Here is a 57,671-nt window from a genome sequence, read left to right as displayed (position 1 = left end):
GAGATCACGTCGGTGCAGGTCCCCCTGGCCAACAACTGCAAGATCGCCAAACAGTAAGGATACGCCATGGCCAAGACCATCATACCCTTTGGTCCGCAGCATCCGGTGCTCCCCGAGCCCATCCACCTGACGCTGACCGTCGAGGACGAGATAGTGACCGAGGCCGTCCCGGCCCTGGGCTACGTGCACCGGGGCCTGGAGAAACTCACGGAAATCCGCGACTACCACCAGATGATCCAGGTGGTGGAGCGCGTCTGCGGCATCTGCTCCTGCATCCACGCCAAGTGCTTCTGCCAGGGCATCGAGGAGCTGATGAGCGTCGAAATCCCGCCCCGGGCCAAGTATCTGCGCGTGATCTGGGGCGAGTTGCACCGCATCCACAGCCACCTGTTGTGGCTGGGGCTGTTCGCCGACGGCTTCGGCTTCGAGAGCCTGTTCCAGCAGTTCTGGAAGATCCGCGAGCGCATCATGGACATCATGGAGGCCACGGCGGGCAACCGCGTGATCATCTCCGTGAACGTGGTGGGCGGCACCCGCTTCGACCTCTCCGCCGAGCAGTGCGCCTACATCCTGCGCGAGCTGGACGTGTTCGAGGCCGACCTCAAGGCCCTGGAGAAGACCATGCTCGAGGACTACACCGTCAAGAGCCGCACCGTGGGCAAGGGCATCCTGACCCGCGAGCAGGCCATCGAGCTGGGCGCTGCCGGGCCCACCCTGCGCGGTTCGGGCGTGGCCCAGGACATGCGCCAGCTGGGCTACGCCTGCTTCGACGAGCTGGACTTCGAGCCCGTGGTGGAGACCGGCTGCGACTCCTACGCCCGTTCCACCGTGCGCTTCCGCGAGACCCGCCAGAGCATCGACCTGGTGCGCCAGGCCATCTCCAAGCTGCCAGAGGGCGAGACCCGCGTGCCCGTCAAGGGCAACCCCGAGGGCGAGGTGGTCACGCGCGTGGAGCAGCCGCGCGGCGAGCTCATGTACTACATCAAGGCCAGCGGCAAGAAGTTCCTGGACCGGGTGCGCATCCGCACCCCCACATTCGCCAACATCCCGCCGCTGTTGGCCATGGTCGGCGGCATCGAGCTGGCGGACGTGCCCGTGGTGGTCCTGTCCATTGACCCGTGCATCTCCTGCACGGAACGCTAAGGGAGTCGCCATGCTGTACATGACACCGAACATCGTCAGGAACTTCCTGTCCGGCAAGGCCACCCGGGGCTATCCCTTCGAGGTGCGCGACCCCTTCCCGGGCTACCGGGGCGAGCTGGTCAACGATTCCGAGAAGTGCATCCTCTGCACCATGTGCTCCACGAAATGCCCCTCCCAGTGCATCACCGTGGACCGGGAGGCCCAGACCTGGACCTGCGATCCCTACGCGTGCATCTACTGCTCCGTGTGCGTGGACAACTGCCCGGTGCATAGCCTGTCCATGGTCAACGTGCACCGCAAGCCCGCCGCGGCCAAGTCCATGTACGAGGTCAAGGGCACCATCCGCAGGAAGGCCGCGCCCAAGGCCAAGGCCGAAGCGGAACCCGCCGCCGAGGCCGCCTCCGAGGCCGCCGCTGACGCCGCTGGCGCCGCTGACGCCGCTGGCGCTGCCGAAACCGCCGAGGCCAAGGCGCCCGCCAAGGCTGCGGAGAAGAAGGCCGCTCCCAAGAAGGCCGCGGCCAGGAAGCCGGCCAAAAAGGCCGCGCCCAAAAAGGACGGGGACTCCTAGCCCCTGTCCGCATTCCGCTTCCAAGGCCCCCCCGGTTTCGCCGGGGGGGCCTTTTCGTCTATGTTCCGCGAGTTCCGGCAGGGAGCGGAAAGGGCTCGCCCGGCAGGGGCCGGGGCGTATCCGCCATGAAAATGTAGAACCATTGTCACAGAATCATGCGGTCCCGGGGTCGGGGCTGGGATAGGGGGGAGGTTCACTACCCAGCCATGGAGCCTTGCATGACCTTACGCAGCAAACTGATCGGTTTTTGTCTTCTCCTGGGCCTCTTGCCCACCATCGCCGTGGGCGCGTTCAGCGTGCGCCTGGCCTCGGACGGCCTGTCCCGCGCGGCCCTGGACCAGTTGAGTTCCGTGCGCGACGCCAAGAACCACGAGCTCGAGACCCTCTTCGCCACCTGGGGCCGCGAGGCCGAGATATTCGGGCGGGTCAAGGAGATCTACAACGCCCTGGGCATGCTCAGGGACTACGCCTGGGGCGCGGCCAAGCCCGGCGAGCGCATGAACGTCGAGGGCAAGGAGTTCACGGACCTGCTGGACTACGTGGGCGGGCCCTTCAAGTCCTTTGCCGAGACTCTGGGCTTCGAGGACGCCTATCTCATGGGCGACGAGGGCCGGGTGTACTTTTCCCTGAAACGCGGCCCGGAACTGGGCGAGGACCTGAAAATGGGCGCGGCCCTCAAGGACTCCAACCTGGCCCGCGCCTGGGCCGGGGCCATGAAGGGGCAGACCGTGTTCGTGGACGTGGCGCCCTTCGCAGCCCTGGGCGGGCGCCCCGCGTTCTTCGTGGCCGTGCCCGTGCGCGACCACAACGGCGAGGTCCAGGGCGCGGCGGCCCTGCGCCTGCCCCTGGCCCGGGTCAACGCGCTCATGGCCGTGCACGGCGGCATGGGCGAGACGGGCGAAACCTATCTGGTGGGGCCCGACGGGCTGATGCGCTCGGATTCGCGCCTGGCCCCGGACGTCTTCGGCGTAGCCGCGTCCTTCGCCCATCCGGACAAGGGCCGCGTGGACACCGAAGCCGTGCGCCTGGCCCGCGAGGACACCCGGGACACGAGAACCATCACCGGGCCCCGGGGCCGCGAGGCGCTCTCGGCCTTCGCTCCGGTGGACGCCGGGGGCCTGCGCTGGACCCTGGTGGCCGAGATGGACGCGGCCGAGGCCTTCGCGCCCGTGCGCACCCTGCGGAGCGCGGCCCTGGCAGCGGGCGGGGCGGTGGTGGTCCTGGCCGTGGTGCTCATGTTCGTCTTCGTGCGCTACGAGATCGTGCGTCCCCTGGGCCGGGTGCAGCGCTTCCTGGAGGCCGTGGGCGGCGGGGACTTCACGGCGGAGTTGGCCGGGCCCTTCAAGGCCGAGATGCGGGCCCTGGCCGACGGGGTGCGCGCCATGTACGCCGAGACCAAGAAGAAGCTCGGCTTCGCCCAGGGCGTGCTGGACGGCATCACCCAGCCCTGCCTGGTGCTGCACCGTTCCGGGACCATCAATTTCGCCAACCGCGAGCTGCTGGAGCTCATGGGCAAGCCCGGGGAGCCCGGGGACTACTACGGCCAGACCCCGGGCGAGTTCTTCCACGGCGAGCCCGGGCGCGAGACCGTGTCCACCCGGGCCCTGGAGGAGCGCAGGCCCATGAGCCAGGAGGCCGCCCTGACCCGCGACACGGGCGAGGCCGTCACCGTGAGCATGGACGCCTCGCCGGTGTACGACCTGGACGGCAGGCTGCTGGGCGTGTTCAGCCTGTTCTTCGACCTCACGCGGATCCGCGTCCAGGAGCGGCGCATCAAGGAGCAGGCCGAGCGCATGGGCCGGGCCGCGGAGCAGGCCGGGGGCATTTCCGAGCAGGTCTCCTCGGCGGCCGTGGAGCTGCGGACCCAGGTGCGCCAGGCCACGGACGGGGCCCACGCCCAGAACGAGCGCACCATGACCACGGCCGCCAGCATGCAGCAGATGAGCGTGACCACCCTGGAGGTGGCGCGCAACGCATCCGACGCGGCCAAGAGCGCTTCCGAGGCCCGCAAGAAGGCCATGCAGGGGGACGAGGCCGTGCGCCAGGTGGTGGCGGCCATCCAGGGCGTGGAGCACAAGACGCGGGCCCTCAACGAGGACATGCAGCGCCTGGACGGCCAGGTGGAGCAGATCGGCACGGTGGTGGGCCTGATCTCGGACATCGCGGACCAGACCAACCTCCTGGCGCTCAACGCGGCCATCGAGGCCGCGCGCGCGGGCGACGCGGGGCGGGGCTTCGCCGTGGTGGCCGACGAGGTGCGCAAGCTGGCCGAGAAGACCATGGACGCCACCAGGCAGGTCACGGGCGTCATCGGCGGCATCCGCGAGGGCACGAACCAGTCCCGCCAAGCCGGGCTGGAGGCCTTCGACGCCGTGGGCCGCAGCACGTCCCTGGCCGAGGACTCGGGCCGCGTGCTCAGGGAGATCGTGGAGATCATCGACGGCACGGCCGCCCAGGTCCAGGCCATCGCCGCGGCCAGCGAGGAGCAGTCCGCCACCAGCGACGAGATCAGCCGGGCCGTGGAGGAGATCAGCCAGATCGCCCGCAGCACTCTGGAGGAGATGTCCCGTTCCTCCGAGGCCATCACCGGGCTGCAGAGCCAGGCTGCGAATCTGGACGGCCTGATCAGGGATATTTGCTAGCAAACTGTTGAAAAACGCACGATCGCTTCGTTGCTGCGGCAAAGGCAAAACCTCGCGTAGCGCAAGCGTTGATATACGCGAGGTTTTGCCTTTGCCTTGCGCCTCGCGCTCGCATATTTTTGAACAGTTTGCGGGCAAGTGTTTGAAGCATGTTTTTCATCGCCATTGCGGAGAGCGGCCGCATCCGCTTCCTCGGGTAGTGCCATCCCGCGCCTCGCCCCCGGGTTTCCTCCGGCCCGGGGGCTTTTGCGTGCCCGGCCTTGACGGGGGGCGGGCGGGGGATTAGTTGTTGAGAACGAATATCAACCGCATGCCGTTGGCGGCATGGGACAAGGAGAGACCATGAGCGAGGTTATGGATTGGGGCCTGGTGGGCGCCATCGTACTGGTGGCCGCGGTGTATGTGCTGCGGCGCTTCATGCGTTCCAAGGACTCGGGCTGTGGCTGCGGGTGCGGCGGGGATTGCGCCTCGGGCTGCGGCTCAGGGGTCCCCGGCCCCTCCTGCACCCGCGAGTTGAAGCCCATGGAGCCCGAAGACAAGTAACGCGCCCCGCCGCCGGGGCCGAAGGATACGCGTGCATTCATGAACGACAGCGAGGCCAAGGAATTACTCAGGGTCCAGGCCGGGGTGCGCGGCATGCACTGCGCGGCCTGCTCCAGCCGCATCGAGCGGGTGGTGGGGGCCATGGACGGGGTCGACAGCGTGGGCGTGAACCTGGCCTCCGAGACCATGGAGGTGGCCTTCGACCCCGAGGCCCAGAGCATGGGGGCCATCGCCGAGCGCATCAAGGGCCTGGGCTTCGAGGCCGTGCTGCCCGAGGCCCGGGGCCGTTTGGAGGCGGCCATCGGCGGCATGCACTGCGCGGCCTGCTCGGGCCGCGTGGAGCGCGTTGTCGGGGCCATGGACGGCGTGTCCGAGGCCGAGGTCAGCCTGGCCTCGGAGACCGGCTCCTTCGCCTTCGACCCGGCGATCGTGTCCGCCGCCGACATCCGTCGCGCCATCCGGGGCCTGGGCTTCACGGTCGCGGACGCGGGCGCTGAGGACCTCTTCGAGGAGCGCCAGCGCGAGGCCCGGGAAGAGTTGCGCGCCGCGCGCCTGCGCCTGATCCCGGCCTTCGCCTTCGCGCTGCCCCTGCTGGTCCTGTCCATGGGCCACATGGCCGGCCTGCCTCTGCCCGGGTTCCTGGACCCTGCCGTCAGCCCCCTGGGCTTCGCCCTGGCCCAGCTGGTCCTGGCCCTGCCCGTGGTCTGGTCGGGCAGGCAGTTCTACCTGCGCGGCCTGCCCAACCTCTGGCGGCGTTCCCCGGACATGGATTCCCTGGTGGCCGTGGGCACGGGCGCGGCCCTGGTCTACAGCCTCTGGAACACCGTGGAGATCGTCCTCGGGCATGAGCCCATGGCCCGGGCCATGGACCTCTATTACGAGGGCGCGGCCGTGCTCATCGCCATGATCTCCCTGGGCAAGTATTTCGAGGCCGCGTCCAAGCTCAAGACGTCGGACTCCATCCGCGCCCTCATGAGCCTGGCTCCGGACACTGCCCTGGCCGTGGACGAGGCGGGCAACCAGACCGAGGTGCCCCTGGACGAGGTGCGCGCGGGCGACCTGCTCCTGGTGCGCCCGGGCTCGCGCATCCCCGTGGACGGGGTGGTGGTCTCGGGCGCGGGCAGCGTGGACGAATCCATGCTCACGGGCGAGCCCCTGCCCGTGTCCAAGGCCGAAGGCGACCAGGTCACCGGCGGGACCATGAACACCACGGGTGCGTTGACCATCCGCGCGGAAAAGGTCGGCGCGGACACGGTGCTCTCGCGGATCATCGAGCTCGTGCGCCGGGCCCAGGGCTCCAAGGCCCCCATCGCGGCCCTGGCCGACCGCATCAGCTTCTATTTCGTGCCCACGGTCATGGCCATCGCCCTGGCCGCCGGCCTGGCCTGGTACGCGGGCGGGGCCGGCTTCCCCTTCGCCCTGCGCATCTTCGTGGCCGTCCTGGTCATCGCCTGCCCCTGCGCCATGGGCCTGGCCACGCCCACCTCCATCATGGTCGGGGCCGGGCGCGGCGCGCAACTGGGCGTGCTGTTCAAGGGCGGCGACGCCCTGCAGACCGGCGAGGCCGTGGACACGGTGGTCTTCGACAAGACCGGCACCCTGACCTTCGGCCGCCCGGAGCTGACCTCCGTGCACGTCGCCCCGGGCCAGGCCCTGGACCGGGGCGGAATCCTGGCTCTGGCCGCCGGGGCCGAGCGGTCCTCGGAGCATCCCCTGGCCTCGGCACTGGCGGCCGCCGCCGAGGCCGAGGGGCTCGCCGTGGCCTCCCCCACGGAATTCGAGGCCCTGGCCGGGCGCGGCGTGCGCGCCCGGGTGGACGGCCGCGCCGTGCTCATCGGCAACGAGCGCCTGATGCGTGAGGAGAACGTGGCGGGCATCGGGGAATCCGGCCTGCTGGAAACGGCGGGGCAATTGTCCGGGCAGGGCGAGACCGCCCTGTACCTGGCCCTGGACGGGACTCTGGCCGCCGTGCTCTCCGTGGCCGACGTGCTCCGGCCCGAGGCCGCCGATGTGGTGGCCCGGCTCAAGGCCGCGGGCAAGCGGGTGGTCATGCTCACGGGCGACGAGGAGGCCACGGCCCGCGCCGTGGCCGCGCGCGCGGGCATCGATGCCGTGACGGCCCGGGTGCTGCCCGAGGGCAAGGAGGCGGAGATCCGCGCCCTGCAGGACGGCGGCCGCCGCGTGGCCATGGTGGGCGACGGCATCAACGACGCCCCGGCCCTGGCCCGCGCGGACCTGGGCGTGGCCATGGGTTCGGGCATCGACGTGGCCGTGGAGTCCGGGGACGTGGTCCTGGTGCGCGGCGACCTCCATGCCGTGTCCACGGCTCTGGAACTGTCCCGGGCCGTGATGAAGAACATCCGCCAGAATCTGTTCTGGGCCTTCGCCTTCAACTCTCTGGGCATTCCCGTGGCCGCCGGGCTGTTGCACCTTTTCGGCGGACCGACCCTGAATCCCATGATCGCGGGCACGGCCATGGCCCTGTCCTCGGTGACCGTGGTCAGCAACGCCCTTCGGCTGCGCTTTTTTGTTCCCCGCTAGCGCAGGCGCGCGGTGAGCAGGTAGCCCAGGTCGTCGTCCAGCAGGACGTCCACCGTGAACCCTGCCTTCGCCAGCATGGCGCGCAGGGCCGGGGGCTCGGGCATGGTGTCGTGCTCCACGGCGCTGCCCGCCTTGCGGTGGTGGTCGTTGATGGTCGCCGAGTTGATGAAGTGGTGGATCACCAGCCCGCCTCCCGGGCGCAGGGCCTCGGCCATGCGCGCCAGGGCCGCGGGCTGGTCGTCGATGTGCGGGAAGACCTGATGGCAGAGGGCCAGGTCCATGCTGCCCGGGGCCAGGGGCAGCTCCTCCAGGGAGCCGAGGCGGGCCTCGGCGTTGGGCACGGCGGCCAGGCGCTGTTGCGCGGCGCGGACCATGCCCGGGCTGACGTCCAGGGCCAGCACCGAGCCCCCGGGACCCACCCGCCCGGCCACCAGGGCCGTGAGGCGGCCCGTGCCGCAGCCCGGTTCCAGCACGCTTTTCCCGTCCAGGGGGCTGATGTGGGCGAAGAGGCGTTCCAGCTTGGGGGCCTCGTCGGCCCCGTATTCGGCGGCGGACCAGCGGGCCCCGGCCTGGGCGTCGAAGAATGCGGCCTTGTCAGCGTACATGGGGGCCTCCGATGGTGTCCGGGGCGCGTTCCGCCGTTCCGGTGGAAAAGTTCAGGGACAGGCGCTGGCTGCGGGACAGCCCGCGCTTCTTGGGCGAGAGCAGGGTGCAGGCCACGAACAGCGCCGTGGACAGGACCACGATGACCGCGCCCGAGGGTACATCGAAGAGATACGAGGCCGCAAGCCCGCCCCAGCATGAGGCCACGCCGAACAGCGAGGCCAGGATGAAGATGTGTTTCAGCTTGTAGGAGAGCTGGTACGCGGCGGCCGCCGGGTTGACGATGAGGCTGTAGATGAGCAGCCCCCCGATGCTGCGCAGCGACGCCGTGACCGTGGCCCCGGTGGCGAAGAGCATGGCGTAGTAGACCGCCGTGGCCGGAATCCCGGCTGCCAGGGCCACGCCGCGGTGGCAGAGCACGGCCTGGATCTCTTTGAAGAACAGGGCCAGCCCGGCCAGCAGGGCCGCGCACACCGCGCCCATGACCCACAGGTCGCGCTCGGCCACGGTGAGGATGCTGCCCCAGAACAGGTTCAGGGCCTGGGACTTGGGCCCGGGCATCAGCCCGATGCACAAAAACGCCACCCCCAGCATGGCCGAGAACACGATGCCCACCACGGTCTCGGGCGCGAAGTCCGCGCGGTCCGAAAGCGGGCCGATGAGGGCTGCCACGCCCAGGCTGAAGACAAAGGCCGTGACCATCCCGTCCAGGCCCAGGAGCATGCCCGCCAGGGCCCCGGCGAAGGCCGCGTGGGCCATGCAGGTGCCGATGGCCGTGATGCGCATGGTCACCACCAGCACCCCGGTCACGGCGCAGGACACCCCGCCCAGGATTCCGGCCAGCAGGGCCTTTTGCATGAACGCGTAATGCAGAATGGACAGGTCCATGACGCTCCCTAATAGCAGATGTGCCGCCGTCCGTTCATTTCCGCCACGTGGATCCGCGTGCCGTAGAGCTCGCCCAGGCGCGCCTCGTCCACGGCCTCGTCCGCCGGGCCCTCCCAGGTCAGGAGGCCGTCCTTCATGAAGGCGATGCGGTTGCAGACGTCGGGCAGGGTGTTCAGGTCGTGGGTCACGATCATGCTGGTCAGCCCGAGGCTGACATGCAAGTCCTGCACCAGCCCCAGGATGCCGCGCTGGGCCTGCCAGTCCAGGGAGGCCGTGGGCTCGTCCAGGAGCAGGATGCGCGGGCCCTGGAGCAGGGCGCGGGCGATGGCCACGCGCTGCTGCTCCCCGCCCGAGAGGTGGCCCAGGGGCCGTTCGGCCAGGGGGGCCAGGCCCACCAGCTCCATGAGTTCCTTGGCCCGGCGTTTGTACCGGCCGGGGACGCGCCTGAGCAGGCCCACCACGCCGAAGCAGCCCGTGAGCACGGACTCGCGCACGGTGACGGGCAACAGCGGGTCGATGTCCTGGTGCTGGGCCACGTAGCCCACCTGCCTGCGGATATCCCGGGCGCTCGCCGCGTCCACGCGTCGTCCCAGCACGCTGACCTCGCCGCCCACCACGCGGCCCAGGCCGTTGACCACCGTGAGCATGGTGGTCTTGCCCGCGCCGTTGGGGCCGATGATGCCCAGGAAATCGCCCTGGCGCAGGGACAAATCCACCCCGCGCATGGCCACGTGGCGGCCGTAGGCCGCGCTGACCCCCTCGAAGCGCAGGATCTCGGGGGCCGCGTTCACGAGCCCTCCGGCGCGGCGAGGCAGCGGATGAGCCGTTCCACGTTGGCGCTAAAGGCCTTTTCCCAGGTGCCCGTGTCCCGGAACCCGTCCGGGAAGTTGGAGAGCGCCACGCGCCGCGCGCCCAGTTCCTCGGCGATGCCCCGGCCGCCGTCGCCGGTTTGCAGGTTGTCCACCACCAGCCCGGTCTTTCCGGCGCGTCCCGCGTCCACGACCTGGGCCATCTGCTCCGGGGTCATGTCCCCGGGGCGGGCGAAGGTCGCGGCCACGGGGAACCCGGCCCAGCGCACCTGTTCCACCAGCATGACGCAGCAGGTCACGGGCAGGTTGTTCGCCCCGGCGGCCTGGAGCCGCGCGTGGAGCTGCCGCGCCAGGTGCTCCAGGCGGTTCAGGCGGGCCCCGGCGGCCTGGTTTATGGACTCGCGCAGCTGGGGCGCGAGGTCGATGAGCATGGCGGCCAGGGCGCGCACGTAGCGGGCCTGGACCTCCGGGACCATGGCGTTGCCCGGCTCGGGCACCACCAGCACGCGCAGTTTCGGGCTGGCCGCGGCGTTGACCAGGGCGCGCATGTTCTCCAGGTCGCGCTGCCAGGGGTGCAGGACCAGGGCGTCGGCCTCGGCCAGACCGGCAAGGTCCGCCGGGCGCAGGTCGTAATGCCCGGGGCAGGCCCCGCCGGGAATGAGCGCCCGGACCTCGGCCTGGGGGCAGAGGTCCGTGAGGATATCCGAGATGATGGTGGTCCCGGCCACCAGATGCAGGGGCCGGGCCTGGGCCGTGGCCGCCAGCAGCAGGCAGCAGGCCAGGGCCAGGAGCAGTTTGCGGATCATGCGTCGCCTCCCAGGGGTTTGCGGGCCACGATGAGGATCGAATCCAGGCGGTCGCCCACCTTGCCCAGGCGTTGGGGCGCGAATTCGGGCACCCCGGCCGTGCGCAGGATTTCGTAGCGCCCGCTAAGGTAGTGCAGGACTTCCTCGTGGCTCATGTCGCCCTTGAAGCTGTAGATGTTGGGGCCCTTGGTCACGCCCGGGAACACGCTCATGGACCATTCCAGGTCCAGGAGCGGGGCCTTGGAGCGTTCCCCCCGGGCGTAGTAGGCGTGCTTGGTGATGAAGAACCCGCCCGGGGCCAGGGCGTCGTGGATTTTGTCCAGGAGCATGCGGGACTTGCCCCCGGGGTTGTAGGACAGCAGCACCGCGTCCCAGTCCTGGCCCAGGGGATCGCTGAACTGGTTGCCGCCCCGGAAGCGGACCCGCTCGCCGCCGGACAGGTCCGCGTAGGCGAGTACGGCCTCGGCCATGCCCGGCAGGTCGAAGACCGTGGCCGTCAGCTCCGGGAAGCGGTCGCACAGGCCCACGGAATACAGCCCGTGCCCGCCGCCCAGGTCCAGCAGGGTGCGCACGCCGTCGAAGCCCGGCACCGCCGCCAGGATGTCCGTGGTGCGCTGCATCTCCCCGGTGAGGGTCTCGCGGGCCAGGGCGTGGATGAAGTTCCCGGCGAAGGCGTTGTCTCCGCGAAGCTCCACGGGCCCGTCCCGGAGCACACGCCCCAGGCCGTCCCACGGCGCGAGCCCCTCCAGAACGCAGTCCACCACCGGGCCCTGGAACAGGGGCGAGGAACGGCGCAGGAAATCGTGCGCCTCGGGGGTATTCCGAAAGCCCTCGGCGGTTTTCGCAAGCAGGCCCATGGCCTCCAGCACGCGGCACAGGGCCAGGGTCACGCCCGGGTCCGTGCCCAGGCTCCCGGCCAGAACCTCGGAGTTCGTGGGCTCGTCCAGGGCCTCGAACAGCCCCGCGTCCAGGGCGGCGCGCAGGGCCTGGAGCTGCTTGTACCCATGCTCGGCCCCGTGGATCACGCGGTACAGGGACGACGGATCCCTGGGCTCGGGAATGGGCGTGGACGGCGTATCCATATGGCTTCTCCGTGTCGGGCGGCCGGGCGCGTCGCCGCGCCCGGCCTGTATTTCGTAGCCGTTTGGCGCAGGTCGTTCCAAAACAGTGAGATGCAAGGCGCAAGGAAAATTCAAGGCCGACGCGTACTCCCTGTACGCGAGGGTTTGAATTTTTCGCAGCAACGCAGCAGATTGCTGTTTTGGGGCGACCTGCCTAGAAGGTCAGTTTCATGCCGATCATGCCGTTGATGCCCGGCATGGGGTACTCGGGCTTGTATTCGTAGCTCTCGTCCGTGATGTTCTGCAGCGAGACGTAGAACTCGGCCTCGGTGTCCCAGGTCTCCAGGAGCACGGTCCAGCCGAGCCGGGCGTTGACCAGGAAGTGCTCTTCCACTTCTTCGGTGTTGGTGGCCCCGCTCTTGCGGGTCTGCTTCAGGGCGTACATGTCCGAGACGTATTCGCAGTCCATGGACAGTTCGAAATCCTTCAGAAACTGCCAGTTGAACCCGGCGCTCACCGTGGTCTCCGGGGCGTAGGGCATGTCCGCGGGGCGCGTGTTCTGGCGGGTCAGGCCGGCGAACAGGGCCAGGTCCGGTGTGGGCGTCACGTTCAGGGAGGCCTCGAAGCCCTCGATGCGGTATTCCTCGGTGTTGGTCCAGTTGGTGGGCGGGTAGGGCGGGGTGCTGAACACGTAGCGGTTCTCGCCGTCGTCGTTGAAGTAGCTGACCTCCAGCTTGACCAGTTCCTCGTAGGACAGGCTCACGCCCACCTCGCGGTGGTCCACCACCTCGGGTTCCAGGTCCTCCCAGGCGGCGGTGGGGAAGACCACGGCCACGTCATGGCCGGGGTAGGAGACGCCCCGGCTGGCGGAGGCGTGGACCTCCAGGGGCCCGTAGCCCGCCACCAGGCCGTAGTGCGGGGCCGTGCGGCTGTCGAAGTGGCTGTGCTCGTACAGGCGCGCGCCCACGGAGGGGATCAGGTGCCAGCCGTCCTCGTCGCCGAACAGATAGCTCACCGCGCCGTAGGGCATGGACAGGGAGAATCTGGGCACCTGCACCGAGTTCGTGGAGCCGTCGTCGTAGGAGTAGTGGATCTTGCCGTCCCACCACTGCTGGTCCAGGCCGCCGGTGACTTCCAGCCTGTCGGTGATCTCCACGCGTTCGCGCAGCTTCAGGCCCCAGAACCAGAAGTCGTTCAGGCATTCGTCGTCGTTGCCCGGCTGATCGTACCAGTAGCCCTCGCCGCCGCTGACGAAAAATTTGATCTCGCCGTCCGCCATGCCGAAGTCGTTGGCCAGGGTCAGGGTGGCCATGCGCAGGCGGGTCTTGTAGGTGCCGTCGCTCTCGGCGGAATCGTCGTCCGGGCCGGGGTCGTCGGCCGTGTTGTCCGTGCCCAGGGCGAACAGGCGCGCGTCCCAGTAGTCGTTCAACTCGTAGCCCAGGTTGGCGAACCCGCTGGCCTGGCGGCCGTCGGCATTGGTCCTGTGGCCCTGGGAATAGCGGAAGCCCTCGCCCAGGTAGTAGTCGAAGGCGTCCAGCATGCCCCCGTGCTCCAGGGACTGGCTCACCGTGGCGTAGCTGCCGCCCGCGATGTTGAAGATGGTGGTGGAGTCGTCGCCGCGCATGCGCTTGGGCGTGATGTTGATGGCCGAGAGGGCGTCGCCGAAGCGGTTGGGCTGGGGCCCCTTGATGACCTCGATGGACTCGGCCGGGTCCACGGGCAGCAGGTCGATGAGCGGATGGTTCCAGAGGCCCATGTAGACGGGCACGCCGTCGATGTAGGTCTTGATCTCCGCGCCCGGGCGGGAGGAGCCCATGCCGCGTATGAACACCGCGCCGCCTTCGCCGCCGCCGAAGGCTCCCACCTGGTTGTAACGGGTGATGGTCACGCCCGGGGTGCGCCGGAGCGCGGAGCTGATGTCCAGGGCTCCCAGGTCCTCGATCTGGTCCTGGCCCACCACGGTGGTGGTGGCCCCGTAGCGGTCCACCTTGTTGCCCTGGATGATGGGCGAGGCCACCACGTTGACCTCCTCCAACTGGACTTCTCCGGCGGCCGAAGCCGTGGAATCCTGGGCCCGGGCCGGGCCGTCCAAAACGAGCAGCGCAAGAATAGCAGCCAACAGCAAGCACCGACGCGTGTGCATCGCGACACCTCCCCTTGTACCTGTTTAGAATAGTAGGGAATAATTATTAATCTGATCGTATGCGGGTAACACTAAAAAATTATACTTGCAACAATCCAAGGCATGTAACATGTATTCATTATATGAACAGTGGAAAAAATAGAGATTGGTGCCCGCAGGGGCGGCCGGGGCGGCTTGCGGCCCGGGCGGTTCCGATTTTGGCGTCCCTGGCGTTGCACCTGGGCCTGGTGCTGGCCGCAGCCTTTGCCGGGAGCATGGGGGCCGCACCCGTGGAGCTCGTGGATCCGGTGGTCTACGAGGTGGCCCTGGTCACCGTGGCCGACGCCGGGGGCTCGGGCTGCGCCCAGGCCGACCCCGGGCCGGTCGGGCGCGTGGAGTCGCCTCTGCCCCGGCGCGTCCGGGAACCGTCCCCGCCCGCGAAGATCGAGCCGCCGCTGAAGCAGGCGCGCGCCTCCGCTCCCCAAAGCCCGCCCGTGGTCGTGAAGGAGGTGGCCGCGCGCGTCGCCGAGGCCCCGGCGCACGCTGTCCCGAAGGCCCCCGCCGTGGCCGCCGGGGACGGGGAGGGCCGCGAGGCCCATGCCTCGAGGCTCCTGGAGGCGTCCGTGGCGTCCGAGGGGTTGGCCGGGGAGGGGCATCCCCTGGGCCTGCCCAGGGGCCGGGGGGAAGGCCTCGGCCACGGCGCGCTGCCGGGCGTGGGCAAGGTGGACATCCTGCCCAGGATCGTGCGCAAGGTGGAGCCCCGCTATCCCGTGGGCGCGCGCAAGGGCGGCCTGGCGGGCAGCGTGCGTGTGCGCTTCGTGGTGGACGCGCGGGGCCATGTGTGCGACCCCGAGGTGCTGCGGGCCGATCCGCCCGGCGTGTTCGAGGAGAGCGCCCTGGACGCGGTGCGCAAATGGCGGTTCAAGCCCGCCAAAAAGGACGGGCGCGTCGTCTCCATCCGCGTGGTGCTGCCCATTCGCTTCAGCCTCAAGCCCTAGGGTCTGCGGTTTCTTGCCCGATCGTCCGCAAAAGCTGCTTGTTCGCCCCTGAGTCGGCGCTCCTCCCTTGACCACGGCCCGGGGCGGCCTTAGTTTTGGGGTTTCCATTTCCCGGAACCCCCGGAGCCCCGTCCATGACCTCGGAAGAAACATCACGCCCCTATCGAACCATCTGGCGCCTGGCCTGGCCGCAGGCGCTGATGATGTTCTTCCATTTCTGGATCGGCTTCGCGGACGTGTACGTGGCCGGGCTCATCAATCGCGAGGTCCAGGCCTCCCTGGGGCTGATCACCTCCTGCCTGTTCTTCCTGCTGATCATCGCCGTGTCCGTGGCCAACGGGTCCGTGGCCGCCATCAGCCAGTCCCTGGGCGCGGGCAAGGAGGCGCGGGCCAAGCGCTACGTGGGCCTCTGCCTGGAGCTGGCCCTGGGCGTGGGCTTGGTGTTCATGTTCCTGGGCGTGGGCGCCAAGGACCTGCTGCTGTTCCTGCTGCGCGTGCCCTCGGATATCCACTCCATCGCCTCGGATTTCCTGAGCATCTACGCCAAGCTCCTGCCGAGCTACTATATCCTGCTGATCACCAACGCCGTGTTCCGCGCCCGGCGCGAGGTCATGGTGCCCACCTACACCATGCTGCTCATCACCGTGGTCAACGTGGTGGCGGACTTCGGCCTGGGGCTGGGCATGTGGGGCATGCCCAACCTGGGCTACCACGGCCTGGCCTGGGCCACCTTCTGGTCCGTGACCGCAGGCGCGCTGCTTAACCTCGCCGTGCTGCATGGCAAGGGCATGCTCCGGCGCTCGTCCTTCCCGCCCCTGTGCTGGGTGCGCAAGGCCCTGCCCTACCTGCTGCGCGTGGCCTGGCCCTCGGGACTGATGCAGATCCTCTGGCAGACGGGCTATCTGGCGCTGTTCGCCATCACCGCCAGCCTGCCCCAGGACAACGTGGCCGCCCTGGCGGGCATGACCGCGGGCATCCGCGTGGAGTCGCTGCTGTTCCTGCCGGGCATGGCCTTCAACATGACGGCCTCGGTGCTGGTGGGCAATTACCTGGGGGCCGGGGACCCGGCCTCGGCCAAGCGCTTCGGCCTGCGGGTCTGGGGCGTGGGCGTGGTCTGCATGACCCTGCTCACGGTGGTGGTCTGGCAGTTCGTCACGCCCCTGGCGGCGTTCCTGTCCCCGGACGCGGGCGTGCGCGTGCAGATCGAGGGCTATCTGTTCTACAATCTTCTGGCCATCCCCTTCACCATGACCAGCATGACCCTGGGCGGCGCCCTCAACGGGGCCGGGGCCACGCTGTACAACAGCGCGGTGTTCGGGGGCACGGTCTGGGGCGTGCGCCTGCCCCTGGCCTGGCTCTTGGGCCACGTGGTCCTGGCCGCGTCCAGCGGCGTCTGGATGGCCATGCTCGTTTCCCAGATGGTGCAGGCCTCGTGCCTGTTCTGGGTCTATATGTACAAGGACTGGCCGCGTTTCGCCCTGGGGGCGAAGAAGCGGCCTCATGGAACCGTTCCCGCCACCGGCCTGGGCGCCGGGACGGGGTTGCGCAAGTGAGGTGTCGATGACCATTTGCCAGGGGCCGGAATTCAGCCCCGTGAGCCTGGACAGGCAGGAAGAATACCGCCGATGTTTCGCCCAATGCCCGCAAAAGGCGTCGGACTACAGCTTCATCAACATCTGGGGCTGGGCCGAGCATTACGGGCTGGAGTGGTATTTCGGCGAGTCCCACGTCTGGCTGCGCCAGACCAAGCCCGAGACCGTGTACTGGGCCCCGGTGGGCCCGTGGGACCGGATCGAGTGGAAGAACTGCACCACCATCCCCCAGTGCGGCCCCTTCACCCGGGTGCCCGAGGATCTGGCCCTGCGCTGGCAAGAGGCCTTCGGCGAGGGCGCGGAGCTGGTGGAGGCGCGCGGGCACTGGGACTACATCTATTCCGTGCCCGAACTGGCCGCCCTGCCGGGCAACCGCTTCCACAAGAAGAAGAACCTGCTCAACCAGTTCGTGAAGAAATACGACTACACCTACCACGCCATGACCCCGGACTGCGTGGAGGCGGCCCTGGACATGCAGGAGGAGTGGTTCGGCTGGCGCGACGAGGAGTCCCAGGCCACCCTGGCCGCCGAGAACACGGCCATCCACCGTGTGCTCCAGCATTGGGACCAGCTGGGCGGCGTGTTCGGCGGGGTCATCGAGGTGGAGGGCCACCAGGCGGCCTACACCGTGGCCGAGCGCCTGGCCGACGACACCCTGGTGGTGCATTTCGAAAAGGGCCACACCGGGTTCAAGGGCGTGTACCAGGCCATCAGCAAGCTGTTCCTGGAGAACGAGGCCGGCGACTACGCCCTGGTCAACCGCGAGCAAGACCTGGGCGACCCGGGCCTCAGGAAAGCCAAGGAATCCTACAACCCCGTGTCGTATCTCAAGAAGTTCGAGGTGCGCTTCAACAAGTAGCGCCCCCGTCTGGACATGAAAAGCCCCGGCCGCCTGCGCGGCCGGGGCTTTTTGCAATTATCGGACGTCCGGCCCGTCAGGAGTCCAGGGCGGCCATGAGCTTTTCCACGGGCCTGCGCTCGGGCACGGTCTCGCGCTCCATGCGGCCCTCGTTCCAGTCCTCGGACACGTACAGCCCGCAGAAGCAGGCCCCGAATTCCGCCACGTCGGCCTCGCGGTACACGCAGGGACAGACGATGTCCCGGTCCAGCTCGAATTTTCCGCTGGCCAGGCGGCAGGGGCAGGCCATGTGCCCGTAGCGCTCCTTGTTCACCAGGAGGCTCGCGAGGAGCGGCATGGTCATGCCTTCCAGGTCCTTGTTGAAATAATAGCCCTTGGGCTCCTGGATGGCGCGCAGGGCCTGGTAAAGCTGCTTGGCGTCCATGGCTTACCCCAGGTGCTTCTTGAGTTCCTCTTCCCTGTGTCCCACGATGACGCAGTTCTCGTCGATGACCACAGTGGGGAAGGAGGCCGAGGGATTGTACTGCTTCATCTCCTCGATGGCGGCCTTGCGCTCGTCGCCGGTCAACTGGTCCACGTGCACGCAGTCGTAGTGGATGCCGTGCGCGTCGAGATATTTCTTGGTGTTGGCGCAGTGGATGCAGGTGGACAGGGCGTAGACCTTCACGGCGTGTTGTTCGGACATGGGGGCTCCTTGGGTTGATGGGCTTTCCAGTCCCTGTAGTAGGCATTCGCCCGGGCCAGGTCAACCGGGGGCGGGTCAGGATTGGCGCAGCCGCAGCTCCAGCCTGCGGGCCAGGGTGGAGCAGGCCAGGGTCAGGGCCAGGTACAGGAGGGTCACGGCGATCATGATCTCGAAGGTCATGTAGGTGGCGGCCATGAGCTCCATGCCCTGGAAGGTCAGCTCCTGCACGGAGATCACCGAGACGATGGCCGTGTCCTTGATGATGGACACGAATTGCCCGGCCAGGGGCGGGACCATTCGCGTCAGCGCCTGGGGCAGGATCACGTGGCGCATGCGCTGCAGGCGTGTGAGCCCCAGGGCGTAGGCCGCCTCCAATTGCCCGCGCTCCACGGACTGGACCCCGGCGCGCACGTGCTCGGCGATGAAGGCCCCCTCGTACACTGCCATGGTCAACAGCGCCGCCAGGAAGTTGGGCATCTGGTCCACGGGCGCGGCCGCGATGGCCAGGGTGTCCCGCACCCAGTCGGGCGCGGCGCGCAACAGCTCGTCCACGTGCAGGGCGGCCATGATCTGGTCCGCCAGGAAGAAGTAGAAGATGAAGATCAGCACCAGGGGCGGGGTGTTGCGCACCAGCTCCACGTAGGTCCGCCCGGCCAGGCGCGGAAAGAGCCGCGCGGAGCAGCGCGCCAGGCCCATGAGCGCGCCCACGCCCAGGGCCAGGACCATGACCCATACGGACAGGCGCAGGGTGGTGAACAGCCCCTGGAGGATGAGCCCCGGGGCCGGGCCGCCGCCCCCGGCGTCCGCGCGCACCAGGTACTGGGCCAGCAGCCCCCAGCGCCACTGGTAGTCCAGGGACGCCTCCACGCGCCAGGCGAAGAGCGCGGCCCCGGCCGTCAGGGCGGCCAGGAGCGCGGCGTCGAGAGCGGTGAAGCGGACGGTTTTCTTGCGCATGGCGGGATGTGCGCCGGGCGGCCCGCTCGGGCCGCCCGGGGGGCGCTACTGGACCCTGTCCTTCCAGTCCATGGTCTCGAACCAGTAGTGGTAGCGGTCCTGAACCCAGTTCTCCCCGCGCACGAAGAGGATCCAGCTGTTCACGTAGTTCAGCAGGTCCGGGTCGCCCTTGCGCACGGCGATGCCGTTGGGCTCGTGGGTCAGGTTCTCCTTGAGCGGCACGAAGAGCTTGTCCGGGTGCTTGCTGGCCTCCTGGGCGGGCAGGGGCGCGGAGCTCACGAAGGCGTGCACCCGGCCCATGAGCAGGTCCTGCACGGCCTGGGGCTCCTTTTCGAAGAGCTTCAGCTTGGCCTTGGGCAGGAAGCGCTGGGCGGCCTTCTGGGCCGTGGTGCCCGTGCGCGCGGCGATGGTCACCTCGGGCTTGTTGAAGTCGTCGATGGTCTTGAAGCCCGCGGCCAGCTTCTTGCTGGCCACCATGGACTGGCCCGAATAGTAGTAGGGCAGGCTGAAGCAGACCTGCTGGGCGCGGTCCGGCCGGATGGCCATGCCGCCGATGAGCACGTCGAACTTGCCCGTGAGCAGGGCCGGGATGATGCCCTTCCAGGCCGTGGGCACCAGCTCCAGCTCCACGCCCAGGTCCTTGGCGAAGCGCCGGGCCACGTCGATCTCGAAGCCGATGAATTCGCCCTGTTTGTCCTTCATGGCCCAGGGCACGAAGGTGTCGAAGCCCACGCGCAGCACGCCGCGCTCCATGACCTTGGTCAGGGTGCTCTCCTCGGTCAGGGCGTTGGCCGTGTCCCCGGCCCGGGCCGGGGAGCCCTGGGCCATGAGGGCCAGGGCCAGGCAAAGGGCCGCGCACAGGGCCAGGCACGGGTTCAGCGTCTTGTTCATGATGCTCTCTCCTTGGTTTACAGGATCTGGCTGAGAAATAGTCTGGTCCGCTCCTCGCGGGGGGCGTCGAAAAAACGGTCCGCCGGGGCCTGTTCCACCACGCGCCCGGCCTCCATGAACACCACCCGGTCCCCGGCTTCGCGGGCGAAGCCCATCTCGTGGGTCACCACCACCATGGTCATGCCGCCCAGGGCCAGGCCGCGCATGACCTCCAGGACCTCGCCGATCATCTCCGGGTCCAGGGCGCTGGTGGCCTCGTCGAAGAGCATCACCTGCGGGTTCACGGCCAGGGCCCGGGCGATGGCCACTCGCTGCTGCTGGCCGCCCGAGAGCTGGGCCGGGCGCGCGGCGGCCTTGTCCGTGAGTCCCACGCGTTCGAGCAGCGCCAGGGAGTCCGCCTCGGCCCGGGCGCGGTCCTTGCCGCGCACCAGCACCTGGGCCAGGTTCACGTTCTCCAGCACCGTCATGTGCGGGAAGAGGTTGAAGGCCTGGAAGACCATGCCCACCTCGGTGCGGATGAAGCGGCGGTCGGCCTCGCCGTGGCCCAGGGTGCGGCCCAGCACGGACACCACCCCGGAGTCCACGTCCTCCAGCCCGTTCAGGCAGCGGAGCAGGGTGGACTTGCCCGAGCCCGAGGGCCCGATGACCACCACCACCTCGCCCCGGCGCACGGAGAGGGAGACTCCGTCCAGGGCGCGCACCCCGCCGGGGAAGGTCTTCACCAGGTCGCTGGCCAGGACCACTTCCTCGCCCAGGACCTTGGGGTTGTCGACGCCGCTGTTCATCTTCACCTCAGGCCTCCACGGCCAGGCGTTTTTCCAGGGCCGCCGCGGCCAGGGACAGGGGCAGGGTGATGCACAGGTAGATGGCCGCCACGGTGAACCAGACCTCGAAGACCATGAAGGTGTCCGAGGAGATGATGTTGCCGCTCTGGGTCAGCTCGAAGATGGCGATGGTGCTGGCCAGGGACGAGTCCTTGACCAGGGACACGGCCACGCCCGTCAGCGGCGGCAGCACCCGGCGCACGGCCTGGGGCAGGATCACCTTGCGGTAGGTGTCCAAGGACGACAGGCCCAGGCTGTAGGCCGCCTCCCGCTGGCCTTCGTCCAGGGATTCGATGCCCGCGCGGAATATCTCCGCCGCGTAGGCCCCCTCGAACAGGGACAGCGCCAGCACCGCCGAGGCGAAGGCGTCCATGTCCAGCACCGGGGCCAGCACGTAGTAGATGAAGAATATCTGGGTCAGAAGCGGGGTGTTGCGGATGGTCCCCACGTAGGTCCGGGCCACGAGGTGCGCGGTGAGGGAGCTCGTCTGGCGCAGCATGGCCGCCACCAGGCCGAAAACCGTGGCCAGGACCAGGGACAGCCCCGCGATCTCGAAGGTCACGGCCAGGCCCTGGAGCAGCGGCCCCGCCGTGAATCCGTCTCCGCCCGGGGAGAACAGATAGCGGGGTATGCGGTACCACTTCCAGTGGTAGCCCAGGCCCTGGGTGCTGGAGGCCATGAGCCAGGCCAGCGCGCCGAGGAAGAGGGCGTAGAGCAGGAAGTCGAGGTACTGCGCGCGTACGGCGCGTACGGCCGGGGCGGTCATGGCCGGGGCTCCGTGGTTCTGGCGGACGGGGCGGGAACGGGAAAACCGGGGCGCGCCTGGGGGCGGGGGAACGGGGGGGCGGCCTGTCGCGGAGGGCGCGGAATCCGCGCGGGCCGCCGCACAAGGCCGCCTCCGGGGCCGAAGAAGACCACGGAGCGCGGGCGCGGCCCGGCCGGGGCGCGGTATGGAGTCACAAAGGCGTGCATCGGATTCACCTGCCGGATGCATACCCTAGCAAAAAAACGGGAACCAAGGGAAGGTTGCTTTACAAGCCGCCGGGACGCCCGGCGGGCGGGGCCTAACGCCCGGAAGATGCGTCGTCGCCGGGCTTCGGCAGGGAGGTTTCCGCCAGCTTCATGTACTTCTGGAAGGCGTAGATGAAGGCGTGCACCGCCAGCACGAACCCGGCGCGGCCGTCGCGGAAGCCCTGCTTGAGCACGTATTGCTTGAGGAACTTGCCCGCGCCGTGGGCCAGGGCCGTGCCCACCCCGGCGGTCCTGCCGCGCGCGGCCAGCTCGCGGGCCGCCGTGCCGGTGTAGGCGTTGATCTTGTCCAGATGCTCGGCCAGGTCCGCGTAGGGGTAATGGACGATGTCGCCGACTAGCCGCTGGGTCGGCCCCGTGGGATGAAACTCCTCGTGGGGCAGGATGCCGCGAATCTCCACCCCGTCCAGGCGGAACACGCGCAGCAGCAAATCCGGATACCAGCCGCTGTGGCGGATGAAGCGGCCCAGGTACCAGGAGCGGCGCGGGCAGTAGAAGCCCGCCGCGTCGCCCGGGGCCTCGAGGGCCGCGCGCATGGACTCGCCCAGCTCCGGGGACAGGAACTCGTCCTGGTCCAAAGTCACGATCCAGGGCGTACTCACATGCTCGAAAGCGAAGCGGAACTGGGGAATGGTGCCCTCCCAGTCCCGGTGCAGCACGCGCGCGCCCGCCGCCTCGGCAATGGCCAAAGTCCCATCCGTACTCCCCGAATCCACCACCAACAACTCGTCGCAAAACCCCAGGCTCTCCAAGGTCTTGCCCAGCCACTTCTGGCCATTGAAGGTCAGGATCACACCGGTGATGGATTCGGCCATATACGTCCCGTGGGGAAGATTTTTGCCTCCGGCGGCTCAAGGGGGTAACCCCCTTGAGAATCCCTTTATGGGCTGCCCGCAGGCGGCGTGGCCGCCGGCGGGCAGCCCCGAATAAGGGTTCTTAGGGGAATTATTCCCCTAAGCCGCCGGAGGCAAACAAAGCTTCAGCGCCGTTCTAGTCGTCGTCCATGGTCCGGCGCTTGGGCCCGTCGTGGGCGTCGGCGCGTTCGGCCAGGTTGTGGTCCACGATCTCGATGGCGTCGCGCACCACGCGGGCCAGTTCCTGCTCGGCGTCCACCAGGCGGAAGCGCTTGCGGTACAGGGCCGCCCAGGTCAGGTAGCCTTCGCGGATGCGCTTGTGGAAGGGCAGGGCCTCGGCCTCGAAGCGGCCTTCGGACTCGGCCTTGCCCTCGCGCACGTTGCGCGTGAGCGCGCGCTTGAGCCCCACCTCCGGCGAGAGGTCGAAGAGCAGGGTCAGGTCCGGCCACAGCCCGGCCACGGCCACGTCGTTCAGGGTGTGCAGCAGCTTGGGGTCCAGGCCCCGGCCGTAGCCCTGGTAGACCACGGTGGAGTCGGCGTAGCGGTCCGAGAGCACGATCTTGCCCGCCTCCAGGGCCGGGCGGATGATGGTGGCCACGTGCTGGGCGCGGTCCGCCAGGTACAGGAACAGCTCGCTCTCGCGCACCAGGTCGCGGCTCTCCAGGTTCAGGAGGATCTTGCGCAGCTGTCGGCCCAGGCGGCTGCCGCCGGGCTCCAGGGTGCGAACGACCTCGTAGCCCTGGCCCTCCAGGTGCTCCTGCACCCGGTTCAGGACCGTGGACTTGCCCGAGCCTTCTATGCCTTCAAAGGTAATAAACACTGCTCGTCCTTTTTGTCGCCGTTGTCGGCATCGGGGTCCGGGGTGCGCAGGGGCTTGAACACGAAGCGGTTCAGGGAGCGCACAAAGGGGCTCCATCCGGCCTCGTCCTCGCCGCCCGCGTCGGCCGTGGCCTCGGCCACGGTCTTCAGCTTGGCGTCCAGGTTGTCCGCGAAATGCAGGGCGAAGGCCTCGGCTGTCTGGGGCACCTTGGGCGAGCCGAACTCCAGCTCGCCGTGGTGCGAGAGTATCATGTGCTTGACGTGGGTGGCCACGGCCGGGTCCAGGCCCTTTTCCAGGGCCCTGGCCAGGAAGGGCTCCAGCACGTCCAGGCCGATCTGGATGTGCCCCAGCAGCCTGCCCTCGTCGCTGATCTCGCGCACCGGGCCCTGGGAGTATTCCCAGGCCTTGCCCAGGTCGTGGAGCACGGCCGAGGCGAGCAGCGCCTGCCGGTCCAGGTCCGGATAGTGGTCGCAAAAGGCCATGCACAGCCCGCACACGGACAGGGTGTGCTCGATGAGCCCCCCCGCGTAGGCGTGGTGGATGCTCACGGCCCCGGGCGCGGCGGCCAGGCGCGGCTTGACGGCCGGGTCGGTGAGCACCGAGCGCACGAGGTTGCGCAGGGGCTTGTGCCTGAGGTGCTTCTTGCAGAGGCGCTCGATGTCCGCGAGCATCTCCTCGGGGTCCCGGGGGCTGGCGGGCACGAAATCGGCCAGGCGCAGGCCCGCCTCGTCGGGGTCCACCACCAGGGCGGCCTCGGCCACCACCTGGGGCTGGTCGCGGTAGGTGCCCACCTGCCCGCGCACGCGCGCGAACATGCCGGCGGCCAGCTGCGGCACGGCCTGGGCCTGGGGGCTGAATATCTTGGCGGGCATCTCCCCGCTCATGTCGGCCAGGGTCAGGGACCAGAAGGGGCCGTTCTTGGCCTGGCCCTGTTGCGCCGAGGCCAGCAGAAAGACCTCGTCCAGCGCCTGGCCGGGAGCGAGGTCCCGGATGAAAGTCGTCTTCGTCATGTACTTGCGGTGGGTTCCAGTGGTTTACGATACGTCAGCATCCGATAGCAGACTCCCCCCCCGTGTGCAACGAGGGGGGTCTTGGACGTTGCGGTGCGCGGCCCCCTGGGCTACCCTGTGCCCGTTCCCGCCCGGGGTGCTGCGACTTCTGGGGAAAAATCGACGCAAGGAATCGTAATTCATGCATATCCTTTTGACCAACGACGACGGAATCCAGGCCGTGGGCCTGCGCGCCCTGTATGCGGCGCTCCTGGCCGCCGGGCACGAGGTGGACGTGGTGGCCCCGGTGTCCGAGCAGTCGGCCGTGGGCCACGCCGTGACCATGGCCATGCCGCTGAAGGTCAAGCGCTTCGAGTCCGGCGGGTTCAGGGGGCTGGGCGTGTCCGGTACTCCCGTGGACTGCGTGAAGCTGGGCCTCACGGAGCTGTTGGACCGGACCCCGGACCTGGTGGTATCGGGCATGAACGCGGGCTGCAACGTGGGCGTGGACATCATCTATTCGGGCACCGTGTCCGCGGCCACCGAGGGCGCGCTCATGGGCCTGCCCGCCCTGGCCGTGTCCCTGGACGATTTCAACCCCGAGGACGTCTCGGCCCAGGCCGCCTGGGCCGCGGATTTCGTGGGGCGCATGGACTGGTCCCTCGCGCCGCCGCAGTGCGTGCTGAACCTGAATTTCCCCCACCTGCCCCTGGCCGAGACCAAGGGGCTCAAGGTCTGCCCCCAGACCACGGCGGCCTACCGGGACTGGTACTGCGCGCGCAAGGACCCGCGCGGCCATGACTATTATTGGCTGGAAGGCGAGATTCCCAAGGAAAAGGTGGCCCCGGGCACGGACCGGGCGCTGCTCTGGGAGGGCTACATAACGCTCACTCCCCTGCGTCTGAATTTCACGGACAATCAGATGCTTTCGGTCCTGGAGGCCCTTGAGCTTCGTTGACAGCCCACCGGGGTCAGTCTATAAAATAATTCGTTTCAGCACGTCGCCTTACGCACCGCGTTTCACGGGCGATTCCGGGCCGCCGGACGGAATCGCAGCGGCTGCGGCGTGCGTCGATGACGGATCATACCGGACGGGCCCGGCCCGCCGTGAACCATAGCTTCGCAGGAGGACCCCATGCCGCTTACAGGACCCAGGGAAATGTTCGAGAAGGCCTACGCCGGCGGCTACGCCGTGGGCGCCTTCAACGTGAACAACATGGAGATCATCCAGGGCATCATGGCCGCGGGCACGGAGGAGCAGGCCCCGCTCATCCTGCAGGTTTCGGCGGGCGCGCGCAAATACGCCAGCCAGACCTACCTCATGAAGCTCATCGAGGCCGCGCTCATCGAGTCCGACCTGCCCGTGGTGGTGCATCTGGACCACGGCGCGGATTTCGACATCTGCAAGGCCTGCATCGACGGCGGGTTCACCTCCGTGATGATCGACGGCTCGCATCTGCCCTTTGGCGAGAACATCGCCCTGACCAAGCGGGTGGTGGATTACGCCCACGACAAGGGCGTCTGGGTGGAGGCCGAGCTGGGCCGCCTGGCGGGCATCGAGGAGCACGTGGTCAGCGAGGAGAACGTGTACACGGACCCGGACGAGGCCGTGGAATTCGTCCAGCGTTCGGGCTGCGACTCCCTGGCCATCGCCATCGGCACCAGCCACGGGGCCTACAAGTTCAAGGGCGAGCCGCGCCTGGACTTCGAGCGCCTGGAGAAGATCACGGGCATGATGCCCGATTATCCCCTGGTGCTGCACGGCTCCTCCAGCGTGCCCCAGGAGTTCGTGGAGATGGCCAACCAGTATGGCGGCGACATCCCCGGGGCCAAGGGCGTGCCCGAGGACCTGCTGCGCAAGGCGGCCACCTATGGAGTCTGCAAAATCAACATCGACACGGACATCCGGCTGGCCATGACCGCCGTGATCCGCAAGACGTTCGTGGAAAGTCCCGCCGAGTTCGACCCTCGCAAGTACCTGGGGCCCGCGCGCACGGCGGTCAAGGACATGGTGCAGCACAAGATCAAGAACGTGCTTGGCTGCTCCAACAAAATCTAAATCAAATCGTAAAGGGGAAGAGTGAAGATGGCTGTTCGCATCGGCATCAACGGCTTCGGGCGCATCGGCAGATACCTGACGCGCCTGCTGGCCAAGGAGGAAGGGCTCGATCTCGCCGTGGTCAACGCGCGCGCGGACAACGAAACCCTGGCCCACCTCCTGAAATACGACTCCGTGCACCGCACCTATCCCGGCGACGTGGCTCCCACCGAGGCCGGTTTCAGCATCGACGGCCATGAGGTGGCGGTGTCCCGCAACCCCATCGGCGAGTGGACCTGGGGCGACGCCGGGGTGGACATCGTGGTGGAGACCACGGGCAAGGTCAAGGACCGCGACGGCCTGGCCGTGCATCTGAAATGCGGCGCCAAGAAGGCCATCATCGGCGCCCCCGGCAAGGACGTGGACGCCACCATCGTCATGGGCGTGAACCAGGATCTCTACGATCCCAAAAAACACGACGTGATCTCCAGCGCCTCCTGCACCACCAACTGCATGGCCCCGGCCACCAAGGTCATCAACGACACCTTCGGCATACGCCACGGCCTGATGACCACCATCCATTCCTACACCATGAGCCAGCGCATCCTGGACGGGTCCCACAAGGACCTGCGCCGGGCGCGCGCCGCGGCCATGAGCATCGTGCCCACCACCACGGGCGCGGCCGTGGCCGTGACCCAGGTCATCCCCGAGCTCAAGGGCCGCCTGGACGGCACGTCCATGCGCGTGCCCACGCCCAACGTGTCCCTGGTGGACCTGGTCTGCGAGCTGGAGCGGCCCACCACGGCCGAGGCCGTGAACAAGGTCCTCAAGGAGGCATCCCTGGGCCACCTCAAGGGCAACATGGGCTTCTGCGAGGTGCCCCTGGTGTCCGTGGACTTCACGGGCAGCGACAACGGCGGCGTGGTGGACGCGCTCCTCACCCGCGTCATGGACGACACCCAGCTCAAGGTGGTCATCTGGTACGACAACGAGTCCGGATTCACCCACCAGTTGCTGCGCCTCATCAAGATGGTGGCCAAGGACCTCTAGCAGACCGCTGAAAAACAGCGATCTGCTGCGTTGCTGCGAAAAATTCAAAACCTCGCGTATTGGGATACGCTTCGGTCTTGAATTCTTCTTGCGCCTTGCATCTCACTATTTTTGAGCGGCCTGCGAGAAACGGCCTTTCAAAAATCAGCTAGGCGTAATCGCTTCCCAAGGCATGCCCAAGCCCCGCTTCCGGTTTCGGAGGCGGGGCTTTTCTTGTCTGGAGTTCTTTGACGGCCCCCGGGGCTCCGGGCTATAGCCGGGGCCATGAGCGACGCACCCCTGGTTTCCGCCTGCACCCGCAACTGCGGGGACTGTTGTTCCCTGGTGGTGGAGCGCGGCGAGGACGGCCTCTCTTTTCGCGGCAATCCCGAGCACCCCTTCACCCGGGGCTTCATCTGCGCCAAGACCCGCGCCTATCCCGAACTGCTCAGGCATCCGGCGCGCATCACCACGCCCCTGGTGCGCGAGGGCTCGGGCTACTGGCCCGTGACCTGGGACGAGGCGCTTTCCCTCATCGCCAGGCGCCTGGACCGCCTGCGCGCCACGCCCGAGCGCATCCTGCACGTGCGCGGCCACGGCCGCCGGGGCGTGTTCTGCCAGGCCCCCAACTGGTTTTTCGCGCGCCTGGGCGCGGCCACGCTCTCGGGCTCGCCCTGCGACGAGTCGGGCATCGCGGCCAGCATCCTGGATTTCGGGGCCCTGGACCACAACCATCCCGAGGACGTTCTCAATGCCGAGCGCATCGTGAACTGGGGCCGGGACATCCCGCGCACCTCCGTGCACCTGGCCGCCCTGGTCCGCCGGGCGCGCAAGCAGGGAACCCGCGTGCTGACCATCTCCCCGGGCGGGGACGGCAGCGGGCGCTATTCCGACCGCCACGTGCGCCTGCGCCCGGGCACGGACCGCTTCCTGGCCGCGGCCCTGGCCGAGGCCCTGGCGCGTGGCGCGGCCCCGGAGATCAGGGACGCGGCGTCCAATTTCCCGGCCCTGGCCGAACTCCTTGAAGACCGGGACACGGACGCGCTGCTGGCGGCCTGCGACGTGTCCCGCGCGGACTTCGAGGAAATCCTGTCCTGGTACGCCCAGCCCGGGCCCACGGCCACGATCCTGGCCTGGGGCATGCAGCGCTACGTGCACGGCGCGGCCAACGTGCGCTGGGTCAACGCCGTGGCCATGCTCTCGGGCAACGTGGGCCGCGCGGGCGGGGGCAGCTATTACAACATTTCCTCGGGCCGCAACCTGGCGGACTGGACCGCCGGGGCCGACGAAGGCCGGACGCGCCGCACCTTCCCCATCCACGACCTGGGCCGGTCCCTGCTCGAGGCCGACCCGCCCGTGGGCCTGGTCTGGATCGAGGGCGGCAACCCCGTGACCCAGCTCCCGGCCGGGGACGTGCTGGCCGAGGCCCTGGCCCGCTGCCCCCTGGTGGTGGCGGTGGAGGCCTTTTTCACGGATACGGCCCTGCGCGCGGACCTGATCCTGCCCTGCGCCCTCATGGGCGAGCGCGAGGAGGCCCTGGGCTCGTGCCTGCACGACTGGGTGAACTGGGCCGCCAAGGTCGCGGACCCGCCCGGCGAGGCGCGCGACGACTGGGAGTTGTTCACGGACCTGGGGCGCAGGCTGGCCGACCCCCTGGTCCTGCCGGACCGCGAGGAGGTCCTGGCCCGGGCCCTGGATTCCCCCAGCCTGCGGACCACGCCCGAAGAGTTGCGCGCGCGCGGCTTCGTGCGCGGCCAATGGCCCGCCGTGGCCTTCGAGGGCCTCAATTTCGCCCATGCGGACGGCAGGTACCGCTTCATTGAGGAGCTGCCCGCCGAGCCCGCGCCGGACCCGGCCTATCCCCTGAACCTGCTGACCCTGGTCAGCGACCGCTCCACCCAGTCCCAGCCCGTGCCCGGGGACCTGGACAGCGCCCGGGACGGGGAGCCTTCCGGCCCGCCCGAGGCCTTCGTCTCCCCGGACTGCCCGGGGCTTGCGGGCCTGGACCGGGACGCGCCCGTGTACGTGGCCTCGCCGCGCGGCCGCGTGGAGGTCCGGCTCGTGCTGGACGGGACCCTGCACCCCGGGGCCGTGCTGGCGCGCCGGGGCGGCTGGATGTCCCGGGGCCAAAGCCTGACCCCCCTGGTGCAACCCAGGGAGACGGACCTGGCCGGGGGCACGGCCTACTACAGCCAGGGCGTGCGCCTGGAGAATTAGCAGCCAGCCCGGAACGTTCGGTTCTGTTGACACCCCCGGGCCCTGCCCATACATTTCTCCTGCCGCGGGCCCCGGCCCGCGTGCTTACAGCCACACCAAACAAGCCGCAGGGCGTCCGCGCCCCAGGGAGAAGCATTATGTCCGCCAACGAACGCCACGACGACGACGTGTCCCGCGTGCTCCGCGACGACGGGGTGGAAAAGACCGTGCTCGGCACCTTCGAGAACCTGCCCGTGACCAACCTCGAGGCCATCAAGAAGGAGATGGGCGAGGGTTCCTGGGCCGTGCGCCTGGCCTACAACGAGGTCTTCGGCGGCGTGCTCATCCGCCAGCTGCCCGGCGAGGGCAACCGCCTGCACTACCATCCCAACGCCCACGAATGCTGGGTGATCATGGAAGGCGAGTGGGAGTGGTACATCGAGGGCGAGGGCGCCAAGCGCGTGGGCCCGGGCGACATCGTGGTGGTGCCCCAGGGCGTGAAGCACAAGATCCAGTGCGTGGGCGACGTTCCGGCCATCCGCTACGCCATAACCCGTCCCGACGTGGACCACGTGTACGCGGAGTAGGCCATGGCGTTCACCAACGTGCGATTCGACTTCAGCGGCAGGCGGGTCCTGGTGGCCGGCGGCAGCCGGGGCATCGGCAAGGCCGTGGCCCTGGAGTTCCTGGCGGCCGGGGCCGAGGTCTTCTATCTTTCGCGCAACCCGGGCCAGGGCCTGGACGCGGCCACGCACCTGGCCGCCGACCTGGCCGACGAGGCCCAGGTGCTGGCGGCCTTTGCGGCCCTGGACGAGGGCGGCCCCCTGGACGTCTTGGTCAACGCCGCGGCCATCAACTACTGCAAGCCCAGCCGGGAGATAGCCAAGGCCGAGTGGGACGAGGTCCTGGACGTGAACCTGGCCGCGGCCTTCGTGCTCTGCCGCGAGGCCCTGAAGCGCATGACACCGCGCGGCTACGGCAAGATCGTGAACATCGCCTCCATCGCCGGGCGGCACCGCAGCGTGGTCAGCGGCGCGCACTACGTGGCCAGCAAGGCCGGGCTCATCGGCTTGACACGCCAACTGGCCTACGAGGCCGCGCGCTCGGGGGTCAACGTCAACGCCCACTGCCCCAGCCAGACCATGACGGACATGCTGCGCGAGTCCATGACTCCCGAGGCCATCGCCGAGCTGGAGGCCAAGATCCCCATGGGCCGCGTGGCCACGGTTGAGGAGCAGGCCGGGGCGGTTCTTTTCCTGTGCAGCGACGCGGCGGGCTACATCACCGGAGCCTGCCTGGATGTGAACGGAGGCATGCTGTGAGCGACACCACCACCATCGCATTGCTGTTGGGCCGCAAGGGCTCCTCGGGCTTTCCCGGCAAGAACACCATGGACATCCTGGGCCGCCCGGCCTGGACCTACCCGGTCATGGCCGCCCAGGCCTCGCGCTGGGTGGACCGCATCTTCGTGTCCACGGACCACGAGGCCATCATCGAGGGCGCGCGCGGCATGGGCCTGGACATCATCGAGCGCCCCGCGCGCCTGGCCTCGGACGAGGCCCTGTTCGAGGACGCCCTGGAGCACGCCTATTTCGAGGCCAAGGACCGCCTGGGCAAGGCCCCGGACTACGTGGTGGTCCTGATGTGCAACGCCGTGACCGTGAACGCGGCCCTCATCGACGAGGCCGTGGACAAGCTTGAGGCCGACCCCGGGGCCGACTCCGCCGTGACCGTCTCGGTCTTCGACATGTACAGCCCGCTTCGCGCGCGCAGGCTGGACACGGACGGCTACCTGAAGCCCTTCGTGCCCTTCGAGGCCTTCGGCGACCCGGCCACCCTGTCCTGCGACCGCCGCAGCCAGGGCACCACCTACTACGCGGACATGAGCCACACCGTGTGCCGCGCCGCGTGCATCGAGCGCATGAGCGAGGGCCTGCTGCCCCAGCGCTGGATGGGGCGGAACATCCTGCCCGTGGTCAACGGCGACGGCTGCGACATCGACGAGAGCTGGCAGCTGGCCATGTCCCTGGGCTGGCTGGACCGCCACGGATTCAGCACGGACAAGACCCCCTACGACGACTGATCCCAACCGGGATTTTGCTGTTCGCGCCCCGCGCCGGCCCGCCCGGCGCGGGGCGTTTTCGCTGGCCCGGAGCGCACTCGGGGCGCGCCGGGCCCGGGCATAGTGTTTGTTGCCCGGAGCTTTTTCTGGTACCCTGGCGGGACGTCACAATTTTACAGGCAACCCATTACAATCCAAGTATATTCATGCCCGACTTCGTTCATCTGCACTGCCATACGGAATACAGCCTCCTGGACGGGGCCATCCGTCTGGACGACCTCTGCGCCAAGGCCCGCGAGTTCGGCATGCCCGCCGCGGCCATCACGGACCACGGCAGCATGTACGGGGCCGCCAAGTTCTTCCTCGCGGCCAAGAAGCACGGCATCAAGCCCGTCATCGGCTCGGAGATCTACGTCTCCAAGGGCGACCACAAGATCCACGAGGGCGACGACGCGCGCAAGCGCTTCCACCTGGTGCTCCTGGCCCGGAACCTCACGGGCTACCGCAACCTTTCCAAGATCGTCACCGAGGGCTACCTCAACGGGTTCTACTACAAGCCGCGCGTGTCCCGCGAGATCCTGGCCAAGTACAGCGAGGGCATCGTGGCCCTGTCCGGCTGTTTGCAGGGCGAGGTGGTGCGCGGGCTCATGGACCGGGGCATGGACGAGGGCCTGCGCCTGGCGCGGGAATACGAGGCCATTTTCCCGGGGCGCTTCTACCTGGAGATTCAGGCCAACGGCATCGCCGACCAGGTGCGCGCCAACGACCTGCTCAAGGAGTTGGCCGAGGCCTCGGGCCTGCCCCTGGTGGGCACCAACGACTGCCACTACCTGACCCGCGAGGACGCCGAGGCCCACGACATCCTCTTGTGCGTGCAGACCAACGCCTGCGTGGACGACGAGAAGCGCATGCGCCTGGACACCACCCAGCTCTACTACCGCTCCCCCGAGGAGATGGCCCGCGAGTTCTCCGACTGCCCCCAGGCAGTGGAGAACACGGTGCGCATCGCCGAGTCCTGCAACGTGGACATCCCCATGGGCCGGTATTTCTTCCCGGTCTACGAGGTGGAGGAGGGCAAGAGCCTGGCCGACGAGATGTGCGACATGGCCCGCGAGGGCCTCAAACAGCGCCTGGCCAACATGCCCTACGAGGTGGACGAGAAGGTCTATTGGGACCGCCTGGAGACGGAACTGGACGTCATCGTGAAGATGGACTTCCCGGGCTATTTCCTCATCGTCCAGGACTTCATCAACTGGGCCAAGGACCACCATATCCCCGTGGGCCCCGGGCGCGGGTCCGCCGCCGGGTCCCTGGTGGCCTACAGCCTGCGCATCACCAACCTCGATCCCCTGCCGTACAACTTGCTCTTCGAGCGCTTCCTGAACCCCGAGCGCGTGTCCATGCCCGATATCGACGTGGACTTCTGCGAGCGCAGGCGCACCGAGGTCATCCGCTACGTGGCCGAGAAGTACGGCGAGGATTCCGTGGCCCAGATCACCACCTTCGGCACCATGAAGGCCAAGGCCGTGGTGCGCGACGTGGGCCGGGCCCTGGGCATGACCTTCGCCGAGACGGACAAGATCGCCAAGCTGATCCCCGAAGACCTCAAGATGACCATCGGCAAGGCCCTGGAGATGGAGCCCGAGCTCCGGCAGATGATGGACGACGACTCGCGCGTGGCCAAGCTCATGGACGTGTCCAAGCGCCTGGAGGGCATGCACCGCCACGCCTCCACCCACGCCGCCGGGGTGGTCATCTCCGACGGGGCCATGGAGAACTACCTGCCGCTCTACCGGGGGAAGAAGGGCGAGGTGGTGACCCAGTTCGACATGAAGCTGGTGGAGAAGGTCGGGCTGGTGAAGTTCGACTTCCTGGGCCTTCGCACCATGACCGTGATCATGGACACCCTGGACATCATCGCCGAGCGCGGGAAACAGCCCCCGGACCTGGACACCCTGCCGTTCACGGACCAGGCCACCTACGACCTCTATTCGCGCGGCGACACCGACGGCATTTTCCAGGTGGAGTCCGACGGCATGCGCAAGTATCTGCGCATGCTCCGCCCCTCCTGCTTCGAGGACATCATCGCCATGCTGGCCCTGTACCGCCCCGGCCCCCTGGGTTCGGGCATGGTGGACGAGTTCATCAAGCGCAAGCACGGCGAGGTGGAGGTGGTCTATCCCCTGCCGTCCCTGGAGCCCGTGCTCAACGACACCTACGGGGTCATCGTCTACCAGGAACAGGTCATGAAGATCGCCCAGGTGGTGGCCCGCTACACTCTGGGCGGCGCGGACCTGCTCAGACGCGCCATGGGCAAGAAGAACGCCGAGGCCATGGCCGAGCAGCGCGACATCTTCTGCAAGGGCGCGGCCGAGAACGGGGTCTCCAAGGAAAAGGCCACCGAGATCTTCGACTTGATGGAGCAGTTCGCGGCCTACGGCTTCAACAAGTCCCACTCCGCTGCCTACGCGCTGATCTCCTACCATACGGCCTACCTGAAGGTGCACTTCCCCACGGAATTCATGGCCGCCATGATCACCTCGGAAGTCTCCAACACCGACAAGCTCTTGAAGTACGTCAACGCCTGCCGGGACCTGGACATCGAGGTCCTCAGCCCCGACGTGAACGTGTCCATGCGCCACTTCACCGTGCCCGAGGACGGCAAGATCGTGTTCGGCCTGGCCGGGGTCAAGAACGTGGGCGACGAGGCCATCCGCGAGATCGTGGACGCCCGCGCCGAGGGCGGCCCCTACACCAGCATGCTGGACCTCTGCGAGCGCGTGAACCTCCGAAAGGTCACCAAGCGCGTGCTGGAGAACCTCATCAAGGCCGGGGCCATGGACTGCTTCGGCGTGTCCCGCGCCGGGCTCACGGACGGGCTTGAACGCGTGGTGGCCATGGCCCAGAAGCGGGCCAAGGAGCGCGACAGCGGCCAGATGTCCTTGATGGGCATGGTGGGCATGGAGATGCCCTCCCTGCCGGGCCTGGGCATCAGCGTGGACGGCCCGGAGGTGGAGGAATGGCCCGACGACGAGCTGCTGCGCCTGGAAAAGGAGGCCCTGGGCTTCTTCCTGTCCAGCCATCCGCTCCTCACCTACCGCCACGAGGTCCGGCGCATGAACCTGGTCAGCCTGGTGGAGGCCGCGGACTATGCCAACGAATCAGAGGTGCGCACCGCGGCCATCGTCACCGGGGTCAAGGAGATCATCACCAAGAAGGGCGACAAGATGGCCTTTCTGGAGATCGAGGATTTGATGGGCAACGGCGAGCTGACCGTGTTCCCGCGCGCCTGGCCCGAGGTCAAGGAATTGCTTGCCCGCGACGAGCCGCTGTTGGTGGTGGGCAAGGTCAGCGACCGGGACCGCGACATGGACCAGCCGCGCGAGGAGGGCGTGCCCAAGCGCGCCAAGCTCATCGCCGAGGAGGTGCGGATCCTCTCCGACGCCCTGGCTCAGAACACCCTGCCCGTGGTCTTCAACCTCCCTGCCGGGGCTGTGGACGGCAAGGGGCTGGACGCCCTGAAGGACGTCCTGGCCCGGCACCACGGGGACACCGAGGTCCACGTCTGGCTGAAGACCGACGGCTTCGCCTGCAAGCTGGCCCTGGGGCCGTCCTACAAGGTCACGCCGTCGCGCGAGTTCTGGAAGGACATGGAAACCTTGCAGTGACGGGTGCGCGGCAGTTCAACCACATAGAAACAAGGATCAGTGCGATATGGCCAAGGGAAAATGGACCCTGGAGGTGCAGGAAGAGTTTTCCGCCTCCCACCAGCTCAGGAACTACGGCGGCAAGTGCGAACGCATGCACGGCCACAACTTCGGCGTGCGCGTGGCCGTGGAGGGCGAGGAGCTGACCCCGGACACGGAGCTGCTCATCGATTTCAAGGTGCTCAAGGAGAACCTGCGCGCGGTCCTGGCGGACCTGGACCACAGGCACCTCAACGAGGTCGCGCCCTTCGACGTCTCCAACCCCTCGTCCGAAAACCTGGCGCTGTTCATCTACAGGCAGATGGCCGCGCGCCTGGCGGACAGCGGGGTGCTGGTCAAGTCCGTGGGCGTGAGCGAGAAGCCCACCCAGACCGCCACCTATTCCGAGGAAGGCTGATGCGCCTGTTCGTGCAGCGCGTGTCCCGGGCGCGCGTGGACGTGGCCGGGGAGACCGTGGGCGCGGTGGAGCGGGGGCTCCTGGTGCTGGCCGGGTTCGCCGCCGAGGGCGAGGCCGGGCCCGGCGGGGCGCTGTGGAACAAGATGCTCGCCAAGGTCGTGGACCTGCGCATCTTTCCCGACGCCGAGGACAAGATGAATCTGTCCCTCAGGGACTGCGACGGGGGGCTTCTCGTGGTGCCGCAGTTCACCCTCTACGCCGACTGCCGCAAGGGGCGGCGGCCGTCCTTCAACCAGGCCGAGGGCGGCGATGCTGCCCGGGCCCTGTTCGACAGGCTGGTGGCGGATTTCCGGGAACTGTTGCCCGGGCGCGTGGAGCAGGGGGCCTTCGGCGAGCGCATGGACGTGTCCCTGGTCAACTGGGGGCCCGTGACGATCCTTCTGGACAGCGTGGATTTCTGAATCGAGGCGGCCAAGGGGGGGCGGTGCAGAGACGGCGCGAGAGCGAGCCCATCAGGGTGCTGGTGGTGGACGACGAGGAGTCCATCCGCGAGTCCCTGCGCGAGATGCTCATGGACTTCGCCTACGACGTGGCCTGCGCCTCGGACGGGCGCGAGGCCATCGCCGCCTACGAGGCCTACGGCCCGGACATCGTGCTCCTGGACATGAACATGCCCAGGATGGGCGGCCTGGGGGTCATCCGCCACCTGCGCGAGGTGGTGGGCGACGCCGACGTGCTCATCACCATGCTGACCTCGGACCGCTCCCCGGAGAACAAGCTCTCGGCCTTCGGGGCCGGGGCCAACGACTTCCTGTACAAGCCCTTCGACCGCGCCGAGCTCCTGGCCCGGGTGGGCGTGGGCGCGCGCCAGGTGCGCCTGAACAATCGCCTGCGCCGGGCCCTGGACAGCATGGACCGCGAGCTGGCCCTGGTGGCCGAGCTGCAGGCCAAGCTCCTGCCCGAGGCCGAATCCAGGCCCGTGTCCTGGCCGCACATGCCCGGCGTGCGCGTGCAGAGCGTGTACCGGCCCTCGGGCCGGGCCAGCGGCGACTACTTCGATTATTTCCCGGTGCGCGAGGGCGTGCTGCGCGCGGTGGTGGCCGACGTCTCGGGCCACGGCGCGCGCGCGGCCTTTCTCATGAGCATCGTGCGCACCCTGTTCCGGGTCACGCGCTCCCATTTCATGGGCCTGGAGGAGACCTTCCGCCTGATCAACGGGCACCTTTGCGACATCATCCGCGCGGAAGAGGATTTCGTCACGGCCCTGGCCGTAGACCTGGATTTCCGGCGCGGGCACATGAACTACATCAACGCGGGGCACTGCCCGGGCCTGCTCAAACGGGGCTGCGAGGTGGCGGAACTCGGGCCCACGGGCACGGTGCTGGGGTTCTTCGAGACCGTCTACGCCCAGCGCACCCTGGACCTGTCCGAGGACGGCGGGCTGTTCATGTACACCGACGGGTTCTACGACTGGAAATCCGCCCGGGGCGGGCTGTTTGGCTTCGACAGGTTCAGGGAGCTGGCCGACGCGGCGCTGTGCGGGGACGGGGACGTTCCCGGGCGGCTCATGGACGATTTGCGCCGGGAGGAAGGCGGCGAACCCGCGTTCCGGGACGACGTCACGGCGTTGTGGATAGCTTTTGGCGGTTCCTTGGAGTATTCTTGCAGGAGCGTCGCCGCTTGCGGCAAGGTGCGCGCCCTGGCGGGCCGGGCCATGGCCGGGATTCGCGCGCGCATCGCGGATCCTGAAGTGCTCTACGATCTGGAGTTGGCCGTGACCGAGGCCCTGTCCAACGTGGCGCGCCACGCCTACCCCGAGGGCGGGGAGGGCGAAATGGAGGCGCGCGTGCGCATGGAGCCCGGGCGCTCGGTGCGCGTGGAGGTCCGGGACCGGGGCCGGGGGTTCGATCTGCCCCGGGGCGAACTGCGCGCACCGGACCCCGCCGAGGAGTGCGGGCGCGGCGTGTTCATCCTTTCCAGGGTGGCGGACCGCTTCAGCGTGGAGCGCGAGGACGGGGCCACGGTGGTGCGGTTCGAGAAGGACATAGGGAAAGAGGCATGGAAAATCTGAGCATAGAGCAAAAGGGCGGGGCCATTCTCATCGGGTATTCCGGGGAGCTGACCCTGGACACCACGCCCGGGGTGCGCTCCGAGGTGCAGGCCGCCCAGGAGGGCGCGGATTTCGCGTGCATGATCGTGGACCTCTCGGAGGTCGGGTTCATGGACAGCTCGGGCATCGGGTACCTGGTCTCACTGGCCTCCCGCGTGGAGGACGGCGGCAGGTCCTTCCATCTCTACCGGCCCAGCGCCCAGGTGCTCAGGACCCTTGATCTCGTGCAGCTGAAAAAGTATTTCAAGGTGCTCAACTCCGAAGCGGAGCTGGCTCCGCTGATGCTGTAAGCTTCTTGGTGCCGCGGGGAATGCCGTATTTTCTTAGACATCATTTCGACCCGGATTTCGATTATCAGAATCTGAAGCCCCGGGAACGTGCCGACGGGCGCGTGGACCATTACAACATGGGCTACGTGCAGAACGTGGCCCGGGGGCAGGTCCTGGCCGAATGGGTGGCGTCAGAGGACGAGGCCGGGGAATGCTCCGTTCCCGTAACCTTCGAGCACAAGACGTTCCCCGCGGGCATGAACACCGAGGTCGACCCGGAGAATCCCGACAGGCTCCTGGCCGCCGCGCCGGGCTACGTGTTCTACGACCAGGGCCTGATCTGTGTGAAGAAGACCCTCAACGTGCGCCGCGACGTGGATTTCCATACCGGCAACATTCAGTTCCTGGGCAACGTGGTGGTCCACGGCGGGGTGCGCTCGGGGTTCGAGGTCCGGGCCCTGAACGTGCTGGCCAAGGATACCGTGGACGCGGCCCGGGTGCGCGCGGACAAGTCCGTGCTGGCCGAGGCGGGCATCAAGGGCGGGGGCAAGGGCGTGGTCCACGCCGGGGAGAACCTGCGCACGCCCTTCGCGGAGAACGCCATGCTCCTGGCCGGGAGCAGGATGCTCATCGACGTGGCCTGCATGCACTGCGACCTGTTCGCCGGGGAGCAGCTGGCCGTGAAGGGCCGCCTGGCCGGGGGCGTGGCCGTCAGCTCCAGACTGATCTACGTGGGCGAGAAGCTGGGCGGCGGCCTGGGCGCGGAAACGGTCCTCGTGCTGGGCTACGACGCCATGCTCATGAACCGTTCCAGGCTGGTTGAGTCTCGCATCAAGGTCTGCTTCGACCGGTTGCAGGAAATCCGCAGCCAGTTGGCCGCCCATCCCGAGCTGGCCCACGAGTTGGAGCCCAAAATCAAGGACGACCGGGAACAGCTGGTCAAGCTCCGCGAGGTGCGCGCCGACATCTGGAAGCGCATCCACGCCGTGGAGGACCTGGAGTCCTGCCGCGTGGTGGTCCCCGGCAAGGTTCTGCCCGGCGTGGAGGTCAGCATCGGCGGCGCCAGCCTGGTGGTGGACGACTATCTGGAAGACGTCCGTTTCGTGTACAGGGATCAGGAAATCAAGATTCAATCTCCGGCAATGAAGAGATAGAAGGATAGCATGGATATCGGAACGCTCGTGGGCCTGTTGGCCGGCCTGGGGCTCATAGTCGGCTCCATCATGTTCGGGGGCGGGGCCCTGGGGGGCTTCGTGGACGTGCCCTCGGTGCTGGTGGTCGTGGGCGGCACCGGCGCCATCGTCTTCATCATGTTCCCCATGGGCGTGGTCTTCGGCACGGTGAAGGTGGCCATGAAGGCCTTCATGTCCAAGCCGCCGGACTTCCATGCCCTCATCGACCAGATGATGAGGCTGGCCGAGAAGGCGCGCAAGGAGTCCCTGGTGGCCCTGGAGAAGGTGCAGGTGGACGACCCCTTCATCAAGAAGGGCGTGCAGCTCGTGGCCGACGGCACCGAGGAGGGCCTGGTGCGCGCGGTGCTGGAGACCGAGGTCTCCTTTATGCAGCGCCGCCACGCCCAGGGCCAGGGCGTGTTCAAGGGCATGGGCACCATGGCCCCGGCCATGGGCATGATCGGCACCCTCATCGGCCTGGTGAAGATGCTCCAGAATCTTTCGAATCCGGAGTCCATCGGCCCGGCCATGGCCGTGGCCCTGCTGACCACGTTCTACGGGGCGGTGCTGGCCAACGTGGTCTTTCTGCCCATGGCCAAGAAGCTGGAGGAGCGCAGCGCCGAGGAATCCCTGTACATGGAGATCGCCACCGAGGGCATCATCGGCATCCTGCACGGCGAGCACCCGGCCATCGTCAAGGAGAAGCTCCTGGCCTTTCTGGCGCCCGTGCTCCGGGGATCGGAGGGCTAGGCCGCCGTGGGCAAGAAAAAGTTCGTTCCGCCGCCGGAAGAGGGGCTGCCCCCGTGGATGGCCACCTTCGCGGACATGGTCACGCTGCTGTTGTGCTTCTTCGTGCTGCTGCTCTCCTTCGCCAAGCAGGACCTGGCCAGCTTCCGGTCCCTCATGGGCTCCATCCAGGACGCCTTCGGCGTGCAGACCGAGCGGCCCGAGGCCTCCTTCGCGGCCTATTCCCCCACCCGGCTGGAGAAGAAGGGCGTGAAGCTGGACCAAAACCAGAAGGTGGTCCTGGACCTGACCATGCAGCTGCGCGCGCTCATGGAGCAGGACTCGGAGCTCAAGAAGTCCACGGGCGTGTCCGCCGAGCGCGAGGGGGTCATGGTGCGCGTGGAGTCGGCCTATCTCTTCGACAAGGGCAAGGCCACCCTCAGGCCCGACGCGCCCAGGGTCCTGTCCAGGATCCTGCAGATCTTGAAGGAATACAATTTCAACTGCGTGATCCGGGGCCACACCTCGGACCAGGATTCCGACGCCGGGAACTTCCCCTCCAACTGGGAGCTGTCCTCGGCCCGGGCCGCGGCTACCCTGCGCTATCTGGTGGAGCAGGGCGGCATCGAGCCCAGCCGCCTGAAGGCCGTGGGCTACGCGGGCACCCGCCCCCTGGTGCCCAACGACAGGGAGGCCGACCGCGAGCGCAACCGGCGGGTGGAGTTCCTGCTGCATCGTCCGGAAACCGAAACGTGGTAGGCGGGCTACCCGCAAACGCACCATTGCCTAGCCCGTGCGGATAATGCAGAATTCGGCCTCGGACAGGACCCGCACCTATACTTCGCAGCGCAAGGGGAAGAAGTTGGCGGACGCTTTCGCATACAGGGCCGAGCCCGTGGAGGAAGACGGCGCGCTCACGGACGTGCGCTTGGATTTCGGCGGCCGCACCTGGCTGCTCCTGGGCGGTTCGGGCTCGGACATGGAGCTGCGCGCGGCCGCGGCCTTCGATCCCGCCTCGGGTGCGCTGCCTGTGTTCCTGGGCTCCGGCCTGGGGAGGGGCGTGGCCCGGGTCCTGGAGCGCTGGGACGGCCCCCTGGCCGTGGTGGACCGCGAGGAGCCCGTGCTCGGGCTCACGGGCTGCCGCGAGGCCCTGGCGGACGATCCCCGCGTTCTCTGGGTGGACGACACGGACCCCGGGGAGGCCCTCAAGCGCCTGACACGCTGGCAGATGGACCACGGCGGCCGCCCCTTGTGCCCCCTGCCCCTGGCCGCCTACCGGCGCATCGCCCGGGACTACTACGGCGTCATCGGCGAGGGTCTGCAGGCCAGCAAGGCCTACGACTTCTGGGCCCGGGCCGACTATCCCAAATTCCGGTCCTGGCCTCCCAGGGTCCTGTACCTGACCAGCGACTATTTCCTGCTGGGCGAGCTGGTGCGGGCCAGCGAACGCCTGGGCGCGCCGCATTTCTTCCTCAACATCGGCTCCAAGGAGACGGGCCGCGCCGAGTTCGTGGAACAGCTCCTGGCCGCTGTTGTGGAGTTCAAGCCCGACTTCATCTTCACCATCAACCACCTGGGCGTGGACCGCGAGGGCGTGCTCGTGGACCTCATGGAGCGGCTCAAGCTGCCCCTGGCCTCGTGGTTCGTGGACAACCCCCACCTGATCCTCTACCTCTACAACCGCCTGGTCAGCCCCTGGACCGCGCTCTTCACCTGGGACGCGGACAACGTGGATTCCCTGCGGACCATGGGCTTCGAGCACGTGCGCTACCTGCCCCTGGCCACGGACGTCAGCCGCTTCAAGCCCATGCCCCCCGGACGCGCGGGCGGGGCCTGGCGCTCGCGGGTTTCCTTCGTGGGCAACTCCATGATCTACAAGGTGGGCCAGCGCATGAAGGCGGGGCGGTTCCCCCGGCCCCTGCTCCTGACCTACCGGGAGGTGGCTGCGGGCTTCGGGGCCTCGGACGACCGCTCGGTGAGCGCCTATCTGCGCCGCGAGCATCCGGACCTGGCCGCGCATTTCGACGCCCTGGGCGACAACGAACGGCGCCTCGCCTTCGAGACCATGATAACCTGGGAGGCCACCCGCCAGTACCGCCACAAATGCGTGGCGGGCACTTTGGGATTCTCGCCCCTCATCGCCGGGGACTGGGGCTGGCGGCGGACCTTTCCCGACGAGGGCGGGGCCTGGCGCTGGCACAAAGAACTTAGCTATTACGACGAGTTGCCCCTGTTCTACCCCCAGGCGAAAGTGAACTTCAACTGCACCAGCCAGCAGATGAAGGGCGCGGTGAACCAGCGGGTCTTCGATGTGCCCGCGTGCGGGGCCTTCGTGCTCACGGACCACCGCGTGCAGATGGAGAACCTCCTGGAGCCGGGCGCGGAGGTGGCCTTTTACAAGGACCCGGCGGACGTGCCGGAGATGATCAAGCGCTACCTGGACGATCCCGAGGCCCGGGAGCGCATCGCCCGCGCCGCGCGCAGGCGCATCCTGGCCGAGCACACCTACGAGCACCGGCTCGAAACACTCTTCAAAGCGATGAAGGAGATGTACGGCTAGCCCCGGCTGCCGTGCGGAAGGCCCATGAGCGCCGAGCGCCCCATCCTTATATTGCAGATGCAGCGCATGGGGGACCTGATCCTCTCCTATCCGCTGATCCTGTGGCTGTCGCGGAACCATCCGGGCCGCCCCATCTGGGTCATGGCCGAGGAACTGTTCTACGGCCAGCTGGTGCAGGTCAGCCCCCAGGGCGTGGTCTATTTCCCCTGGACCGGGAAAAGCCTCCAGCACCTGCGCTCCCATGCCTTCCACCTGGTGCTGAACCTGTCCCACGACCCGCGCGCCGCGCTCCTGGCCGGCGAGGTGGAGAGCGAGGAGGTCTACGGCCCGGTGCAGCAGGAGGGCGGCCCCCGCTACGTGCGCGGGGACTGGCAGCTCTATCGGGCGTCGCTCACGGGCAGCAACCGCCACAACCGTTTCCACTGGGCGGACCTGAACGCCCTGGACGCGGTGCCTCTTGCGGACATCGCCGCCACGCGCTGGGGCGCGCCTCGCATCATCACCCCCGAAGCCAGCCGCAAGGTGGGCCTGTTCCTGGGGGCCAGCCAGCGCGCCAAGCGCCCGTCCGCCGGGTTCTGGTCCGCCCTGGCGCGGGAGCTCATCCGCCGGGACATGCGGCCCATGCTCCTGGGCGGCCCGGCGGAAAAGGAACTGGCGGCCAAGGTCGCCCGGGACGTCCCGGCGCGCATCGTGAACCTGGCGGGCCGCCAGACCCTGGCCGAGTTCGCTTTCCTGGGCCAGACCATGGGCATGATGATCACCCCGGACACCGGGCCCATGCACCTGGCCGCCTGGTCCGGGCTGCTGACCCTGAACCTGTCCATGGGCAACGTGAACTGCTGGGAGACCGGCCCCTACCAGGGCGGTCACGCGGTGCTCCGGCCGCACATGAGCTGCACGGGCTGCTGGGAATGCGCGCGCGACCCCTTGCGCTGCGGGCGGTCGTTCCTGCCCCGCCAGGTGGCCCACGTCGCCGACAGGCTGAACCGCCGCGACCTGGACGGCTTCCGCAAGCGGCCCATCGCGGGCATGGACTTGATGCTCACGGCACGCACCAGGGAGGGCCTGTATGCCCTGAACCCCCTGGCCCCGCCCGCCGCGCCCTCGGCCCGGACCCTGTTGGACGACTGCTGGCAGCGTTTCTGGGGCGCGCGCTTCGGCCTCTGGAACAGGGACATGGCTGCGGCCTCCTTCGCCCGCCTGGGGCAGGACCATCCCAAGCTGCGCCAGGCCATGCGCAAGGGCCTGGTGCGACTCTCCCGGGACCTGAAAAAGGGCCTTCTGCCCGGAGGATGCGGCCTGCCGGACGGTGATTTCTGGCGCGCCGCCCCGGCCCTGCAACCCGTGCGCAGCTATTGCCAGATGTATCTGGAAAACGCCGACGCCTCGACCCGCGCCTGGGGCGAATGCCTGGGCCTGGTGGAGGACCTCCTGGCCCTGATCGAAGGCTGAGCCGCCCGGCAAAAAACTCCCTTCCGTCTCCTTCCTTCGTTTACTTAATTAGCTGTTTTCTTAATGGTTCTTTATTGGCACGGGCTTTGTATCTGCATGGCCCGAGGACCACTATGATGCAGTTTTTGCCCTTCATATACCAATTCGACACCTCCAGCGCGGTTTCGGCCGGGGGAGAGGCGTTGGGCAACGCGGCCAGGAGGGCCGCGGATGCCTCCGACGCCTTCGCCCGGATGCTGGACGGCGTGGTCGAGAAGGAAGGCGTCCGTCCCGAGCTCTTCGACAAGGGCGACGGCGAGGACCGGTCCTTCGGCATGTGGGACCGGGCGCGTTCCGGCATCAAGGGGCTTTCCTCGGAAGCCGCCTCCGGGCGCCTTGCGGCCGTGTCCTCCAGGATGGAGAGCCGGGCCGCGGGGGGCAACGGCGGTACCAAGTCCCGGGCCATGGACGTGCTGCGCTCGGTCAAGGCGGGCAAGGGCACCGGGACCACGAGCCTCAACGCCATCAGCGACCTGAAAATGAGCCGCGAGGACTTCGTGGCCGTGAAGGACGCCCTCAAGAAGGCGGGGCTCACGAACGACGAGATCGAAGCCCTGAACGAGAAGATCGGCAGCGAAGCCGGACTGAGTTGGGGGGCCTTCGTGTCCGCCCTGACCGGCAAGCTCGAATCCCTGTCCTCCAGCGGGGCCGTGTCCCTTTCCGAAACCGAGATCCGCGATCTGCAGTCCCTGTTCCAGAAGATGGGCTTCACGCCCCAGGAAGGCGGGAAGCTCATCGGCCAGCTTGAGAACGGCAAATCCAGCAGCGTCTGGGAGGCTGTGAGCAGGAAGCTCCAGAGCCTGCCCGCCGACGCGGCCATCGACGTGAACGCCTCGGAACTCCAGGCCCTGGCCTCGGCCACCCGGCTTTCGGACGAGGGTTCGGCGCGGTTGGCCGCGCTTTTGGGCGGCCAGGACAAGGTCTCCCTGACCTCCGGGCAGATGGCCGCGGTGATGACCACCCTGAAGACCGAGGTGGCCACGGACCTGGAGCACGCCGTGGCCTCGGGCCGGGAACTGCTGGACGTGGTGGACGAGGCCCTGGGCAAGGCCGTGGACCGCAAGTTCGTCGCCGACCTGGCCAGCGACCGGCCGGACAACGACGTGCGCAACCAGAAGATTTTAGCCCAGGAGAACCGCCGCCAGCGCGCCCAGGAGCGGGCCGAGTCCTCGGGCAAGGCCGCTGACGGCCAGGGGCATGCCGCCCGCGTGCTGGAGGCCGACCCCAACAACGGTTCCGCCCAGACCACGGCCGTGCGCGCTGCCCTGGCCGGCGATGCCGCCAAGGCCAAGGGCGACGCCAAGGCTGCCAAGGCCGACGCCAAGGCCTCGGCCAAGGATTCCGGGACGTCGCCTGAGGACGCCAAGGCCGCCAAGGCCGAGGAGCAGGCCAAGCTGCTGCGCCAGGGCCACGCGGAAGGCGAGTCCGGCAAGGACGGCGGGAGCGCCAAGGACAAGTCCGGGTCCGAATCCGATTCTTCCAAGAGCGAGACCGCCAAGGCCTGGGACGCGCTGCTCGGCAAGGTCCGGGTGGACAATACCAGCCAGGTGCGCGCCGATGCGGCGGCCCAGCAGACCGCCCCGGCCGAGTCCTCGACGGACAGCCTGGACGAGACCGTGGCCCGCCTGGGCAAGAACGTGTCCTCCCGCCTGATGAACCAGGTGGAGTCCGGCATCCTCAGGACCATGGGCCAGGGCCGCAAGCAGCTGACCCTGAACTTGGAGCCCGCGGACCTTGGCAAGCTCAACGTGGTGCTGCAGGTCAAGGACAAGGAAGTCAGCGCGGTGCTCAAGGCCGAGACCCAGGACGCCGGGCGCGTGCTTTCGGAGCAGCTGTCCCAGCTCAAGGCCCACCTGGAGCAGCAGGGCCTCAAGGTCGCCAAGCTCGAGGTCCAGACCCAGCTCCAGGGCCAGACCCAGGGCGACGCCTCCTGGCAGGGCGCCGAGCAGCACAACATGACCCAGGAACAGAGAAATTTTATGGAACGCCGAAGCATCATGCGGTTCCTGCGCCAGGAAAGCGTGGCCGCCATGAGTCCCGAGGCGCAGAGCGAGATCGCATCCGCCGGCATGGCCCACGACGGGCTGTACGTGGTTGCGTGAGGCGAGGTGAGCCATGCAGGTATATGACGCCCAGTTCCTCGGTCAGGCCGAGCAGGACTTCAATATCAAGAACTATGCGAGTTCCGACCTGGACAAGATGGATTTCCTGACCCTGCTGGTGGCCCAGCTCCAGCACCAGGATCCCATGAATCCCATGGACGACAAGGACTTCACCTCCGAGCTCGCGCAGTTCTCGCAGCTGGAGCAGTTGACCGCCATCAACAGCGGCGTCAGCAACCTGTCCGAGGAGACCATGCAGCAGCGCATGGTCACGGCGGCCAGCTACATCGGCAAGTCCGTGCGCGCCGTGGGCGACAACCTGAGCATCCACGCCGACGGCACCGTGAGCAGCATGTACTACCTGCTCGGGGAAAACGCCGCCAACGTGTACATGAACATTTTCGACCAGAACGGCAACATCGTGCGCACCGTCCAGCTCGGGGCCCAGGCCGCGGGCGAGCACGAGTTCGAGTGGGACGGCCAGGACTGGCGGGGCGACGATTTGGCCGAGGGCACCTACTACGTGGCCATGGCCGCGGAGGACGAGCAGGGCTCGGCCATCCTCATCCAGACCGAGGTCAGCGGCAAGGTCGAGGGCGTGCAGTACGCCGGCGGACACCATTACCTGCGCCTGGAGGACGGCCGCGTGGTCGCCTTCGACTACGTCAAGGAAGTGGTGGACGGAAACGCCGCCGACGACGAATCCGAGAGTGAAGAGTCCTCTTCCGAGAGCGAAGGGACCACTGGCGAATAGTCTTGTGCACAACGGGGCGTTGCAGCGCCCGATCCTCCGGCCAGGGAAGAGCCGGGGGGCCATAGTGAGGAATAAGGAGGTTCGGTTATGGGTTTGTCAGCATCCATGTGGACCGGCGTGTCCGGTCTGGGAGCCCACGGCGAGAAGATGAGTGTCATCGGCAACAACATCGCCAACGTGAACACCGTCGGCTTCAAGGGCGCCCGCATGTATTTCGAGGATTTCATCTCCCAGGACATCAACACGGCCGCGGGCACCGCCCAGGTCGGCCGGGGCGTGGGCATCGGGGCCATCTACGGCGACTTCAGCCAGGGCGCCTTCGAGACCACCAACGAGGCCACGGACCTGGCCATCGGCGGCCGGGGCTTCTTCAAGGTCTCGGTGAAGGGCGAGGACCAGGACTACTACACCAGGGCCGGCAACTTCCGCTTCGACAAGGACGGCTACCTGGTCGATCCCCATGGCTACGTGCTCCAGGGCTGGGCCATCGACCACTCCAGCTCCACGGCGGTGGCCTCGGGCAGCGGCTCCGGCGCGGCCACCTCGCGCTCGGCCATCAGGGGCTCGGGCCTGCCCACGGACATCGTCATCGACGGCTTCACGTGCCAGCCCCAGGGCACCACCAACGTGACCATGGTCACCAACCTGGACGCCAGCGACGGCAACGACAACACCACCGACGCCACCGATCCGTTCTTCGCCATGTTCAAGAACTGGGACGGCCAGGCCGAGACCCCCCTGGCGGACACCCAGTACGCCTACCAGAGCACCATCAAGGTCTACGACGAGGGCGGTTCGTCCCACAACCTGACCGTGTACTTCGACCAGGTCTCCAACGCGGGCGGCCTGTCCTACTGGGAATACATGGTCACCGTGGATCCCACGGACGACGGGCGCATCATCGACGGCCAGACCGTGGCCAACTCCGGCATCGCCGGGGTGATGATGATCGGCACCATGACCTTCGACTCCGCGGGGCAGATCAAGAGCCAGAGCGCCTTCACCCTGCAGTCCAACGCCACGGGCGACCTGAGCGACCTGAACAACTGGACGCCGGCCCTGTTCAACACCAGCGGCCAGCCCGTGTTCACGGCGAACTTCACCGGCCAGGCGGCAGCCAGCGCCACCAACGAGTCCAACGCCCTGAACATCGGCGTGAACTTCGGCCTGACCAACAGCTCGCCCAGCGCGGGCTGGGGCACGGGCACCGTGGCCAACGCGGCGGCCATCGGCACCAACACGGCCCTGTTGCCGGAGTTCGCGGACCTCGAGGTCAACGCCAACGCCACCACGAGCTTCTCGGGCTCCAGCTCCACCCAGTACCAGGCCCAGGACGGCTACACCTTCGGGTTCCTGCAGTCCGTGTCCGTGGACCGCGACGGCATCCTCTCGGGCCGCTACTCCAACGGCGTGCAGATCGAGCTGTTCCAGATCACCCTCTACGACTTCGTGAACAAGTGGGATTTGCGCCGCGAGGGCTCCAACCTCTATTCCCAGACCAGGGAGAGCGGCGAGGCCGCGCCCGGCCCGGCCAACTCCAGCGGTCTGGGCAGCATCTCCTCCAACTCCCTGGAGCAGTCCAACGTGGACATGGCCACGGAATTCGTGAAGATGATCACCACGGAGCGCGGCTTCCAGGCCAACTCCAAGGTCATCACCACCACGGACAACATGCTGCAGACCGTGGTCCAGATGAAGCGCTAGGGCCGCCAATAAACGCACACACAACCGAACTCCTTCACCATAACCAGCGTCCGCGCCTTGCGCGGGCCGAAAACAAGACGCCCCCGGCACCATCGCCGGGGGCGTCATTGATTGTGCGGGAAGGGGAGGGGCTACAGGGTCCGCTCCACGAAGCTGTCGGCCTTGTCCGTCATGCTGCGGATGGAGGAGGCCAGCCTGAGTATTTCGTCCGAGGGCACCTTGCGGATCACCCGCTTGCCGTCCTCGGAGCGCACCTCGGCTTGCACCTGCCTGGTTTCGTCGTCCACGCTGAAGGAAATGTCCACGCCCACGGACTGCATCATCTTTTCCACCGCGCCGGTGATGGCCAGCAGGCCCTGGGCCTCGTCAGTCCGTCCCCGGCCTTCGGCGATGTCTTGCCGGGCCTGGGGGCCTGGGTTGTCCGCCTGATAGGCGGCGTGGGTCCTGTCCCGAGTCGGGCCGCCTTTGCCGACGGTCTGTACAGGCGGCTGAACGCCTTGAAGTTCCATGGTTTCTCCCTCCCGCATGTTGCATCACATGTCGATGAATATCTCCCTGGATATAGTATCGGACACTTTGTCCGCAGCTTTAGACGCAAAATTGGCCGCAGTGCGCGTCGTGCACGGGCATACTCCGCATTGATGTATCGGAAAATCGTTTGCTGGCAGGCTGTTGCGTTGGGTGAGGCGGGTGTTTGCATGCCGTGGGCAAGGGGAAAAAAAATCCCCGTACAGGGCTGGAAACGGGGTTTCTAGACTTTTTTTAAAAAGTAAGGGTTTGTTTTTGTTAAGTAAAGTTTATTTGGCATCGTGATTGCTTAAGATTAGGCAAGTCAAAACAAGGAGGTTTTGCGATGTCTTTGGTCATAAACCACAACCTGATGGCTATGAACGCAGCCAGAAACCTGACGGAAAGCTATGGAAGGCTTTCCACGTCGACGAGGCGTCTGTCCTCGGGGTTGCGAGTCGGCACCGCCGCCGACGACGCCGCCGGTCTGGCCATCCGCGAGCTCATGCGCTCGGACGTGAAGACCCTCAACCAGGGCGTGCGCAACGCCAACGACGCCATTTCCATGGTGCAGACAGCCGACGGTGCCTTGCAGGTCATCGACGAAAAGCTGATCCGCATGAAGGAACTGGCCGAGCAGGCGGCCACGGGCACCTACAACTCCGACCAGCGCCTGATCATCGACTCCGAGTATCAGGCCATGGCTTCGGAAATCACCCGTATCGCCAACGCCACGGACTTCAACCAGGTCCATCTGCTGGACGGCACCCTCTCGGGCGTCATCCCCACGGATCATGACGGCACGGGGTTGCAGCCCACGGGTCCCATGAAGATCCACTTCGGCACGGGCAACGACTCGTCCGAGGACTACTATTTTATCTCCATCGGCGGGGCCACGGCCTCCCACTTCGGCCTCGGCCTGGGCGCGGACGGCAACGCCGTCAACTTCCGCGGCGGAATGACCATTTCCACCCAGTCCCTGGCTCAGGCCGCCCTGGCCGCCCTGGACCAGGCCATCATCTCCAAGGACAAGATCCGCGCCAACCTGGGCGCGCTTCAGAACCGCCTGGAGAACACCATCACCAACCTGCAGATCCAGGCCGAAAACCTGCAGGCCGCGGAATCCCGCATCTCCGATGTGGACGTGGCCCAGGAAATGACCGAGTTCGTACGCAACCAGATCCTGACGCAGTCGGCCACGGCCATGCTGGCGCAGGCCAACTCCCTGCCCAGGCTGGCGATGCAGCTCATCGGCGGCGGTTGATCCCGCGCGGCGGAGCGCGCCGCACTACGTCCGCGACCGTCAAGGCCAAAGACGCATCCCGGGAGGGCCGGACCCTCGGTCCTCCCGGTTCATGCGCCGGTCCGGTCGGCGGCGCTTCTCAGATGTTTGAGGGCCCTGGCCGCAGCGTTCTGCTCGGCCTTTTTCATGCTCTGTCCCCGGGCCGTGTGGCTCGTGCCGTCGGGCAGGGCCACGTCCACCTCGAAGACCTTCTCGTGCTCCGGTCCGCTCGCGCCCGCGAGGGTGTACACCGGGCGCTCCTTGAACAGGTCCTGGGTCAGCTCCTGCAGGCGGCTCTTGCAGTCCTTGGCACGCTTGGTGTCGCAGACCTCTGGCAGGCGCTCGGCGAACACCCCGGCCACCACCGTGCGCGCGGCCTCGAACCCCCCATCCAGGAACACCGCCCCGAACACGGCCTCCAAGGCGTCGGACAGGAGGGAGTCGCGCTCCCGGCCGCCCTGCTGTTCCTCGCCCCGCCCCAGATACAGGAGCTCCTCCAGGCCCAGGTCCCGAGCCACCAGGGCCAGGGCCGGCTCGCTCACCAAGCCCGAGCGCATGCGTGTCAGCTGTCCCTCCGGAGCCTCGGGAAAACGGTTGAAAAGTATCTCGGACATGCAGAGCTCCAGCACCGCATCTCCGAGATACTCCAGCCGCTCGTTGTCCGAGCCCCAGTCGGGATGCTCGTTGGCGTAGGAGCTGTGGGTCAAGGCCGTGTGAAGGAGCTTGACTTGGGAAAAGCGATGGGAAATAACTTCCTGCAAGCTCTCAAAATCCTGCTTCATCGATACACCTCCGGGGAACGAGACAGCCATGCCCGATCCTTCTCTCAGAGCGTTGTTCGAACCACAGACCGTGGCCGTGGTCGGAGCCTCCGGGGCTCCGGGCAAGCTGGGCCACGGCGTGGTGTCCAACCTGCTGGAGGCGGGATACCAGGGGCGGATTTTGCCGGTCAACCCAAAAGGCGGCGAAATCCTTGGTCTGCCTGTGTTTGCGGCCATCGGGGACCTTCCGGGCCCCCTGGACCTGGCCGTGATCTGCATCCCTCCGGCCCTGGTGGCCGGGGCCCTGGAGGAGCTGGGCGCGCTGCCCACCCGGGCGGTAGTTATCATAACCGCGGGGTTCAAGGAAATAGGCCGTGAGGGCTACGTCCTGGAGGAGCGCCTCAAGGAGATTGCCAAACGCCACGGCATGGCGCTGCTGGGCCCCAACTGCCTGGGCCTGAACAACACGGCCCTGGGGCTGAACGCCACCTTCGCCGCCGGCACCCCGCCCTCGGGCAACATCGCCTTCTTTTCCCAGTCCGGGGCCCTGTGCGGGGCCATCCTGGACTGGGCCCAGGGCGAGAACATCGGCTTCTCCAAGTTCGTCAGCCTGGGCAACAAGGCCGTGCTCGACGAGTCGGACATGCTCGAATACATGTGCGAGGACCCGGACACCAAGGTCATCCTGGGCTACGTGGAGAGCGTGGAGGACGGCCAGCGCTTCGTGCGCACGGCCAGGGACGTGACGCCCGTGAAACCCGTGATCATGATCAAGTCCGGCACCACGGCGGCCGGGGCCAAGGCCGCCTCCAGCCACACCGGGGCCATGGCCGGAAGCGAGCAGGCCTACGGCGCGGCCTTCAAGCAGGCCGGGATCATCCGCGTGGGCGACGTGGCCGGGCTGTTCAACCTGGCTCAGGCCTTCTCCACCCAGCCCCTGCCCCAGGGCCCCAACCTGGCCATCGTCACCAACTCCGGCGGCCCGGGCATCATGGCCGCGGACGCGGCCGAGAACTCCTCCCTGCTCATGGCCTCGCTGTCCGCCGGGACCGTGGACGCCCTGATGCACGCCCTGCCGCCTTTCGCCTCCCTGTACAACCCCGTGGACATCATCGGCGACGCCGACGCCGAGCGCTACCGCGTGGCGCTCGCGGCGGTGTTGGCCGACGAGAACGTGCACGCCGTGCTGGTGCTGCTCACCCCCACGGCCATGGCCCAGGTGGAGGCCACGGCCCAGGCCGTGGTGGAAGTCACCCGGGGCTCGTCCAAGCCCGTGTTCGCCTGCTTCATGGGCCAGAAGCGCGTGGGCCCCGGCCGCGCCATCCTGCAGGCGGCGGGCATCCCCTGCTACGCCTTCCCCGACCCGGCCGTGAAGAGCGTGGAGGCCATGTACAAGTATCAGCTCTGGCGGAACCGCGCCGCGCCCGTGGAGGTCTGCTACCGTCGCGACATGGGCCGGGCCCAGCGGGTGGTGGACGCGGCCCGGGGCGCGGGGTGCGTGGAGATCGTGGAATTCCAGGCCCAGGACCTGCTCAAGGCCTACGAGCTGCCCTTGCCCGCCACGGAGCTGGCGCGCACCAGCGACGCCGCCGTGGCCGCGGCCGGGCGCATCGGCTATCCCGTGGTCCTGAAGATCGCCTCTCCCCAGATATCCCACAAGTCCGACGTGGGCGGGGTGCGCGTGAATCTGAAGACCGAGGCCGAGGTGCGCAGCGCGTTCCTGGACATCACCGGCCGCGCCCAGCGCCTGCGCAAGGACGCCTCCATCACCGGCTGCCTGGTGCAGGCCATGGCCCGGAGGGGCGCCAAGGAGGTCATCGTGGGCTTCAAGCGCGACCCGCAGTTCGGGCCTCTGATCATGTTCGGCCTGGGCGGGGTCTACGTGGAGGTCCTCAAGGACATCGCCTTCCGCCTGGCTCCCCTGACCATGGACGACGCCTCGGAAATGATCCGCGAGATCAAATCCTATCCGCTGCTGCGGGGCGTCCGCGGGGAGCCGCCCGTGGACTTCGGGGCCATCGAGGACGTGCTCCTGACCATGTCCCAGCTGGCCGAGGATTTCCCGGACATCCTGGAGGCGGAGTTCAACCCCGTGCTGGTGGACGGGCGCGGCGCGCTGGTGGCGGACGTGCGCGTGACGTTGTGCAGCGGCGCATGAGGCCAGTCGAGAGGGGCGGCCGCGCCGGCGGCGTTCCCTTTCAATATGAAAAAGTGTACATGATACCCAGCGAAATGAGCGAGGAGGAACGCAGATGGCTGGAATCTACATAGGGTCGACCTCGGGTTTCTCGGGCAAGAACATGGTCGTCATGGGGCTCGGGCTGAAGCTGCAGAAGGACGGCCTGAACGTGGGCTACATGAAGCCCGTGGGCGCCATGCCCTCGGAGATCGACGGAACGGCCTGGGACGAGGACGCCTATTTCGTGCAGGAAATCCTGGGGCTCAAGAACAAGGCCGACGACGTGACCCCGGTGCTGGTGACCCAGGACTTCAAGGTGAAAGCCTTTTCCGGGCAGTGCGGGAACCTCATGGGCGACATCAAGGCCGCCTACGAGACCGTGAGCGCGGGCACCGACGCCACCATCGTGGCCGGGTCGGGCAGCATGTACTCGGGCAAGTATTGCAGCGTGGACGGCATCTCCGTGGCCAAGGCCCTGGGCCTGAAGGTCATGGTCATCGACCGCTTCCAGGAGGAGCTCAAGTACGACTACCTGATGGTCATGAAGGAGGTGCTCGGCGACGACCTCATGGGCGTGGTGCTCAACGACATCCCCCCGTCCTTCATGGACGAGGTGGAGACCATGCTCCGGCCCTGCCTGGAGCGCATGGGCGTGCGCGTCCTAGGCGTGATCCCCAAGGACCCGCTCATGGGCGCCATCAAGGTCTCGGACCTGGCCGAGCGCCTGGGCGGCAAGGTCATCTCGGCCCACGCCAAGGCCGACAAGGTCGTGGAGAATTTCCTCATAGGCACCATGCAGGTGGAGAACTTCATGACCCACTTCCGCAAGAACCGGAACTCCGCCGTCATCGTGGGCGGGGACCGCTCCGACGTGCAGCTGGTGGCCCTGGAGGGCAGCTGCCCCTGCCTGGTGCTCACGGGCAACCTCTACCCCAACGACATCATCCTGACCCGTTCCGAGGTCCTGGAGGTGCCCATCGTCATCGTGCGCGAGGACACCTATTCCGTGGCCAAGAAGATGGAGACCATCCTCTCGCGCCACAAGCTCAGGGACGTGATCAAGATCCGCCAGGGCGCGCAGCTGGTTTCCGCCAACATCGACTACGAATTCATCAAAAAGGAGCTCGGCCTGTAGCCGGGCGCGTTCCTCCCTCCCGCCAATGAAAAGGCCCCTCGACGAGGGGCCTTTTTGCTGGCTTTGGTCGGGCGCCTAGCGTTTCATGCCGTAGAGGATCTGCAGGATTTGGTCCGTGGTGGTGATGACCTTGGAGTTGGCCTGGAAGCCGCGCTCCGTGACGATCATCTCGGCGAACTGGTCGGCCAGGTCCACGTTGGACTGCTCCAGGCTGTTCTCGCTGATCACGCCGAAGTTCTCCTCGTCGGGAACGCCCTCGATGGCCTGGCCCGAGGCCAGGGTCTCGGAATACAGGTTGCCGCCTTCGCGCCGCAGCCCGAACTCCGAGGTGAAGTTGTAGAGGGTGATCTGGTACAGGTCCCGGTGCACGCCGTTGGAGAAGTTGCCGATGAGCATGCCCGAGGCGTCCACGGAGAGGTTCATCAGATAGCCCGTGGGCGAACCGTCCTGGCTTTGGAAGATGATGGCGGAGCTGCCTTCGAAGTTGGTGGCGGACAGGGCCGAGCGGGAGGCGTCCTGCAACAGGGCCAGCCCCGAGGCCGAGGTGCCCACGGCCCCCGCGTTGGACGCGTACCCCGCGGCCAGGGTCCCGCCGGAGATGCCGAAGTTCAGGCCCATGGTCTGGGCCAGGCCCGTGCCTCCGCTGGAGGCCGCGAATATCGCGGTGATCTCCGGATAGCCTCCCGCGCCTGGGGCCGCCGGAGCCCAGTTGCTCAGGGCCTTCACGTCCCCGGTGCCGGAGTAGGAGTATGTGCTGATGTTCTGCAGGGTCCCGGCGGAGTCGAAGACCAGGGTTCCGGACATCAGCAGGCCCGCCGCCGAGGTCCCGGCGGTGAGCGGGTTGCCGTCGTCGGCCGGGTCCATGGCCACCACGAATTCGTAGTAGGAATTCCCGTCCGCGTTGCTCAGGGAGACCCCGTCGAAATAGAAGGTCAGGTTGTGGGCGGCGCCGTCCGCGTCGTACACGGCTAGGGTGCTGGAGAACCCGTAGGCCCCTTCTCCAAGAGGCGGGGCGGCTGCGCCGTTCCAGGTGGAGAGCATGGAGAAGAACGGATCCGTATGGCTGGCGCTGTTGTCGCCCAGGTCTCCGATGTTCGGCAGGAAGGTGATCATCTCCGTGGCTTCGGCCGGAATCGAGAGCTGTCCGTTTGCGTCAAGCTCCAGATGGATGTCCTCGGTGCCCCCGGCCACGCCGTTGGTGACGGCCTGGCCCTGGAGCCGGTAGCCGTGGGGATCCACCAGGAAGCCGTTGCGGTCGAATCGGAAGTTGCCCGCCCGGGTATAGCGCACCGTGTCCGCCTCGGCCGGGTCCACCACCCGGAAGAAGCCCTTGCCGGAGATGGCGAGGTCCGTTGTTGCGCTGCCCGCTATGACCGCGCCGTCGCGGAAGTCCGTGAGCACTGCGCCGATTCCGGTGCCCAACCCGAGCTGGGAGATTCCCGTGCCCGAGGAGTTGCCCGCCGTCAGCGACTGGCTCATCAACGTTTCGAAGTACGAGTTCGCGGTCTTGTATCCCACGGTGTTGACGTTGGCGATGTTGTTGCCAAGCGTCTGCATCCGCGTCCCGTGGGATATCAGGCCCGTTGACCCGACATACAGGGATTGAAAGCCCATGACGATCTCCTTCAACCAACACAATACACACACAACCGGGGGAAAAAATTTCCCCTTGTTGTTGTATAAGGCAAAGGCCGTGCCAGAGGGGCGAAGGGGCGCTGCGCGCGGCCTGGGAGAGGGCGGGGGCATGGATGTTTTTGGGGTTTTGTGGATGCGAGGGAATGGGATGGGGAGGGGGAGGGGGAGGGGCTTGTCGTGGGGCGGAATTATGGGGTTTGGCCGATGGCGTGGAGTAGGCGGGGCTTTTTTGTCGTGGTGCAAAACCAATGGTTCCCTCCCGCCCACCCACCGCGTTCCCTCGCGGGTAGGGCGTTGGTTTGTCGGGAATGAAGGGGGAGGCGGCGCGGCCGCGCCTCGGGCGGGTACGGGGGGCTTCGCTTCACTGATTACCATCACAGCCGCTGCGCCCCCCGCACCCGCCCGGGGCGCTGGGAAGTGGCGGTGGTGCTGTCCCTCAGTGTATATTCCCCTCGTGTCGCGGCACAGGTGATGCCGCCCCGTCGCACGAGCCCGGCTCCGCTTCGCTGATTTCCATCACAGCCGCTGCGCCGGGCAGCGCGCCGGGGCTTGGGGAGCAGATGGGACAGCATCGTAAATAGCACTACACCATGGGGCCGAGTATGATTTCAGCCCGCGTCCCCATCGTCAGGTAGGATACTTCTTCTTTTCTCCGTCGCGTTCTCGGATCGGGAGGCTTTCTATCGGTGCCCCGGCGCGTGGCGCGGGAGAGGCTCGCGACCGCCTGGATTTGTCCCGCCCCTGCGGCGAAGCCGCGCGGCGGGGGAAATCCTTCGAAGGGAGCGCGCCTCTCCCGCGTTACGCGCCCGCAGCGCTACAAACCTTCCCCCAAAACCACCCCCTCATACCTGTTGCGGAACGCGGCGGGAGGGCGGGAGGGCACGAATGGTTTTGCGTTACAGCAGACTGGCGTTCGCCCAATCAAATCATCGGGGCGACGCGGAGGCGTATCGCGTAGCCCCGCCAAAGCCCCCGCCCCGCCGACACGCGCGGCATGCCGGGAGGGCAAACCTCGGCACAGCCTCCGCCCTCCCTTGGTCCGCCAATGCCTTCGCCCAACAAAGGGGGCAGGAGAGTCCAGAGCATGTGTGTCTCTCATCAAGCCCGAATGTCGTTGGTCTTCATGTTTTGATCACGCACTATCGCATTGCAATGGATAAGGATTTTTCGCATGACAGCCGTGAGTGCGACTTTGGTGGGTTTGCCCTTGTCCGTGAGGCGTCGATACAATGAGCGGTACTGCGGGTTATAGGTGCTCGCGCAGACCGCCGCCATCCATAGGGCCCGCCGCACCCGCTCCCTTCCGCCCCAGATGCAACGCGCTCCCCGACGATTCCCGCTGTCGCGATTGTAGGGCGCTAGCCCGGCCAACGCGGCGATCTGCTTGCCCCCCACCTGGCCGAGTTCGGGCATCAACCCCTGAAGCATGGTGGCGGTGAGCGGGCCTATCCCTTTGATTTGGCACAGTAACGCGTTGTTGCGGGCGATCGGTTCACACGCCTCTACCAGCCGCGTTATGTGTTTGTTCAACTGGTCCAATTGCCCGGATATGATCTGCACGAGCGCACGCGCATGGGGAGCGGCGATGGGCTCCAGCGTCGCGAGGCGGCAGCGCTGCGCCGCCATCAGCCGCA

The 57,671-nt window shown here is 67.6% G+C and carries 51 protein-coding genes (1 of these 51 running past the window's edge); 32 read left to right on the top strand and 19 right to left on the bottom strand.

All coding sequences use genetic code 11. The annotated features are described in order from the left end of the window. From ACYYG1_RS03160 to ACYYG1_RS03135, 6 genes are all read left to right on the top strand, one after another. Positions 1–57, top strand: the 3' portion of a protein-coding gene (locus tag ACYYG1_RS03160) for an NADH-quinone oxidoreductase subunit C (protein WP_461208825.1). Its footprint begins 315 nt before the window's first position; the window shows 57 of its 372 coding nt (coding positions 316–372); the start codon falls outside the window, past its left edge; it ends in the stop codon at positions 55–57. A 9-nt stretch (positions 58–66) separates the two neighbouring features. Beyond that, positions 67–1,143, top strand: coding sequence for a hydrogenase large subunit (locus ACYYG1_RS03155; protein WP_461208824.1), 1,077 nt, complete (start codon positions 67–69; stop codon positions 1,141–1,143). 10 nt (positions 1,144–1,153) lie between these two features. Further along, a complete protein-coding gene (locus ACYYG1_RS03150; RefSeq protein ID WP_461208823.1) occupies positions 1,154–1,711 on the top strand; it encodes a 4Fe-4S dicluster domain-containing protein in 558 nt (185 codons plus the stop codon). Positions 1,712–1,929: 218 nt separating this feature from the next. Further along, a complete protein-coding gene (locus tag ACYYG1_RS03145; RefSeq protein ID WP_461208822.1) occupies positions 1,930–4,353 on the top strand; it encodes a methyl-accepting chemotaxis protein in 2,424 nt (807 codons plus the stop codon). Between the two features lie 342 nt (positions 4,354–4,695). Beyond that, a complete protein-coding gene (locus ACYYG1_RS03140; RefSeq protein WP_461208821.1) occupies positions 4,696–4,896 on the top strand; it encodes a FeoB-associated Cys-rich membrane protein in 201 nt (66 codons plus the stop codon). Positions 4,897–4,935: 39 nt separating this feature from the next. After that, entirely contained in the window at positions 4,936–7,437 is a 2,502-nt protein-coding gene (locus ACYYG1_RS03135; protein WP_461208820.1) for a heavy metal translocating P-type ATPase, read from the top strand. On the opposite strand, the gene ACYYG1_RS03130 is transcribed toward ACYYG1_RS03135, so the two are convergent. The 6 genes from ACYYG1_RS03130 to ACYYG1_RS03105 all read right to left on the bottom strand — a co-directional run bounded on the left by ACYYG1_RS03130 (position 7,434) and on the right by ACYYG1_RS03105 (position 13,723). After that, a complete protein-coding gene (locus ACYYG1_RS03130) occupies positions 7,434–8,042 on the bottom strand; it encodes a class I SAM-dependent methyltransferase (RefSeq protein WP_461208819.1) in 609 nt (202 codons plus the stop codon). The genes ACYYG1_RS03135 and ACYYG1_RS03130 overlap by 4 nt on opposite strands. Further along, positions 8,032–8,928: a metal ABC transporter permease gene (locus tag ACYYG1_RS03125; protein WP_461208818.1), complete on the bottom strand. Its 897-nt coding sequence runs from the start codon at positions 8,926–8,928 to the stop codon at positions 8,032–8,034. The genes ACYYG1_RS03130 and ACYYG1_RS03125 overlap by 11 nt, the downstream gene beginning before the upstream one ends. 8 nt (positions 8,929–8,936) lie before the next feature. Beyond that, entirely contained in the window at positions 8,937–9,719 is a 783-nt protein-coding gene (locus ACYYG1_RS03120) for a metal ABC transporter ATP-binding protein (RefSeq protein WP_461208817.1), read from the bottom strand. Further along, complete coding sequence (locus ACYYG1_RS03115) at positions 9,716–10,543, bottom strand: metal ABC transporter solute-binding protein, Zn/Mn family (RefSeq protein WP_461208816.1); 828 nt, start codon at positions 10,541–10,543, stop codon at positions 9,716–9,718. Before ACYYG1_RS03115 ends, ACYYG1_RS03120 begins: the two co-directional genes overlap by 4 nt. Beyond that, positions 10,540–11,625: a methyltransferase gene (locus tag ACYYG1_RS03110; RefSeq protein WP_461208815.1), complete on the bottom strand. Its 1,086-nt coding sequence runs from the start codon at positions 11,623–11,625 to the stop codon at positions 10,540–10,542. Before ACYYG1_RS03110 ends, ACYYG1_RS03115 begins: the two co-directional genes overlap by 4 nt. Positions 11,626–11,818: 193 nt before the next feature. Beyond that, the gene (locus tag ACYYG1_RS03105; protein WP_461208814.1) at positions 11,819–13,723 is read right to left on the bottom strand and encodes a TonB-dependent receptor; all 1,905 of its coding nucleotides are present in this window, start codon (positions 13,721–13,723) and stop codon (positions 11,819–11,821) included. Positions 13,724–13,944: 221 nt separating this feature from the next. Between ACYYG1_RS03105 and ACYYG1_RS03100 the strand changes: the two genes are divergently transcribed. From ACYYG1_RS03100 to ACYYG1_RS03090, 3 genes are all read left to right on the top strand, one after another. After that, complete coding sequence (locus tag ACYYG1_RS03100; RefSeq protein WP_461208813.1) at positions 13,945–14,724, top strand: energy transducer TonB; 780 nt, start codon at positions 13,945–13,947, stop codon at positions 14,722–14,724. Between the two features lie 134 nt (positions 14,725–14,858). Further along, the gene (locus ACYYG1_RS03095) at positions 14,859–16,277 is read left to right on the top strand and encodes an MATE family efflux transporter (protein WP_461208812.1); all 1,419 of its coding nucleotides are present in this window, start codon (positions 14,859–14,861) and stop codon (positions 16,275–16,277) included. 7 nt (positions 16,278–16,284) lie between these two features. Further along, complete coding sequence (locus tag ACYYG1_RS03090; protein WP_461208811.1) at positions 16,285–17,175, top strand: DUF2156 domain-containing protein; 891 nt, start codon at positions 16,285–16,287, stop codon at positions 17,173–17,175. Between the two features lie 76 nt (positions 17,176–17,251). On the opposite strand, the gene ACYYG1_RS03085 is transcribed toward ACYYG1_RS03090, so the two are convergent. The 9 genes from ACYYG1_RS03085 to ACYYG1_RS03045 form a co-directional block, all read right to left on the bottom strand. Then, complete coding sequence (locus tag ACYYG1_RS03085; RefSeq protein WP_461208810.1) at positions 17,252–17,599, bottom strand: ferredoxin-thioredoxin reductase catalytic domain-containing protein; 348 nt, start codon at positions 17,597–17,599, stop codon at positions 17,252–17,254. 3 nt (positions 17,600–17,602) lie between these two features. After that, entirely contained in the window at positions 17,603–17,860 is a 258-nt protein-coding gene (locus ACYYG1_RS03080) for a glutaredoxin family protein (protein WP_461208809.1), read from the bottom strand. Between the two features lie 75 nt (positions 17,861–17,935). Continuing rightward, positions 17,936–18,814, bottom strand: a complete 879-nt coding sequence (locus ACYYG1_RS03075; RefSeq protein ID WP_461208808.1) for an amino acid ABC transporter permease — start codon at positions 18,812–18,814, stop codon at positions 17,936–17,938. A 45-nt stretch (positions 18,815–18,859) separates the two neighbouring features. Further along, positions 18,860–19,705 (bottom strand): transporter substrate-binding domain-containing protein, encoded by an 846-nt coding sequence (locus ACYYG1_RS03070; RefSeq protein WP_461208807.1) that lies wholly within the window; start codon positions 19,703–19,705, stop codon positions 18,860–18,862. Positions 19,706–19,722: 17 nt separating this feature from the next. Further along, a complete protein-coding gene (locus ACYYG1_RS03065) occupies positions 19,723–20,490 on the bottom strand; it encodes an amino acid ABC transporter ATP-binding protein (protein ID WP_461208971.1) in 768 nt (255 codons plus the stop codon). A 7-nt stretch (positions 20,491–20,497) separates the two neighbouring features. After that, positions 20,498–21,295, bottom strand: a complete 798-nt coding sequence (locus ACYYG1_RS03060; RefSeq protein WP_461208806.1) for an amino acid ABC transporter permease — start codon at positions 21,293–21,295, stop codon at positions 20,498–20,500. A 298-nt stretch (positions 21,296–21,593) separates the two neighbouring features. Then, positions 21,594–22,373 carry a glycosyltransferase family 2 protein gene (locus ACYYG1_RS03055; protein ID WP_461208805.1) on the bottom strand — a complete coding sequence of 260 codons (780 nt, stop codon included), beginning with the start codon at positions 22,371–22,373 and terminating at the stop codon, positions 21,594–21,596. Positions 22,374–22,548: 175 nt separating this feature from the next. Further along, positions 22,549–23,232: a dTMP kinase gene (gene tmk, locus ACYYG1_RS03050; protein WP_461208804.1), complete on the bottom strand. Its 684-nt coding sequence runs from the start codon at positions 23,230–23,232 to the stop codon at positions 22,549–22,551. Then, positions 23,208–24,242 carry a 3'-5' exoribonuclease YhaM family protein gene (locus ACYYG1_RS03045; protein ID WP_461208803.1) on the bottom strand — a complete coding sequence of 345 codons (1,035 nt, stop codon included), beginning with the start codon at positions 24,240–24,242 and terminating at the stop codon, positions 23,208–23,210. Before ACYYG1_RS03045 ends, tmk begins: the two co-directional genes overlap by 25 nt. A 181-nt stretch (positions 24,243–24,423) precedes the next feature. Between ACYYG1_RS03045 and surE the strand changes: the two genes are divergently transcribed. From surE to ACYYG1_RS02945, 20 genes are all read left to right on the top strand, one after another. Then, entirely contained in the window at positions 24,424–25,179 is a 756-nt protein-coding gene (gene surE / locus ACYYG1_RS03040; protein ID WP_461208802.1) for a 5'/3'-nucleotidase SurE, read from the top strand. A gap of 177 nt (positions 25,180–25,356) precedes the next feature. Continuing rightward, positions 25,357–26,280, top strand: a complete 924-nt coding sequence (fba, locus tag ACYYG1_RS03035) for a class II fructose-1,6-bisphosphate aldolase (RefSeq protein WP_461208801.1) — start codon at positions 25,357–25,359, stop codon at positions 26,278–26,280. Between the two features lie 27 nt (positions 26,281–26,307). Continuing rightward, positions 26,308–27,309, top strand: a complete 1,002-nt coding sequence (gap, locus tag ACYYG1_RS03030; protein WP_461208800.1) for a type I glyceraldehyde-3-phosphate dehydrogenase — start codon at positions 26,308–26,310, stop codon at positions 27,307–27,309. Positions 27,310–27,573: 264 nt separating this feature from the next. Continuing rightward, the gene (locus tag ACYYG1_RS03025) at positions 27,574–29,505 is read left to right on the top strand and encodes a molybdopterin-dependent oxidoreductase (protein ID WP_461208799.1); all 1,932 of its coding nucleotides are present in this window, start codon (positions 27,574–27,576) and stop codon (positions 29,503–29,505) included. A gap of 137 nt (positions 29,506–29,642) precedes the next feature. Beyond that, the gene (locus tag ACYYG1_RS03020; RefSeq protein ID WP_461208798.1) at positions 29,643–30,071 is read left to right on the top strand and encodes a cupin domain-containing protein; all 429 of its coding nucleotides are present in this window, start codon (positions 29,643–29,645) and stop codon (positions 30,069–30,071) included. Positions 30,072–30,074: 3 nt separating this feature from the next. Then, complete coding sequence (locus ACYYG1_RS03015; protein ID WP_461208797.1) at positions 30,075–30,806, top strand: SDR family NAD(P)-dependent oxidoreductase; 732 nt, start codon at positions 30,075–30,077, stop codon at positions 30,804–30,806. Then, a complete protein-coding gene (locus tag ACYYG1_RS03010; protein ID WP_461208796.1) occupies positions 30,803–31,567 on the top strand; it encodes an acylneuraminate cytidylyltransferase family protein in 765 nt (254 codons plus the stop codon). The genes ACYYG1_RS03015 and ACYYG1_RS03010 overlap by 4 nt, the downstream gene beginning before the upstream one ends. A 185-nt stretch (positions 31,568–31,752) precedes the next feature. Further along, entirely contained in the window at positions 31,753–35,214 is a 3,462-nt protein-coding gene (gene dnaE / locus ACYYG1_RS03005) for a DNA polymerase III subunit alpha (RefSeq protein ID WP_461208795.1), read from the top strand. A 46-nt stretch (positions 35,215–35,260) separates the two neighbouring features. Further along, on the top strand, positions 35,261–35,650 hold the full coding sequence (gene queD / locus ACYYG1_RS03000) for a 6-carboxytetrahydropterin synthase QueD (RefSeq protein ID WP_461208794.1): 390 nt from the start codon (positions 35,261–35,263) through the stop codon (positions 35,648–35,650). Next, the gene (gene dtd, locus ACYYG1_RS02995) at positions 35,650–36,111 is read left to right on the top strand and encodes a D-aminoacyl-tRNA deacylase (protein WP_461208793.1); all 462 of its coding nucleotides are present in this window, start codon (positions 35,650–35,652) and stop codon (positions 36,109–36,111) included. Before queD ends, dtd begins: the two co-directional genes overlap by 1 nt. A gap of 23 nt (positions 36,112–36,134) precedes the next feature. Continuing rightward, positions 36,135–37,721, top strand: a complete 1,587-nt coding sequence (locus tag ACYYG1_RS02990) for an ATP-binding SpoIIE family protein phosphatase (protein ID WP_461208792.1) — start codon at positions 36,135–36,137, stop codon at positions 37,719–37,721. Further along, a complete protein-coding gene (locus ACYYG1_RS02985) occupies positions 37,709–38,050 on the top strand; it encodes an STAS domain-containing protein (RefSeq protein ID WP_461208791.1) in 342 nt (113 codons plus the stop codon). The genes ACYYG1_RS02990 and ACYYG1_RS02985 overlap by 13 nt, the downstream gene beginning before the upstream one ends. Before the next feature lie 20 nt (positions 38,051–38,070). After that, positions 38,071–39,183 (top strand): FapA family protein, encoded by a 1,113-nt coding sequence (locus ACYYG1_RS02980; protein WP_461208790.1) that lies wholly within the window; start codon positions 38,071–38,073, stop codon positions 39,181–39,183. Positions 39,184–39,192: 9 nt separating this feature from the next. Beyond that, a complete protein-coding gene (locus ACYYG1_RS02975; protein WP_461208789.1) occupies positions 39,193–39,951 on the top strand; it encodes a motility protein A in 759 nt (252 codons plus the stop codon). Positions 39,952–39,957: 6 nt separating this feature from the next. Beyond that, positions 39,958–40,686, top strand: a complete 729-nt coding sequence (locus ACYYG1_RS02970; protein WP_461208788.1) for an OmpA/MotB family protein — start codon at positions 39,958–39,960, stop codon at positions 40,684–40,686. 103 nt (positions 40,687–40,789) lie between these two features. Further along, on the top strand, positions 40,790–42,487 hold the full coding sequence (locus tag ACYYG1_RS02965; RefSeq protein ID WP_461208787.1) for a CgeB family protein: 1,698 nt from the start codon (positions 40,790–40,792) through the stop codon (positions 42,485–42,487). Between the two features lie 24 nt (positions 42,488–42,511). Beyond that, positions 42,512–43,939 (top strand): glycosyltransferase family 9 protein, encoded by a 1,428-nt coding sequence (locus ACYYG1_RS02960; RefSeq protein ID WP_461208786.1) that lies wholly within the window; start codon positions 42,512–42,514, stop codon positions 43,937–43,939. Between the two features lie 113 nt (positions 43,940–44,052). Next, positions 44,053–46,080: a flagellar hook-length control protein FliK gene (locus ACYYG1_RS02955; RefSeq protein WP_461208785.1), complete on the top strand. Its 2,028-nt coding sequence runs from the start codon at positions 44,053–44,055 to the stop codon at positions 46,078–46,080. Positions 46,081–46,093: 13 nt separating this feature from the next. After that, positions 46,094–46,834, top strand: coding sequence for a flagellar hook assembly protein FlgD (locus ACYYG1_RS02950; protein WP_461208784.1), 741 nt, complete (start codon positions 46,094–46,096; stop codon positions 46,832–46,834). A gap of 87 nt (positions 46,835–46,921) precedes the next feature. Continuing rightward, on the top strand, positions 46,922–48,538 hold the full coding sequence (locus tag ACYYG1_RS02945) for a flagellar hook protein FlgE (protein ID WP_461208783.1): 1,617 nt from the start codon (positions 46,922–46,924) through the stop codon (positions 48,536–48,538). Between the two features lie 131 nt (positions 48,539–48,669). Here the strand turns inward: ACYYG1_RS02945 and ACYYG1_RS02940 are convergent, their stop codons facing one another. Next, positions 48,670–49,047 (bottom strand): flagellar protein FlaG, encoded by a 378-nt coding sequence (locus ACYYG1_RS02940; protein WP_461208782.1) that lies wholly within the window; start codon positions 49,045–49,047, stop codon positions 48,670–48,672. A 344-nt stretch (positions 49,048–49,391) separates the two neighbouring features. Here ACYYG1_RS02940 and ACYYG1_RS02935 point away from each other — a divergent pair, with 344 nt between their 5' ends. After that, a complete protein-coding gene (locus ACYYG1_RS02935; RefSeq protein ID WP_461208781.1) occupies positions 49,392–50,309 on the top strand; it encodes a flagellin N-terminal helical domain-containing protein in 918 nt (305 codons plus the stop codon). An 89-nt stretch (positions 50,310–50,398) separates the two neighbouring features. On the opposite strand, the gene rnc is transcribed toward ACYYG1_RS02935, so the two are convergent. Next, entirely contained in the window at positions 50,399–51,109 is a 711-nt protein-coding gene (rnc, locus tag ACYYG1_RS02930; RefSeq protein ID WP_461208780.1) for a ribonuclease III, read from the bottom strand. 28 nt (positions 51,110–51,137) lie between these two features. Between rnc and acs the strand changes: the two genes are divergently transcribed. Further along, positions 51,138–53,246 (top strand): acetate--CoA ligase alpha subunit, encoded by a 2,109-nt coding sequence (gene acs / locus ACYYG1_RS02925; RefSeq protein WP_461208779.1) that lies wholly within the window; start codon positions 51,138–51,140, stop codon positions 53,244–53,246. Positions 53,247–53,340: 94 nt separating this feature from the next. Continuing rightward, entirely contained in the window at positions 53,341–54,402 is a 1,062-nt protein-coding gene (locus ACYYG1_RS02920) for a phosphotransacetylase family protein (RefSeq protein WP_461208778.1), read from the top strand. Between the two features lie 75 nt (positions 54,403–54,477). On the opposite strand, the gene ACYYG1_RS02915 is transcribed toward ACYYG1_RS02920, so the two are convergent. Both ACYYG1_RS02915 and ACYYG1_RS02910 read right to left on the bottom strand, forming a co-directional pair. Then, positions 54,478–56,016 (bottom strand): flagellar hook protein FlgE, encoded by a 1,539-nt coding sequence (locus ACYYG1_RS02915; RefSeq protein ID WP_461208777.1) that lies wholly within the window; start codon positions 56,014–56,016, stop codon positions 54,478–54,480. 1,119 nt (positions 56,017–57,135) lie between these two features. Further along, positions 57,136–57,671: transposase (locus ACYYG1_RS02910; RefSeq protein ID WP_461208776.1), on the bottom strand; the 536-nt coding region annotated here is incomplete at its 5' end.

This window comes from Desulfocurvus sp. DL1XJH-121 (assembly GCF_054819825.1).
This window is presented reverse-complemented; position numbering and strand designations above follow the sequence as displayed.

Bases quoted from the DNA above. Each gene is read 5' to 3' on its own strand.
- ACYYG1_RS03115 (WP_461208816.1), bottom strand. From the start codon at position 10,543: ATGATCCGCAAACTGCTCCTGGCCCTGGCCTGCTGCCTGCTGCTGGCG.
- ACYYG1_RS03070 (WP_461208807.1), bottom strand. From the start codon at position 19,705: ATGAACAAGACGCTGAACCCGTGCCTGGCCCTGTGCGCGGCCCTTTGC.
- ACYYG1_RS03025 (WP_461208799.1), top strand. From the start codon at position 27,574: ATGAGCGACGCACCCCTGGTTTCCGCCTGCACCCGCAACTGCGGGGAC.
- ACYYG1_RS03075 (WP_461208808.1), bottom strand. From the start codon at position 18,814: ATGCGCAAGAAAACCGTCCGCTTCACCGCTCTCGACGCCGCGCTCCTG.
- ACYYG1_RS02920 (WP_461208778.1), top strand. From the start codon at position 53,341: ATGGCTGGAATCTACATAGGGTCGACCTCGGGTTTCTCGGGCAAGAAC.
- ACYYG1_RS03020 (WP_461208798.1), top strand. From the start codon at position 29,643: ATGTCCGCCAACGAACGCCACGACGACGACGTGTCCCGCGTGCTCCGC.
- ACYYG1_RS03045 (WP_461208803.1), bottom strand. From the start codon at position 24,242: ATGACGAAGACGACTTTCATCCGGGACCTCGCTCCCGGCCAGGCGCTG.
- ACYYG1_RS02985 (WP_461208791.1), top strand. From the start codon at position 37,709: ATGGAAAATCTGAGCATAGAGCAAAAGGGCGGGGCCATTCTCATCGGG.
- ACYYG1_RS03135 (WP_461208820.1), top strand. From the start codon at position 4,936: ATGAACGACAGCGAGGCCAAGGAATTACTCAGGGTCCAGGCCGGGGTG.
- surE (WP_461208802.1), top strand. From the start codon at position 24,424: ATGCATATCCTTTTGACCAACGACGACGGAATCCAGGCCGTGGGCCTG.
- ACYYG1_RS03065 (WP_461208971.1), bottom strand. From the start codon at position 20,490: ATGAACAGCGGCGTCGACAACCCCAAGGTCCTGGGCGAGGAAGTGGTC.
- ACYYG1_RS03140 (WP_461208821.1), top strand. From the start codon at position 4,696: ATGAGCGAGGTTATGGATTGGGGCCTGGTGGGCGCCATCGTACTGGTG.
- dtd (WP_461208793.1), top strand. From the start codon at position 35,650: ATGCGCCTGTTCGTGCAGCGCGTGTCCCGGGCGCGCGTGGACGTGGCC.
- gap (WP_461208800.1), top strand. From the start codon at position 26,308: ATGGCTGTTCGCATCGGCATCAACGGCTTCGGGCGCATCGGCAGATAC.
- ACYYG1_RS03090 (WP_461208811.1), top strand. From the start codon at position 16,285: ATGACCATTTGCCAGGGGCCGGAATTCAGCCCCGTGAGCCTGGACAGG.
- ACYYG1_RS03095 (WP_461208812.1), top strand. From the start codon at position 14,859: ATGACCTCGGAAGAAACATCACGCCCCTATCGAACCATCTGGCGCCTG.
- ACYYG1_RS03015 (WP_461208797.1), top strand. From the start codon at position 30,075: ATGGCGTTCACCAACGTGCGATTCGACTTCAGCGGCAGGCGGGTCCTG.
- ACYYG1_RS02915 (WP_461208777.1), bottom strand. From the start codon at position 56,016: ATGGGCTTTCAATCCCTGTATGTCGGGTCAACGGGCCTGATATCCCAC.
- ACYYG1_RS02975 (WP_461208789.1), top strand. From the start codon at position 39,193: ATGGATATCGGAACGCTCGTGGGCCTGTTGGCCGGCCTGGGGCTCATA.
- ACYYG1_RS02960 (WP_461208786.1), top strand. From the start codon at position 42,512: ATGAGCGCCGAGCGCCCCATCCTTATATTGCAGATGCAGCGCATGGGG.
- ACYYG1_RS02950 (WP_461208784.1), top strand. From the start codon at position 46,094: ATGCAGGTATATGACGCCCAGTTCCTCGGTCAGGCCGAGCAGGACTTC.
- ACYYG1_RS03155 (WP_461208824.1), top strand. From the start codon at position 67: ATGGCCAAGACCATCATACCCTTTGGTCCGCAGCATCCGGTGCTCCCC.
- rnc (WP_461208780.1), bottom strand. From the start codon at position 51,109: ATGAAGCAGGATTTTGAGAGCTTGCAGGAAGTTATTTCCCATCGCTTT.
- ACYYG1_RS03150 (WP_461208823.1), top strand. From the start codon at position 1,154: ATGCTGTACATGACACCGAACATCGTCAGGAACTTCCTGTCCGGCAAG.
- ACYYG1_RS02980 (WP_461208790.1), top strand. From the start codon at position 38,071: ATGCCGTATTTTCTTAGACATCATTTCGACCCGGATTTCGATTATCAG.
- ACYYG1_RS03085 (WP_461208810.1), bottom strand. From the start codon at position 17,599: ATGGACGCCAAGCAGCTTTACCAGGCCCTGCGCGCCATCCAGGAGCCC.
- ACYYG1_RS03125 (WP_461208818.1), bottom strand. From the start codon at position 8,928: ATGGACCTGTCCATTCTGCATTACGCGTTCATGCAAAAGGCCCTGCTG.
- queD (WP_461208794.1), top strand. From the start codon at position 35,261: ATGGCCAAGGGAAAATGGACCCTGGAGGTGCAGGAAGAGTTTTCCGCC.
- ACYYG1_RS02955 (WP_461208785.1), top strand. From the start codon at position 44,053: ATGATGCAGTTTTTGCCCTTCATATACCAATTCGACACCTCCAGCGCG.
- ACYYG1_RS02945 (WP_461208783.1), top strand. From the start codon at position 46,922: ATGGGTTTGTCAGCATCCATGTGGACCGGCGTGTCCGGTCTGGGAGCC.
- ACYYG1_RS03080 (WP_461208809.1), bottom strand. From the start codon at position 17,860: ATGTCCGAACAACACGCCGTGAAGGTCTACGCCCTGTCCACCTGCATC.
- ACYYG1_RS03110 (WP_461208815.1), bottom strand. From the start codon at position 11,625: ATGGATACGCCGTCCACGCCCATTCCCGAGCCCAGGGATCCGTCGTCC.
- ACYYG1_RS02935 (WP_461208781.1), top strand. From the start codon at position 49,392: ATGTCTTTGGTCATAAACCACAACCTGATGGCTATGAACGCAGCCAGA.
- fba (WP_461208801.1), top strand. From the start codon at position 25,357: ATGCCGCTTACAGGACCCAGGGAAATGTTCGAGAAGGCCTACGCCGGC.
- ACYYG1_RS03060 (WP_461208806.1), bottom strand. From the start codon at position 21,295: ATGACCGCCCCGGCCGTACGCGCCGTACGCGCGCAGTACCTCGACTTC.
- ACYYG1_RS03130 (WP_461208819.1), bottom strand. From the start codon at position 8,042: ATGTACGCTGACAAGGCCGCATTCTTCGACGCCCAGGCCGGGGCCCGC.
- acs (WP_461208779.1), top strand. From the start codon at position 51,138: ATGCCCGATCCTTCTCTCAGAGCGTTGTTCGAACCACAGACCGTGGCC.
- ACYYG1_RS03055 (WP_461208805.1), bottom strand. From the start codon at position 22,373: ATGGCCGAATCCATCACCGGTGTGATCCTGACCTTCAATGGCCAGAAG.
- ACYYG1_RS03145 (WP_461208822.1), top strand. From the start codon at position 1,930: ATGACCTTACGCAGCAAACTGATCGGTTTTTGTCTTCTCCTGGGCCTC.
- ACYYG1_RS02940 (WP_461208782.1), bottom strand. From the start codon at position 49,047: ATGGAACTTCAAGGCGTTCAGCCGCCTGTACAGACCGTCGGCAAAGGC.
- dnaE (WP_461208795.1), top strand. From the start codon at position 31,753: ATGCCCGACTTCGTTCATCTGCACTGCCATACGGAATACAGCCTCCTG.